Source organism: Amycolatopsis echigonensis (genome assembly GCF_014174495.1).
GTDB classification, from domain to species: domain Bacteria; phylum Actinomycetota; class Actinomycetes; order Mycobacteriales; family Pseudonocardiaceae; genus Amycolatopsis; species Amycolatopsis echigonensis.
Genome location: NZ_JACJHR010000072.1, coordinates 1 through 47,862, shown reverse-complemented (window position 1 = coordinate 47,862; position 47,862 = coordinate 1). Strand labels below are relative to the sequence as shown.

Sequence of the window (47,862 nt, the reverse complement as noted above, 5' to 3'; positions counted from 1 at the left end):
CTCAAGGCGGGCGAACCGATCCGCTTCGGCCCCGAAGGCGAATACGGCGTCCGCCGCGGCGACTGGGGCGGCCTCGACGTCGGCAAGGTCGCCGAAATCGGCGAGGAAAACCTCGTGGTGCACGACCCGTCGATCGCCGACACCTCCTACGCCTTCGCGCTGTCCCGCCTCGGGGACCAGAACCTCAACCACGTCCCCACCGGCATCCTGCGCCAAGTCGAACGCCCCACCTACGACGACGCCGCACGAGCCCAGGTCGAACAGGCCCGCGAAGCACGCAAACCGGACCTGCAAGGGTTGTTGCGCGGCAAGGACACCTGGACCGTCGCATGACCTACGTGATCGCTGAACCCTGTATCGACGTCCAGGACAAAGCCTGCGTCGAGGAGTGCCCTGTCGACTGCATCGCGATCGGCGAAAACATGCTCTACATCGACCCGGAAACGTGTGTCGATTGCGGAGCGTGCGAACCGGTCTGCCCGGTCGAGGCCATCTACTACGAGGACGACCTTCCGCCCGAGTGGAGCCACTACGCGGAGACCAACGCCCGCTTTTTCCGGAGCGAAAGCTAGCCCGCGGGATGAATCGTCTTCAGCGCGTCGGCAAGCTCGGCTCTCCCGGAGACGCCGAGCTTGCCGTACACGTGCTGCAGGCGGTTCTCGACCGTGCGCACCGAGACCACGAGGTGTTCGGCGATCTCCTTGTTGGAGCGTCCGGCGGAAGCCAGCTGGGCCGTCTCCCATTCCGCGGAGGTGAGCGCGACGCGCAGTTGCGCTCCCTGGAGCGCCGGGGTGTCTGCTCCTTCGCACCGAGCGGCGAGCCAGGCGCTGCGACGCTCCGCTGCGGCCGCGCAACGCCGCTCTCCCTTGCGCTGCCAGGCGACTGCCGCGTCGGCAGCCGCCTCGGCGCCGAGCAGGTCCGCGTCCATGTCCTCGAACGTCCGGGAAACCCGTTCCAGCGCTTCCGGATCGCCGTCCGCGAGCGCTCGTGCGTGCGCGGCGCGTGCTGCGGGCAGAGGGCCCTCGATGCCCGCCGCGACATCCCCGAGCCGGCCCGCGATCTCCTTCGCGTGGCCGATCCGCGCCATCCCGTGCAAGGCGGCGGCAGCGCCGACCAGATCGCCGATTCGCTCGCCCTCGTCGGCGGCTTCGCCGAACAGCGCTTGCGCCCGGCGGAAGTTCCCGCTCGCGATCTCAGTCCAGCCACGCGCGAGCTGCAGATCGACCCCCATGAAGTACGAGCAGGTGATCCCCAGTTCATCCCTCGCCGTCAGCGCGGCCGCGGCTTCGGCGGGCTGCCGTCCGATCGCGTGCGCCAGCGCCAAATAGATCAGGCAGAACTCCACGAACTGCGGGCGGCCCAGCTGGCGGTAAATCGCGATCGCCGTCTGCGCGCGCCGGACCGCGCGGGCGACCTGCCCCCGGTCCGCCACCGTCTTGGCAAGCTGCCAGGAGAACATCGCCTGCGCCTCGACGGACCGGTCCGCCAGCCCGGCTTGGTACTGCTCCGCCGCCAGCGCCTCCGCTTCGGCGAACCGCCCCGACTGCGCGAGTGCTTCGCCCCGGTAGAACAGGTGCATCCACGGATACCAGTCCATGGGTTCGGTGAGGGCGAGCTGCGCGGCCCTGCCGCGGTCTGCGGCTTCGAGCGCGGCCTCGATGCGTCCGGTCCGGGTGAGGCTGTAGGAACCCGGCATGCAGGCCCAGACCGGCGCTTGGCCGGTTGCGTTCCGCAGCAGCGGTTCGGCCGCCGCGGCGGCGCTGCCCGGTCCCTCGGTCGCGAGCAGCAATGCCACTCGCCGGGCGGCGATCTGATCGTGCCGCGGGGTGCCCCGCAGGGCCGCTTCCTCGGCTTCGGCGATTTTCAGCCCCTCGTTGATCGTGCCGTCGTAGATCACCCGGTTGTCCAGCCTGGTCAGAGCGACCCTGGCGCGTTGCTCGGCATCGCCGGACATCTCGGCGAGAGCCGCCAGCCGGGGAGCCGCCTCCGCGAACCGGCCTTGGAGACAAGCCAGCTGAGCGACGAGCAACTCGGCGTCGAACCCTCCGCCGGCGTCCAGAGCCGCACGGGCGAGCCGTTCGGCGAGCGGGAAGTCGTAGCGCCACCGGGCCACCGTCGCGGCCTCCAGCATCAATTCCGGACGCGCGCCTCCCCCGACCAGACGCCAAGTCGCCACCCGCAGGACGTCCTCCCGGCGCCGCGCCCCGGTGGCCTCGACCGCTTCGGCCAGCGACCGGGCGATCGAGCGCGCACGCAGGACCGGCATCCTCGCCCGCAGCACCTCGCCGTAGAGCGGGTGTGCCAGCGCCACCGAAACCCTGCGCCCGTCGAGCCTGCTGACGAGAAGCCCGCTGCGCTCGAGGGTTTCCGCTACGGACAGATCGCCGAGCGCGGCCAGCTCAGCGGGGCCGAGCGGTTCCCCGAACGACACCGTTTCCATCAGGGCGCGCTCGTCCGGAGCGAGTCCTGCCAGCCGCGCCTCGATCAGCTCGACGAGCCGGTCGGTGGGACGCTGCTCCCCCACGAACCGCCAGACCCCGCCGTCGTTGCACAGCACGCCCTCGGCGAGGGCGCCCATGACGAGTTCGCGCAGGAAAAGCATGTTGCCCTCGGACCGCCGGGCCAGATCGGCGATCGCCGCGTCGTCCACCGGCCCGCCGAGCACCCAGGACAGCACCTCGGCGACCGCGTCCGGACCGAGGCCCTCGACCTCGACCCGTTCGGCGAGGCCGTCCTTCCACAGCGCGACCACTGGGTCCGGTGCCTGTTCGCAGCTGCGCACCGTGGCCAAGATCTGCACCGCGCGCGTGTCCGCCAGCTGATGGATCAAGGTCGCCGACATGTCGTCGAGCAAGTGAGCGTCGTCGACGAGCAGAACCAGACGCCGCCCTTCGCCGCGCTCCACGAGAGCCGCGGTACAGCGGCGCAGCAAGTCGGCCCGGTCGTCCACCGCACCCGCTTCGGCCTGGCGGATCGACGGCAGCAACGGCGCGAGCGCGCCGAACGGAATTCCGGAACTGGAACGCGTCGCCGAGGCTCGCGCCGTCGGCAGGCCCGCTCGGGCGGCGAGGTGGAGACCTTCGGCGGCGAGCCGGCTCTTGCCCACCCCGAGCGAACCCGCGAGCACGACCCCGCGATCGCCCGGGCCGGTCAGCGTCTCGCGAAGCCGGCGCAGCGCGTCGGTCCGTCCGACCAGCGGCCACTCGCCCGTTACGGCGGAGCCGCGCTCCGGATCGTCCCGACCGGCCGGATCCGCGATCCCGCGACGAAACTTCCGTTCTGTGACAACCATGTCACCAACCCATCCGGCCTTGCCCAGGATCGAATCACGTTACCAAACAGTCGTTTGGCTCACAACCGCGAGAGGCTCCTGCGCCCGTGCCCGATGGCGAGGCGGCTCTTGAGCAGTTCCCGGGGGCAGTCCACGACCAGCGCGGCGGTCGGCCTGCCTTCCGAGTCCGCCCAGCCGATCTTCCACCAGCCCGACTCGCCCTCCTCTGCCGTCGCCGGGTCACCGGCGTCGTGCAGCCCGGCGTACTGCAGCTTGTGCCCGAACTGGTCGCTCCAGAAATACGGGACCGGGTCATAGGGCTCCACCTCGCACAGCCCAGGCTTCAGCAGCGCGGCCACCGCCACCGCGGGCGCACTGGCCGCGTGGTCCCAGTGCCGGACATGAAGCCGGCGCGCCCATCGCCTCGACCACCAGGCGGCGACATCGCCCACCGCCACGATCCCGGGGGCAGCCCGCAGCCATTCGTCCACCAGCACACCGCGATCCAGGTCCAGCCCGCTGTTCTCCAGCCAGCCGGTCTCCGGATCGTCCCCGATTCCGGTGACCACGACGTCAGCGGTCAGGACACTGCCGTCGGACAACCGCACCCCATTGCGGGTCACCGACTCGGCGAGGCAGCCGAGCCGCAAGTCGACGCCGTCCCACCAGGGCAGCATCCGCGCGGCCACGTCGGCACCGAAGAGGCCCGCGAAGGGGGCAGTGCCGGCGCTCAGGCAGACGACTTCACAGCCCGAGGCGAGTGCCGCCGTGGCCACCTCGGCACCGATCCACCCCGCTCCGGCGATCGCCACTCGCACTCCCGGTTCCAGCCGCTTCCGCAATCGGTGGGCGTCCTCGAGCGTCCGCAGAGTCCACTGGCTGCCGGTGCCAGGCAGCTCGCGCGGCCGGCTGCCGGTCGCGATCACCAGCCCGTCATAGGGTATGTCGCCGTCGGAGGTGAGCACGACCCGGTCCGCCGGACGGAGCCCAGTCGCCGTCACGCCGAGCCGGAGTTCCACCCCCAGCGCGGCGAAATCGACTGGCAAGGCGCTGTCCGCCCGCGCCCCGGTGAGCAGGTCCTTGGACAGCGGCGGACGGTCGTACGGCGGATGGGTTTCCGCCCCGAGCAAGGTGATCCGGCCTTCGTATCCCTGCCGCCGCAGCTGCTCGCAACTGCGGGCACCGGCCAGGCCGGCCCCGACCACCAGCACGTGCTCCAGCGATTCCCCGGACATGAACTCGTTCTCCTCGGCTGATCATTTCTCGGCTGGCCGGGGAGGAGTCGCCGCAGCGGCTCCTCCCCGGCACGAGGTCACTTCCCGGCGGGGAAGACGATCGGGACGGAACTGAATCCGGAGACCTGCCCGGGCGTCCATTCCGGCTTCTTCGCCGGATCGAGCTCGAACTCGGGGATCCGCCGCAGGAACTCCCCGAGCGCGACCTTGCCCTCCACGCGCAGCAGGTGTGCTCCGAGGCAGCGATGGATGCCGTTGCCGAGACCGAGGTGCCGGTTCGGAGTCCGGTCGCGAAGGAAAGCGTCCGCGTACGGGAAGGCGGAGCGGTCGCGGTTGGCCACCGGCAGCCACAGCATCGCCGTCTGGCCAGGTTCCATGGTGACCCCGCCGACGGTCACCTTCTCGGTGACCAAGCGGCCGAGCAAGGCCGGGCTGTAGTAGCGCAGGAATTCGTCGACGGCGGTCGGGATCAGGTCCGGGTTCGCGATCAGCCTGCGACGCAGCTCGACGTCCCAGGCCAGGCGCCACAAGGCGGTGGAGAGGAACCGGGCGGTGTTGTCGATCCCGCCGATCAGCAGCACCGTGAAGAAGCCGACCAGGTCGTCGTCGGAAAGCCGGTCTCCGTCGACCTCGGCGTTGACGACGAGCGACATGATGTCGTCGCCCGGGTTGCGGCGCCGCTCGCTGATCAACTGGCGGGCGTGCTCGACCATTTCGCCGAACGTGGCGGCCGCCTTTTCCGGCTCGCTGACGAAATAGTGCGTGATCGCCCACATCCACTTCCGGTACAGCTCGCCGTCCTCGGGCGGGAGACCGAGGATGATGGCGGTGAGCCGGCCCGGGATCTCGTTGGCGAACCACGAAGCGGCGTCGCCCTCGCCGAGCCCGATGCGGCTGTCGATGAGGTCGTTCGCCGTCGCGCGCAGCTGCGGGGTGAACTCGGCGGTCTTGGCCGGCGAGAACGGCGCGGCCACCAGCTTCCGGTAATTCTTGTGCACCGGGTCGTCCTGGCCGGCCAGCATCAGCTCGAATTCGCCGGTCTCGTAACGGGGAAACGTCACGCCCTTGTTCGAGAACGCCGTCGTGTTCTGCATAATCTCGACGGTCTGCTGGTAGCCGCCCACGACCCAGTGCCCGCCGTAGGCCTGGCTCCAGGCGATCGGCGTTCGCTCGGCCTCGTCGCGCAGCGCCTCGAAGTAGGCGAACGGCGAGCCGTCGGGGCCGAGCGGCGTGTTGTAGTGGTCCGCGGTCGCCATCAGGCTTTCGCCGGTGGCGCCAGTGAACGGGCAGGCTTCGGTTGCGGTCACGACAGAACCTCCTGGGGGAACTATTCGGCGGGAACGGAAGAACCGAGCTGGATCGCGAACTCGGGGCACTGCGAGACAGCTTCGCGAGCGCGTGCGAACGTCGCGGTGTCGCTCTCGTTCACGACCGGGATGAGGACCGCGGCCCGGCCCCAGTCGTCGTTCTCGTCGGGTTGGAACAGTTCCGGTGCGGTCAGGTAGCACTTGCCGTGTCCCTGGCACCTGTCCCAGTCGACGCTCAGATCCATGGGAAATCTCCTCATCGAGCGGTGCTCAGCCGGTGAATGTGACGTCCGCTCATGTGACCACGGCCACCATGCCAGGGGCAGGAGTAGTGACTACCGCACTTGCCCGCCCCGCCACCACCACTCGGCGAGGGGCCGGAGATGCCTTGCAGGACAACAAAACCGGGCCGCCCGCTGAGGCGGCCCGGTTTCGCGGGTGCGGTCGCGCGTCAGCGCGCGGAGGAGCGGATCACTTGACGAGGTGACCGGCGTCCACCGGCAGCGTGACTCCGGTGACGTAGCGGCCGGACTCCGCGACGAGGTACAGCACGGCCTCGGTGATGTCCTCGGGTTCGACTACCCCGACCGGCAGGAGATTGCCCATCAGCTCGCCGAGGCGAGGGTGTTTCTCCGCGTACTGCCCCATGACGTCGTTGGTGACCATGGGAGTGTTGACGCCGGTCGGGTGCACGCTGTTGACCCGGATCCCGTGCGGTGCGAGATCGGCCGCAGTGCACCGCATCAGGCCGACCATTCCGTGTTTGGCGACTGTGTACGACGTCAGGCTCAGGTCGTTGTTGGCCGCGTACCTCAAGCCCTGCGTGGAAGAGGTGAACACAATGGCCCCGCCGTTCCCGGCCTCCACCATGGCCGGAGCCGCCGCCTCCACGGTGTTCCACGCTCCGCCGATGTTGATGTCCAGCGTCGTCTGCCAGACTTCCCGCCGCTGGTCCGGGTCGGTGGGCTCGTCGAGCGCGATGGCCAGGATTCCCGCGTTCGCCACCACGATGTCGAGCCGCCCGAACTGGGCGACGCCGTCGGCCACGACCTCGCGCAGCGCTGCCTGGTCGCGTACGTCGGCCACGCGGGTCAGGGCTTTCCGGCCGCGCTTTTCCACTTCTCGCGCGGTTTCGTCGAGGTCTTCGGGCGTGGGCATCGGGTAATTGACGGTCTCGACCGGAGCGCAGATGTCGACCGCGATGATGTCCGCGCCCTCTTCCGCGAGCCTGATCGCGTGGCAGCGGCCCTGCCCGCGGGCGGCACCGGTGACAAACGCGACTTTTCCTTCTACACGCCCCATTGCGGCGATTCCTTTCATTGTGTTCCGGCATCCGCCCCAGCCGTGCGGCCAGGCGTCACGCTTCTTGCAGTTTGGGAGCGACCTCGCTGGTCAGCAGTTCCAGCGAACGGTTCCAGGGCTCGGGGTTTTCGGTGTAGTCGTGGCCGTAGACCATCGTGGTGCCCCAGCCGCCGGTTCGGTCGCAAATCGCGCCGAGCTTGTCCGCGACGGTGTCCGGGGATCCGACAATCCAGACGTGGTCGAGCAGCGTGTCCACGTCCACGTCGTTGACGTCGTGGTCCGGAAGCATCGCTTGCAGCAGCCCGAATCGCTTGTAGACGGGCAACAGGTAGTTCAGCCAGGCCTGGCCCAGCCCGCCCTCGACGGCGAGCTTGCGAGCTTCCGCGTCGGTGTCGGCGACCAGCACGTCGCGCACCACGTGCAGGTCGGACCGGTCCGCGCTGAGTCCGGCTTCGCGGGCCGCGTTCTCGTAGGTCTCCCAGTGGTTCGTGATCGCGGCTTCGCCCGCGTAAACCGACAAGGACAGATAACCGTTGCGTCCGGCGAACTTCAGCGTGGGCGAGTTCGGGCTCAGCCCGGCCATCGCAATGTCGACCTTGCCGCCGAACGGCCGGATGTCCCGCCATTCGTGGCCGTCCGCGCGCTCGGGATATCCGGCCTTCCAGTATTCGCCCTCGAAATGGAACGGCTCCGCTTTCCATACGCGCTGCATGATGTCCAGCGCCTCGACAGTCATCCGGTGGTTCTCCGACAGGTCTTTCAGCCCGCGAATGGCCCCGTCGCTGGGGTACGCGCCGGCGCCGATGCCGAGGATGTAGCGCCCTTGGGTGACGTGCGTGAGCCAGGAGACCTGCACCGCGAGGGTGCCCGGGTGGTGGTAAGGCAGCAGGTGCGCGCCCGGGCAGAGTTTGATGTTCTCCGTTCCCCGCGCGGCCGCGGCGATGACCAGCTCCGGGTTGGGGATCGACTCGTAGGTCATCGTCGCGTGCTCGCCGATCCAATACTCGGTGAACCCGGCGCGATCGCACTCCTCCGCCTGGGTCACCGCCCAATCGAAGACCTCGCGAGGTGAGCGGGCCGGCCGCATGAACGGTGTCTGGAACATCGCGAACTTCATTGTTCGTACTCCCAACCGCAGAGAAGGCTCACCCTGTCGGCTTGCCTGGCGGATCGCGGACGCCATCACCCTGCGCCGGGGGCGGCCGCGGGTCAGCAGTAGTCACTACTCGGCTTGCTCACCGACGGCCCGCAACCCGGCCTCGCCGCCGCCCGCGGCTCGAGATCGGCGCGCGGAGGGCGGGACTTCGGCACGCGGCGTCTTCCGCGCCCGCTGCCCCGGCGTGACGAGACCGACCGGGTGGTACCCGGTTTCGTCCCACACGTCCGGCAACGCGCGCGCGACGTCCTCGGGGGTGGGTTCCGCGCCGAGCGACGCACCCGCGGTCTGCCCGAGGAAGAACCGGCTGACCTGGCTGCCCGCCGCCGCGATGACCTCGCCGGTGAAGTCGCACGAAGAGTGGGCAAGCAGCACCAGGACCGGAGCGACCTGCTCCGTCCGGAAGTCCCGTTCCAGTTCAGCCCGGCGCTCCGGGCTCACATCGGGTGCGCTGGCGTAGAGGGGGGTCCACGCGGTCGGCGAGATGGCGTTGACCGCGATCCCGGCCTGCCCGCCCTCCACGGCCAGCGCCCGGGTCATCCCGAGGATCGCGCCCTTGCACGAGGCGTAGGCGGCACCACGCGGATCGCCGAAGAACGCGCCGCGCGAGACGGTGTTGACGATCCGCCCGTAGCCCTGCGCGGCAAGGTGCGGCCACGCCGCCCGGTTCACGTGCCAGGTCCCGCGCAGGTGAACGTCGACCATCCGCTCGAACTCGTCGTCGGGATAATCCGGGAAGGAGTGGAACTGCACGACACCGGCGTTGTTGACCACGATGTCGAGCCGGCCGTACGTAGCGAGCGCAGCCTCCACGACGGCCTGCGCGCCCTCAGTCGTCCCGACGTCGGAGGTGTCGGCGACCGCCAAACCGCCGGCGCGGGTGATGGCTTCCGCCACTTCGTCGGCGATCGGGCGCTGCGCTTCCGTGCCGGGCCGGATCCGGTTGTTCACCACCACTCTCGCGCCGCGTTCGGCGAGCAGGCGGGCGTAGGCGTTGCCGAGCCCGCGACCGGCCCCGGTAACGACGGCGACCTGGCCGTCGAAGCGCATCGGTTCCATCGGTCGAGGTCCCTTTCCGAGCGGCCTAGTCGCCGGTCCGGCCCGGGCGCGGTCCGGCCGCGATGGCCGCCAGCGCGACGAGGCCGACCACGGCGGCCGACATGACGAAGAAGGCGGGGGCAAGCGTGCTGCCGGTCGCTTCGACCAGCCAGACGCAGATCACCGGCGCCGTTCCTCCCGCGACGACAACGCCGATGTTCCAGCCCAGCGAGGTAGCGGTGAACCGGATCGGACGCGGGTACAGCTCGGGCGAAAGCGAGTATCCGGTGACCTGCAGCAGCGCGCTGTTGCTCATGATCACCAGGAACGCCAGCCCGGCCAGCGCGAGGTTGCCCTGCCCCATCAGCCACATGCCCGCCCACGTCACGACGAGGTATCCGGCGAGCCCGATCGCGCCCAGCCGGGGAAGGCCCCACCGGTCGCCGAGCCGGCCGGCCGGGATCATCAGGAGCGCGGTGAGCACCACGACCGCGGTAGTCACCCAGTACACGCCGGTCTTGGGGTATCCGAGCCGCTGGATCAGATGGATGCTGACGTAGGTCAGGCCGAAGTAGGCCGTGCCGTTGACGGCGGCTGAAAGCCCCGCGCCCTTGAGGATCGGCAGCCACCCGAGCCGCACGACGTCGAGCAACGACGTTCGTTTGGCGGCCTGCTCGACCGGATGGGCTTCGGCGGTGATCCGCCGCCGGATGGCGAACGACACCAGCGTCAACGGAAACGCGAGCAGGAACGGAATCCGCCAGCCCCACTCGGCCATCTGCGCGGCGGTGGTGAGCAACGAAACCAGACCGGCCACGGCCGCCGCCACCCCGAAGCCGAGGGGCGCCCCCGCCGGGTTGAACGCGCCGAACCGGCTCTTGGCCTCGTCCGGCGCCGCTTCGGAGACGAACGTGGCCGCGCCGGCGACTTCCGCCCCGACTGAGAATCCCTGGACCAGCCGCAGCACGATCAGCAGCACCGTCGCGGTGATGCCGATCGTGGAGTTGGCCGGGAGCAACCCGAGCAGTGTGGTGGAAACGCCCATGCAGAGGATCGTCGCGACGAGCACCTTTCCGCGATCCACTCGGTCGCCGAGGAGGCCGAAGGCGATCCCGCCGAGCGGCCTTGCCACGTATGCGGTCGCGAAGACGACCAACGTAAGCAGCAGGGACACGACCGGGTCATGGTTCGGGAAAAACAGCGGGGCGATGAACACCGAGAGGTAGCCATACGAACTGAAGTCGTATCCCTCGACGAAGGTGCCCACGCCGCCTGCGATAGCCGCGCGTCGCGCTCGCTGCATGGGCTGCGAAGCCGCGTTCGCGGCCGCGGGTCTGCCGGGTTCGGAAACTGTGGATTCAGCGGACATGCTTGGTAAGCCCTCTCGTCCTTGAGACGGGTGAATGGTTCGACGGATTCGTCAGAGCAGTGCGATCGCGTTCGCCGGTGAACTGACTCCGCCGGCGACCGGGAGCGGCACTGCGGCAAAGAGGAAGTCAACGCGGCCCTGGCTCGCGCAGGCGGCGGCGAGCGCTTCGAAGTCGAGCAGTTCGGCAAGGGCGAACCCGAGCGCCGGGATGAGCCTGCGGTGCAGCGAGCCGTCCTCGCGCGAGCCCGGTCCGCGTTCGACCGCGGGATTGTCCGCCGCGACCGCCGCAATGCCGTTGTCCCAAAGGAAACGAGCGGTGGACTCGGCACCGGACAGGCCCGTCCAGGCTTTCACTGCCGAAGGCAGGTCGTCGCCTGCGTCCCTGCGTCGCCGGTACTCCGCCGTCCAGCCGAACCGCAAGCAGAGGATGTCACCGCGACGGAGTTCAACGCCCGATTCGTTGGCCACTGCGGCCAACTCGTCGGCCGTGACCGCGTCGCCGCCGAAAGCGTCGTACGACGTTCCAGTCCGTTCCCGATGCGCGGCGATGTCGAGCAGCACTCCCCTGCCCACGATGCCGTGCGCGGCCCAATGGTGGATTCCGAGGCGTTCTCGTGCTTCCTTCTCGTCGGTGCTTCCGCCGAACCAGCCGTGTTCGCGGGCGCGGACGTGCCCGAGTCCGTCCCACTGCGACGAAGCCTGCGGGTTGAAAGCGCTCAGCGTGTCCTCGAAAGTGTTGCGGTCATGGGGAAAAACCTCGTGTTCCACCGCGGCTCGACCGAACAGCGGCGGGTCGAAGGCGTCCACACTCTGATTGAGCGAGATCACCTCCCCAGTGCGCACCAGCCCGGACGCACTGATCACCGCCTCGGCGGACAGGCGGGCCAGAGTGCCCAGCGGCGCGGGGAGCACGTCCCACGCGTGCCGAACGCCGAGGGTGCCGAGCTCGGGCAGCTCGTCGTAAGACGGTTCGCTCATCACGAGTCCTTCCTCCGGCCGAGCCGGATTTCCATCCCCGGCCGCGTCACGTGCAGCGAGGTCACCGAGCTCTCCTCCGCGATGAGCTCAGTCAGCTCCTGCACGATCGTGTTCGCCGAACGCCGGGGATCCGTCCTGATCGGGCCGGCCTTCTTCATCGCGTCGACCTCCTCGTCCGACGTGAGGTACCGGAGAAGCAGTTCTTCGTCGGAGATCCCGAGCGGAAACTTCCGCCGGATCTCCTCGATCGTGGGCTGCGGGCGCACCCAGTCGGCGAGCTTCTTCGCCCGGTCGCTCGCGTGGATCCGGTCCTGGACGTCCGGGTCCAGCGGAGCGGCCAGCGGGCCGTAGTGCTCGAGTGCGTAGTGCACGACCTCGTCCGGGACGAGCCGGTACCGGTCGCCGGTGACGACGTTGAGCACGGCTTGAATGCCGACGAACTGGGAGAACGGCGTCGCCATGATGGGATGCCCCAGTTCCTCGCGCACCCTCGGGATTTCGGCCAGCACCTCGTCGAGACGGTGCGCCATCCCGTGGGTGGCCAGCTGGTTCTTCAGCGTTCCGGTCATCCCGCCCGGAAGCTGGTGCTGGTAGATCCGCGGGTCGTACTCGGCCGGGGCACCGGGCTCGAACCCGGCGTCCCGGGCGGCCCACACGAAGTTTTCCTCGACCGGAGCCAGCCGGTCGACGTCGAGGCCGTGGGAGCAGCCCATCGTCTCCAGGATCGGCAGCATGCCCTCGGTGCTCGGCAGCGAAGGCCCGTTGGCCATCGGCCGGGACGCGGTGTGCAGGATCGTGAACCCGGCCTTGATCCCCTCGATGTAATTGTGCTGCGCGAGCCCGGTCGAGGCGTGGCAATGCAATTCCAGCGGGATCGAACCGGTGGCCTCCCGGATGGCCGGCAGCAGGGTGCGCGCCCGCTCCGGGGTGAGCACACCCGGCGCGTCCTCGACGTAAATCGTCTCCACGCCTTTCCAGCTCGCCATTTCCTTGGCGCGGGCGGCGAAGAACGCGTCGTCGTGCACACCGGTCAGCCCGTACATGATCGCGGGCACGGCCTGGCCGCCGGACTCGTGGATCACCGCCGCCAGCCGCTGCATCGTCGGCATGTCGTAAAGGCAGTCATAGATCCAGAAACTGGTGACGCCGTGCTTGATCAGGGTGCGTACCCACAGGTCGACGATCGCGTCGGGCGCCATCGCGAACCCGATCACGGCGGTGGTGCGCATCCCCGCGCGCAGCACGCTGCCGGGCAGGTTGCGCACGAGGAAATCGGTCGAGGCCCACGGGTCGTCCTTGAACTCCCGCAACAGGACCGTGAACATGCCGGGACCGGTCAGGTCGACGACCCGGAACCCGGTCCGGTCCAGGTGCGGCAACGCGTCCGCCGCCTGATAGGCCCGCATGCGCAGGCCCCAGAGGCTCTGCTGGCCGTCGCGCAGCGTCTGGTCCACGAACTCGATGGTCGGACTGCTCACGAACGTCTCCTTCGACCGCGGCGGAATCGGGCGCGGAGCAGACTTCTCGCGCCAGCGTGCCGAGACACAACGCAGTAACCTACCAAACAGCTGGTTGGTTCACAACGGTTGTCGCGGATACACTGGTGGGACCGGGTAACAGCTCACGCCACGTCTCCGCGACGGGTTTGTTCAACGTACCGGGTTGGTTGTATGATCCGAGCAGGTGCGAAGCGGCTCGACGCACTTCGCGAAGATCGTCGACGACGTCGACACGAGGGGACCACGATGGCGCGGGCCAAGGACAGGACGACCGATCGGCGCAACCGGGAGCCGGAGATCATCGCCGCGGCGATCGAACTCTTCCACCGGAAGGGCTACGACGGAGCGTCCCTGCAGGACGTGGCAGACATGGTCGGGGTGCTGAAAGGCAGCCTGTACCACTATATCTCCTCCAAAGAGGAGCTGCTGGCCCGGATCTGCGTGGAATCGCACCGGCAGTCCTCCGAAATTATGGAGGAATCCCTCGCCGCCGCCGACAACCCGCTCGACCAGCTGCGCGCGTTCCTGCACGCGACCGCGGTGTGGTACCTCACCAACATCGAGCGGGTCAGCATCTATTTCAACGAGGGGAAGCGGCTCACCGGCGAACGGCTCGAAAAGGTGCACGCCCAGGGCCGGGAGTTCCACTCGTTCATCCGGTCGCTGATCGACAAGGCGCGCACCGAGGAGCAGGTCCGCCCCGAAGTCGACCCCCGGGTGGCCGCGCAGCTGATCGTCGGCGCGCTGAACAGCATCCCGACGTGGTACCGGCCGGACGGCCTGTACTCGCCTGAGGAAGTCGCGGGCATCTACACCGACATGACGCTCGCATCGCTGTGCAACCCGACTCCTCCCCCCGCCCGGAAGAAAGCTTCCTGACGCGACGCGAGGGGTTTTCCCGCGGGAGCCACGGGAAAACCCCTCGCGTCCGGCACGTCATCAGCCTTGCGCGGCGCTCGGCAGCTTCACGCGAGGCGCGACCTCCTGAGCGAGCAGGCGCAGCGACTCGTTCCACGGCGCCGGGTCGTCCAGGTAGTCGTAGTCGTAGATCATGTTGGTGCCGAAACCGCCGACGGTCTCCTGGAACTCCTCGAACTTCGCGACCACCGTGTCCGGGCTTCCGCAGATCCAGACGTGCTCGGCGAGGAAGTCGAGGTCGATGTCGGCGGAGTCCACGCCGGTCCCCTCGGCCAGGCCGTCGATGATGCCGAACTGCTTGTACACCGGCAGCAGGTACTCGGCCCAGGCCTTGCCCATGCCGCCTTCCTTGGCCAGACGCTTCGCCTCGGCGTCGGTGTCGGCGACGAAGACGTCCCGCACCACGTGGTGGTCCTCGCGCTCGGCCGGGCGACCGGCTTCGGCGGCGGCGTCGGAGTAGACCTTCCAGTGGTTCTTGACGAACGCGGTGCCGGAATAGACCGACAGCGGCAGGTAACCGTGCGCGCCGGCGAACCGGATCGACGGCGAATTGGCGCTCAGCCCGGTCACGCCCATCCGCACCTTCCCGCCGTACGGCAGCATTTTCCGGAACGGGTGGCTCGGGTCCTCTTCCGGGAAGCCGGCCTTGAAGAACTCGCCCTCCTGATGGAAGGGCTCGCCCTTCCAGATCCGCTCCATGAGCTCGATGGCCTCGCTGAGCATCTTGTGGTTCTTCGACAGGTCGGTGAACCCGCGCAGCGTTCCGTCCGCCGGGTAGGCGCCCGCGCCCACCCCGAGGATGTACCGGCCTTCGAGCACCTGCGTCAGCCAGGCGATCTGGATCGCCAGCGACGCCGGATTGTGGTAAGGCAGCAGGTGCGCACCCGGGGCCAGGATGATCTTCTCGGTGTTCAGCGCACAGGCCGAAAGCACCATCTCCGGGTTCGGGATGCACTCCCAGGACTGGGTCGCGTGCTCGCCGACCCAGTACTCGGTGCAACCCACCTGGTCGGCGACCGTCGCCCGGTCGACCGCCCACTTGAACACCTCGCGCGCCGAGCGCGTCGGCGGCATGAACGGGGTTTGGAATACAGCAGCGTGCACGGATTAGCTCCTTTGCCGATTGTGGACGCGCTTCCCGCCAGCGAAGGGAAGCAAGTGGTGCCGGGCCGGTGGGACATGGGCCAACCAACCGACTGTTTGGATAGCGTATCGGCCGCTTCATTCCCAGTCAACACGGGTCTATCCTCAGCAGTCCCGTCGGTCAACTCTTGTCAACCTACCGTATGTTTGTTAACTTGCTCCCGGCCGTCCATCCCCGGACGGACGCCCTCCCGCTGACTCCGAGGAGTAAGCATGACCACTACGGACAAGGACGACCTGCTCCAGTTCGCCGAGGACTACGTCGACGCCTACAACAGCGGCGACCTCGACCGGATCGGCGCCCTCCTCGCCGAGGACGTCCGGCTGGTCCACCACAACCGCGGCGTCGACGTGCAAGGCAAGCCGGCCGCGCTGGAACTGTTCGAGACCTACGGGAAACTCTTCCCCGACAAGGCGTTCACGAACCGGCGCAGCATCGCCCAGGCCGGCGACCGCGTCTTCGTCGAGCACACCTGGGGCGGCAAGGCCGCTGCCGACGTGCCCGGCTGGGCGGCGGCGGGCGAAACCGTCAGCCTCGACCTCGGCACGTTTCTGACCGTGCGCGACGGGCTGCTCGTGGAGTACCACGACTACGGCTGAGCACCACCAAAAACGGCTCCGGGGAGCGCGCACTGCGGTAGCGCACTCCCGGGAGCCGTTTTTGTTGTCACACAAGGCTTTCCAGGCACGTCGGTGCCGGTTCCGCAAGCGCGGAACCGGCACCGCCACGATTTCCTACGCCGGCAACAGCCCCTGCACGAGTTCTCGCAGTGCGACAACATGGCGCAGGTACACGTGCAGTCCCATCTCCCAGGTGAAGCCCATTCCCCCATGGACCTGGATCGCGCTTTCGACAACCTCGCGCGAGGTGGCGAGTGCGTGCAGAACAAGGCGTCGCGTGCCGATCGATTCGGCCCCCTCCCGGAAGTCGTCGGCAGCAGCCCACAGCACGGCGGTCTCGGCACGTTCGGTCAGCTCGAGCATGTGCGCGGCACGGTGCTTGATGGCCTGGAAGCTGCCGATGGGGACACCGAACTGCTTGCGCTCCTTGGCATACGCCACGGCGTCGCGCAGGCAGCGCTTCGCCGCGCCTACCGCCTCAGCCGCCCACAGCACCGCGAGTTCGCGCGCGGCAACGGGATCGAAGGTGGTGCTGCCCTCGACCGCGACCGGCTGCATGGTCAGCGAGAACGGATCCGCGACACCATCATTGCTGGATTCCAGAAACTCGTTTCGTCCGGCCAGCACGCGAATACCCGGCTCGTTTCCGTACGGGACCAGCGGACCCGCGACAGGAGACAGCACCGACACAGTGACCGGGCCGGGATGCTCACGCGCCACCGGCGACCATCGTTTGGCAGCCAGCGTGACCACGAGCGGCAAGGGAACACAGAATTCGCCCCACGTCATCGAGACTTCGGCGAGGTCGCGCAACGTCGCGCCGGCGCCGCCCGCCTCCTCGGGCACCCCGATTTCGTCCCAGCCGCCCTCCCGCAAGGTCGCCCACTCCAGCAGGCGCTGCTCGGTGTACCGGGCGATCGGTTCGCCGCCGAGAGACCGCGTCAGCAGGTCCCGGATGCCCTCGGCGGCCAACGCGCCGATCTTGCCGACGATCAACTGTGTCATGGTCCCTCACTTCGGCAGGCCGAGCACCCGCTCGGCCATGATGTTGCGCTGGATCTCCGACGAGCCGGAGTAGATCGACGACGCCCGGGTCTCCAGGTACTGGTGCCGCCAGTGGGCCTGGTGCTCCGGGCACGAGCCCACGATCGCGAACTCGGTCATCTCCTGCCAGAGTTCGCTCCAGGTCACCTTCAGCACCGACGTCGCACGAGCGAACGCCACGGGATCGTCGACCAGTTCGACTGCTTTGCTCACCTGCCAGCGGACGAGTTCGAGCCGCACGTCGAACTGCTCGGCCACGGCAGCGCGCTCGGTGCCTGCCGCACAGCATCGCAGCAGCAGGTCCATGTCCCCGCGCATCTCCACGTAACGAGTGATGCCTTCGATCGCGCCGCGCTCGTTCTGGAGCACAGTCATCGCGACCTTCCAGCCCTCGCCCTCGCCGCCGAGCCGGTCTTCCTCGCCCACCCACACGTCTTCGAAGAAGACCTCCGCGAAGTGCGACGTGCCGGAGATCTGCTTGATCGGCCGCACGGTCACGCCGGGCTGTTTCATGTCCAGCAGAAGCATCGACAGATTGCGGTAACGCCGGGCGTCCGGGTCGGTCCTGGCCAGGAACAGGCTGCGATCGGCGACGTCGGCGAAGCTGGTCCAGATCTTCTGGCCGGTGACCCGGTAGCCGTTCCCGTCGCGCCGCGCGGTGGTGGAGACGCTGGCGAGGTCGGAGCCCGCGCCCGGCTCGGAGAAGCCCTGGCACCAGACGTCCTCGCCGGAGAGGATCCCGGGCAGGAACCGCGCCTGCTGGTCGGGCGTCCCGTGCGCGATCAGGGTCGGCGCGGTCAGGATCTTGCCGATCCGCCCGAAGCCCTCGGGAGCGTGCGCACGGGCGGCGAGTTCGTGGAAGGCGACCTCCTCGGCCAGCCCCATCCCCTGCCCGCCGTACTCGCGAGGCAGCGAAAGACCGGCGTAACCGCCTCGGTACAGCTGCTTGTCCCACTCGCGGCGCACCTCGGTGACCTCCGCGGGCGACAGCGAGTTCCGCTGGCTCCGCCAGCGCTCGGGCACGGCGTCGGCGAGCCACTGCTCGGCGTCGTCGGAGAACCGCGACAGCTCCCCTCGCTCGGACGGCGTCATCGCCACCTCACCTTCCCATTAACCAAACGATCGATAGGTAGATTACGAACATGCGCGACGTTTCGTCAATGCAAGCGCGTTCATCCACAACTTATGATGCCAGGCAAGTCTTGAAAAGATAGCCAACCAACCGGTAGGTTGTTAGAGTCACAGCGTGGAGACGAGGAGGACCGGTGTCCCAGGGCGACGAAACAGCGACCACCCCCTCGGCCGAGGTGCGCGTTGAGCGCGACGGGCCGATCGCCTGGCTGACCCTCGACCGGCCGGACCGGCTCAACGCGCTGTCCATGCGCATGCTCGACGAACTCGCCGCGCATCTGGCGGACCTGGAGAAGTCGGACGCGCGGGTGGTCGTCCTGCGCGGAGCGGGCCGGGCGTTCTCGGCGGGCTACGACGTCTCCGGCGAGTCCGAGGAGATCGGCGACGCCCACTCGCGGAGCTCGGTGGCCGACCGCGACCGGCAAGCCGCTTACATCGACCGCTTCACCAGAATCTGGCGCCACCCGCAGCCCGTCATCGCGCAGATCCACGGCTATTGCATGGCCGGAGCCACCCAGCTCGCACTGTTCTGCGACATCACCGTCGTAGCCGACGACACCCAGATCGCCGCGTCGCCGGCGATCCCGCTCGGCGGGGGCTTCATCTCGCCCCTGTGGTCGTTCCAGGTCGGACCGCAGCGCGCGAAGGAGATGTCGTTCGTGCCCGGCCGCCGCATCGACGGACGCACCGCCGCGGAATGGGGATTCGCCCACGCCGCGGTCCCGGCCGCCGAACTGGAGAAACACACGCGCGAACTGGCCCTGGCCATCGCGAAGACTCCCGCGTCGATCCTGCGGATGAAGAAACTCGCGATCAACCGGGTGCAGGAGATGAACGGGTTCCTCACCGTAGCGGGCATGGGCGCGGACACCGACGCCCTGATCCACACCACTCCGGACGTGACCGAATTGCAGGAACTCGTCAAGGAGATCGGCCTCAAACAGGCCATCGCACACTTCCGCGGCTGACGAGCCGGCCCGGCGGAACAAGGAGGTTTCCCGATGCGCACCACCCCAGCCGAAGCGGTCGAGCGGGCCGTCACGGCGCTCGCCGCAGGACAGATGATCGTGGTCGTCGACGACCACGACCGGGAGAACGAGGGAGACCTCGTCCTCGCCGCGGACAGCGTGACCGCCGAGCAGATGACGTTCCTGGTGCGGCACACGACCGGAATCGTGTGCACGCCGATGACCGGCGACCGCGCCGACGCGCTCGGCCTGCCGCCCATGGTCGAGAACAACACCGACGCCCACGGCACCGCCTTCACCGTCTCGGTGGACCATCTCGACGCCGGCACCGGCGTTTCGGCGACGGCCCGGGCGCTGACCTGCCGCGCGCTGGCCGATCCCGCTGTCCAGCCGGAACATCTGCGCCGTCCGGGGCATCTGTTCCCGTTGCGCGCCAGGGAAGGCGGCGTGCTGGTCCGTGCCGGGCACACCGAGGCGGCCGTCGACCTCCTCCGGCTCGCCGGACGGACGAACGTCGGCGTCATCAGCGAACTGGTCGGCGACGACGGGGAGATGCTCCGCGGCGAGGCGCTCGCCGATTTCGCCGCGGAGAACGACTTGCCGCTGCTCGCGATCGCCGATCTCGTCCGCTATCGCCGGGCCACCGAGGAACTTGTCGAGCAGGTCGGCGAGTCGGCGATGCCGACGGTGTTCGGCGACTTCCGCGCCGTGGCCTACCGCTCCCGGCTCGACGGCACTGAGCACCTGGCGCTCGTCCTCGGCGACGTCGCCACCGCGGGCCGCGCCGAGCACGGCGCGCTGGTCCGGGTCCACAGCGAATGCCTCACCGGCGACATCATCGGCTCGCTGCGGTGCGATTGCGGCGCCCAGCTCGAACAGGCGCTGCAGGCGATCGCTGAAGAGGGTTGCGGCGCCGTCGTCTACCTGCGCGGCCACGAAGGCCGGGGAATCGGGCTCGGCCACAAGATCCGCGCCTACGCATTGCAGGAGCAAGGGCTGGACACAGTGGACGCGAATCTGGCCCAAGGGCTGCCCGTCGACTCGCGAAGCTACGGCGTGGGGGCCCAGATCCTCGGCCATCTCGGCATCCGCAGGCTCCGGCTCATCACCAACAATCCCGCCAAGTACGGCGGGCTGGAGGGCTACGGACTGGAGATCGCCGACCGGGTCATGCTCCCGGTCAGCCACAACCCGCACAACATCCGCTATCTGCGGACCAAGCAGGACCGGCTGGGACACCTGCTGTCCGGTGCCGAACGTTCGCCCATCGACCGGCAAAGGAGCTCATGACCATGGCTGGACGGGTCGAAGGCAAGGTCGCCTTCATCACCGGAGCCGCGCGCGGCCAGGGCCGCGCGCACGCCGTCACGCTGGCCCGCGAGGGCGCGGACATCATCGCCGTCGACATCTGCGAGGACATTCCGGGAGTGCCCTACCCGGGCGGCACCCGCGAGGAACTCGCGGAGACGGCGAAAGCCGTGGAGGCCCTGGGCAAACGGATCATCACGGCGGTCGCCGACGTACGCGATCTCGCGACGCTCACGGCGGTGGTCGACGAGGGCGTCAAGGAGCTGGGCAGGCTCGACATCGTCGCTGCCAACGCGGGTATCGCCGCGGCGCCCACCACGGCGTCCGGCATGGACTACTCCGTGTGGCAGGACATGATCGACATCAACCTCAACGGTGCCTACCACACCTGCCGGGCCGCGATCCCGCACATCCAGGCCGGAGGCCGCGGCGGCGCGATCGTGATCACCAGCTCGGTCGCCGGCCTGCATCCCTTCGCCAACATCCCGCATTACGTGACGTCCAAACACGGCGTCGTCGGCCTGACCAAATCCCTTGCGCTCGAACTCGGCCCGGAGAACATCCGCGTCAACAGCATCCACCCGACGCAGGTGGCCACGCCGATGGCCGACAACGAGGCGACCTGGCGGATGTTCCGCCCGGATCTGGAGAATCCGACTCAGGAGGATTTCCTGGAGGCCGCGCGCACCTTGCAGGTGCTGCCCACTCCATGGGTGCAGCCCGAAGACATCGCCAACGCCCTGCTGTTCCTGGTCTCCGACGAGGCGCGCTTCATCACCGGCGTCCCGCTTCCCGTTGACGCGGGCGCCCTGTTGAAGTGACGGTGGAACGGTGACCAGAGCAGAAATCGCCGAGCTGTACGGGCGGTACGCGCACTGCTTCGACGAAGGTCGCGGAGAAGAGTTCGGAGAGCTGTTCACGACGACAGCGACGTTCCTCCGCGCACCCGGCGCCGAACCGGTGACCGGACGTGCCGCCATCGCCGGCCTGGTCGCGGAGGCCCGGACCCCGAACGGGATCCGTCATCTGGTGTCGTCCGTGAGCGTCGACGACGGGTCTGGCGACACGGCGTCCGGCACCGCCTACGTCCAGGCCGTGACGGTGGCCGAGGACTCGGTCCGGCTGGTGACCTTGGGCCGCTACCTCGACGAGTTCCGGCACGAAGAAGGCGCCTGGCGCTTCCACGTGCACCGCTACGAACCGTTCACCGGGGCGGGCCTGCGCGGCGCCGTCCTCGCCGGAGAACTCTGACCGATCCCTGATGTGTTGGAAGGCAACGATGATCCAGCTCGAACCGCTCACCGGCGACGCCCGCACCTTGCGACGGGCTTTCGGCTGTTTCCCGTCCGGCGTGACGGCCGTGTGCGCACTCATCGACGGAGTCCCGACCGGCATGGCCGCCAGCTCGTTCACCTCGGTGTCGATGGATCCGCCGCTCGTGTCGGTCTGCGTACAGCACACTTCGGAGACGTGGCCCAAGCTCCGGCCGCGGACTCGCCTCGGCGTCAGCGTCCTCGCCGAGGGGCACGACACGGAATGCCTCAAGCTGTCCAAAAAGGATGGTGATCGGTTCGCCGGCGTGTCATGGGAGGCAACGGCCGACGGCGCGATCTACCTCCACGGCGCGACAGCTTGGCTCGACTGTTCCGTGGAGCGCGAACTTCCCGCCGGCGACCACGCGATCGCCCTGCTGCGGATCCACGGACTGCGCGCCGATCCGGACACCGCTCCCCTGGTCTTCCACGGAAGCCGCTTCCGCACGCTCGCCGCCGTCGACTGAGCGCACCATGCCCGCGCCTTTGCGAACTGTCGCGCAGTTGATCACCTCCGGCGCGATCCGGCACCCCGGGCGGGTCGCGGTGATCGATCCCGACGGACGACGGCTCAGTTACCGCCAGCTCGCCGACGACGCGACCCAGCTCGGGAACGCCCTCCGTGCGAACGGGCTCCAGGCGGGCGACCGGGTTGCCGTCTGGCTCGAAGACGGTGCGGACCACGTCGTGCTGTACGCGGCGTGTGCGCTGGCGGGACTGGTCGTGGCACCGGTCAACGTCCGCCACACCGCCGCCGAAGCCGAGCACGTGCTGACCGACTCCGGCGCCAAAGCGCTCGTCTTCGGCCCGGCAGTACAGGAGAAGGTCGCCGAAATCCCCGGGATCGACGACCTTCTCCTGCTGCCGACCGCGGAAGTGCGGGCTTACCGCGCTTTCCTCGAAGCCGGTTCCACCAAGCCGCTTCCGGAGCCGGATTCGGCGGATCTGTTCATCCTCGGCTACACCAGCGGCACGACCGGACGGCCGAAGGGCGCTCGGTTAACCCAGGGCTCGGTGCTGAACCTGGCGCGAATCAACGCGCTGTCGTATCGGCTGCCGCTCGGCAGCGTAGCGGCGATGACGGGATCGATGTCCTTCGTCGCTGTGGTGCCCGCACACGTGCTCACGCACTTCTACGTAGGCGGAACTGTGGTGTTCCCCGGTCGATGGGACGTGGGTTCGCTGACGGCTTTGGTGGCAGAGCACCGTGCGACGTTCACCTACGCTCCCTCGCCCTTGCTCGGCGAGTTCACCGAGGCGATCCGTTCGCATCCTTCGGAGTGGGCCAGCTTGACCACGTTGCTGCATTCCGCGTCGAAGGCGTCGCCGGAAGCGTTGCGGCAACTCGGCGACGCAGCTGGAACGCGCCTGATCGAGGGATGGGGCATGACCGAGAATTCGGGCGGCCTCATGACCGTCACGAGCCCCGCCGACGTCGCTGTCCTCGGGGATGCCTTGTTCACCACCGTCGGCCGCCCGGTCGCCGAAACTCAGGTGCTGGTCGCGGACGCGGACGGCGAACCCGCGCCGTGCGACGGTACGACCGTCGGCGAACTGTGGGTGCACTCGCCCTGCCTCGCCGACGGCTACTGGCAGCAGCCCGAGGCCACGCACGCCGCGTTCCGGAAGGACTGGTTCCGCACCGGCGACCTGGGCACCATCGATCCCCACGGCTACGTGCGGATCGCCGACCGCCGCACTGACCTGATCGTCTCGGGCGGGATGAACGTCTACCCCAGCGAGGTCGAGCGGGTCATCCTGACCGCGCCCGGAGTCGCTGCCTGCGCGGTCGTAGGCCTGCCGCATCCCCGGTGGGGCCAGACCGTGGCGGCTGCCGTGGTGCCCGCGGCGGGTGCGGTGCTCACCGCCGAGGACGTCATCTCGCACTGCCTGCGGTTCCTCGCCGGGTACAAGAAGCCGACCGTCGTGCGGTTCGTGGAATCGTTGCCGATGACCCACAGCCAGAAGGTCGCCCGGCACCAAGTCCGGCGACTGCTCGGAGGGTGACGGGCAACGTCCAGACACGGCACAGCCGGTGCCGCGGAAACCTCCGGCACCGGCTGTGCTGACCATACGGTCGAGATCCGTTCTCCGCGCCGCCTATACGAAAGCGAGCGGCCGGATAGGCGATCCGGTGCCCCCCTTGATGCGCAGCGGCGAAGCCACGAAGAAGAACTCCTCGTATACGCCGTCCGCTGCCAGCCCCTCCAGGTACACCGACTCCATAATCGGGATCGCGGACTTCACCAGGAAGTGCACGTGGACGTCGAGCGCGGGCACTGTCCATTCCGGCTTGTGCTCGAAGCTCGCGGTGTCCCCGCCTACGGCCAGAATCCCCCGTGAGGACAGCCATTCGGCGCCGGACAGCGATACTCCGGGCAGTCCCACGCCGGTGCCGAGGTAGCGGTCCGGAGTTTCCCAGTGCTTCATCAAGCCGGTGCGGAAGAGCACGATCGAACCAGGCTGAGGCTCGGGTCGTCCGGAGAACCACTCCTCGAGTTCCCGCGCGCCGAAGCCGTCGCGATTCGTCATCTCGCGTCCGAACAGCACTTCTCCGTCGACGAGGTGCCCCGGGCCGACCAGCGGAGGCAGCTCCTCGACCGAACCGATCGGCACCCCGTCCTCTTCGGACTGCAACGCGGTGATGTCGCGATCGCCGATGATGCAGCCGTCAACCGAAACGTGCCCCAGCGAGTCGACGTGGGTGCCGCAATGGCCGGGCATCGACATCAGCTCCATCGCCGCCGAGATGCCCTTCGGGTAGTTGTGATCGCCGTGCTTCTTGACGAGCCGGTACCCGTAACGTTCGTGCGCGGCGTGCTGGGTCATGCCCACCTCCAGCCGCACCGCGAGGTCGTAAGCCTTCGATGTCCGGTCAGGCCAGGCAGTCTGCCCTTCCCAGGCTCGCCCGCCCCAGGACACTGGGACCGCGTTGGTCGCCGTCATGGCACTCCCTTCTTCGGTCACGCCGCGACAGCGTCGACGAGATCAAGGCCGCTGCGCTCGCGAAGCTCCTCGATCGCGACGCCGTCCGCCAGTTCAACGACCCGGAAACCCTTCTGAGCCGGTTCGAACACGCCGTGGTCGGTGTAGACCCGCTCCACGCATCGCGTGGCGGTCAAGGGGTAGCTGCACGACCGGACGAGCTTGCACTCGCCGGATCGCGTGAACAAGTCCATGGCCACGAAGACGTGCCGGGTACCCGCCGCGAGGTCCATTGCGCCGCCGACGCCGGGGATCACCGTCGAGGACGTCGTCCGCCAGTTCGCGAGGTCCCCGTCTTGCGACACCTGGTAGGCGCCGATCACGCAGTAGCTGAGGTGGCCGCCGCGGATCATCCCGAAAGACTCGGCGTGGTCGAAGTACGCGGCGCCGGGTTCCTCGGTGACGTAGATCTTGCCCGCGTTGATCAGGTCCGGGTCGATCTCGTCCTCGGCCGCCGCGCGCCCCATTCCCAGCATGCCGTTCTCGGTGTGCAGGATGAATTGCTTGCCCGCCGGCACCTGATCGGCCACCAGCGTGGGCATGCCAATCCCCAGGTTCACGTAGGCGCCGTCCGGAATATCGCGCGCGGCCCGCGCCGCGATCTCGTGCCGCGACCAGCTCATCGTCCCTCCTCCGTTCCGAGCACCACTCGGTCGACGTAGATTCCCGGGGTCACCACGACCTCCGGATCGAGCGTTCCGACCGGCACGATCTCCCCTGCCTCCACGACGGTCACCTCGGCGGCCGACGCCATCAACGGCCCGAAGTTGCGCCCGGTCTTCCGGTAGACGAGGTTGCCGTGCGCGTCGGCGCGGTGCGCGCGGACGAGCGCGAAGTCGGCGAAGAGCGGCCGTTCGAACACGTGCGGGCGGCCGTCGAAGACCCGGACTTCCTTGCCCTCGGCCAATTCGGTGCCGTAGCCGGTCGGCGTGTAGAACCCGGCCACACCGACCCCGGCAGCGCGGATCCGTTCCGCCAGCGTGCCCTGCGGCACCAGCTCCAGCTCGATCTCCCCGGCGAGGTACAGCTCGTCGAAAACCGTGGAGCCGATCGCCTTGGGGAACGAGCACACCACCTTGCGCACCCGCTTCGCCGCAAACAGCTCCGAGATCGCTTTGCCGCCCGCGCCCGCGTTGTTGTTGATCACCGTCAGGTCACCGACGCCCGAGTCGAGCAGGGCTTGGATGAGCACATCCGGTTGACCGGGCGGGCCGAAGCCGCTGATCATCACCGTCGCACCGTCGCCGATGTCGGCGACGGCCGCCTCGGCGGAGGGGACGACTTTGTCTACCGTCACGCGCGGCTCCTTCCTTTCCAAACGATTGGTAGGTTACTCGCATTGCGACGGGAGCGAAAGAGGCGGCAGGGAAGTCAGCCGAGCTGCGGTCTAGCTAGCAAGCAGCCACTGTCGAGCACAGCTGAGCTCGCCGCACAGCTCAGATTGCGTGCTCACGACCGCAGCCGGTGTACCTACCGATCGTTTGGTTGATGCCGTGTTCGACGGCAACGGCCATACAGACATAGCTCACCATTTCCATGCCGCACGTTCGCCCAAGCGACCCGCGTCGAACCAAAAAGCCTCTGGTCGACCGGTCGCGCAGCCTCCGCGACGACGACCCGGCCGCCGCGCACGTCGGCTCGGACCGTCTCAAGAAAGACACAGCGGGAGAAGTTTCGGGATGCCAGCCGCGGCCTCGGCACATGCGCAGTGCTCACGACAGACAACCGCCTGGTCGAGCGCGCCTGCTGAATGTGGAACCTGCCGCCTTGCCGATCTCCACGAGGTGTCCCAGCCGATCGCGGTTGGTTCGCTCGCGGCTTCGGTATTTGGCGGGATTGCCCATGCTCGACCGGATCTGCGCACACAAATGCTGACCTCGTTCGAGGCCGTCAGCGAGGGCTGCTTCCGCCCGCCGTCTCGTAGCCAATCAGCTGGCGAGACCCTGGCCCGCGACCCGCAACTCATGCTCGATCCGACCAGCGGCGATCCGGAGCGCCTCGACATACCCAGGCAGGTCCTGCTGCGCGTACCGGGCAGTAGGCAGCGCCAGCGACACCGCGGCGTTGACCTGGCCCACGGCGTGCCCGATCGCGGTCACCCCGATCTCAGTCGCCTGGTTGTTCACCGCGAAGCCCTGCTTCCTGATCTGCCCCAGCGCGCGGTGCATGTTCCGCCGGTCGATCGGGGTCCCCTCGTCGAGTTCGTAGGTGTTCCCGGCGTACTCGGCATTCGCGCCGAACAGGCCGTCCAGCTCGTCTCCGGACAGCCGCGCCAGCAGCACCCGTCCGCCGGAGGCGAGGTGGGCCGGCAGCATCTTGCCTTCCCGGTCGCCGACCCGGAGGATCTGCCCGCATTCGACCGAGACGACGAACCGCACTTGCCTGCCGGCCAGCACCATCAGGTTGGCCGTCTCCCCGACCCGGTCCACCAGTTCCCGCAGGTGCGGAACCGCGACCGACCGGAGCGTGGCGGCCGGTTCCGTGGCCGTCGGCCGCCGCAGCACCCCGCCCGCCTGATAGCGGCGATCCCCGGTCTGCACCGCGAAATCGCGGTACACCAGCATCGCCAGGAGACGGTGTGCGGTCGAACGGGCCACCCCGAGCCGCTCCGCTGCCTCCGAAACCCGCAGCGGGCCCTCATGCTGCAGGAGGACCGCCAACCGGAGGGCGTGGTCCACCGATTCGACGCTGTAGGCCGGTTTGTTCCTCACCGCGGGCCGCCCTAGGCCGGGTCAGTTTTCCGGATATCCGTCGACGATCACCGGATCGGCGTCGGCGATCCAGGTGATCCGCTCGACGCGCTGGGAAAAGGAGTGGCTGGCGAAGCCGATGTCGTCGTCCTTCGCGATCCGCCATTCGTCGGTCTCGCGCAAGGCTTCGAGGACCTGCTCCGATTCGAACTTCATGATGACGTACGCGTCGGGGCGCGGCCGCTCCTGCGCTTGCCAGGTCGAGGTCGGCTGCTCGTTGAGAAACGTCTCGTACCAGACGACGCCCGGAATCTTCTTGCCCAGCTGGGCGTGCACCTCGCGGTAGTGCTCGCGGAACTGCTCGGGGGTGGTGCCTGCCCAGCGGTAGACCTCGAACATGAGCGTGGGGCGGTATGGCGCGGTCATGATCACTTCCCTCTGATTCAGTGCTTGCCGGCGGCGAACAGCCGCACGGGCACCTTCGTGAAGCCGAAGCCCTGCATGTTGTCGGACACTTCGGGCACCCCGGCCGACTCCAGGCTGTCCACGTGCGCCAGCATGGCGGTCAGCACGGCCCGGGTCTCCATCCGCGCGATGTGCTGGCCGAGGCAGGCGTGGATGCCGACGCCGAACGTCATGTGCCCGGCGACGTTCTCCCGGCGGATGTCGAAGACGTCCGGGTTCTCCCAGAACCGCGGATCCCGGCCGCCGCTGAGCCACATCATCATCATCGGGGCTCCCTCGGGCACGAGGTGTCCGTCCACTTCGGACTCCGCCGCGGCGACGCGTCCGGTGTAGCGCACCGGCGGGTAGTACCGCAGGACTTCCTCGATCGCATTGCCGAGCAGATCTGGGTTCGCCTTGAGCAGTGCCCACTGCTCCGGGTTGTCGGCGAAGGCGCGGATCGAGTTGACGATCGAGCCGACGGTCGTGTCGAAACCGGCGGCGAAGATGAGCTTGACGAGCTGCTCGCCGTCCTCCTCGCTCAGCCTGCCCTCGTCCACCATCGTGTAGATCTGTTTGCCCCAGCCGTGTTCGCCGGCCGTCTCGCGTTTGGTGTTGCGCTCGACCCACTCGAGCGCGGGCGCGCCGATGGCGTGCTTGCGGTAGTAGAGGTCGTTCTTCGGCGCCGTCGAGTTGAGTGCGGCATCGGCGAAATGCTTGAGCAGCTCACGCCCTTCCTCGGGAGCACCCAGCGCGTCGAGGAACACCTTCGTGATGAATTTCGTGCCGATCGATTCGACCGCGTCCAGTTCCACCGAGTCCGCGGTCAGCAGCCCGGCGACGAGGCGCTCGGCCTCCTCGTGGAAGGTCTCGTCCAGCGTGCGCAGGTTTTCCTTCGAGAACAGCTCGAGCGCCAGCTTCTTGATCGCAGTGTGCTCGGGCGGATCCTGCATGAGCATCAGCGGCGGCTTGAACGGCGACGGGTCGGCGAAGGCGCGCGACCTGCTGGAGAACTTCTTGCGGTCCCGTCCCACCTGGCGCAGTTCGCTTTGCCGCGTCACCGCGTACACGTCGTACTTGGCCAGGTGGACGATCGAGGCGTACTCGCGCAGTTCGCCGTCGTAGCGGATCGGATCGGCGAGCGCCTCGGCCGTGAACGGATCGTAGTCGCTCACGGGGACCGCGCTCGGCGGGTTGCTGGTCGACGTCATGATCGCTTCTTTCTTGCGGTACGGGCTGATGTCTCGCTCGCCCGGAGGCTTCACAACTCCAGGACGAGGCGGGCTCCCTTCGAGCGGGACACGCAGATCATCATCGAGCCGTTCTCGTCCTTTTCCTCCGGCGTGAGAACGGAATCGCGATGGTCGGCCTCCCCGGCCAGCAGTGGGGTCTCGCAGGTCCCGCACATTCCTTCGGCACACGAGGAAAGAACGTCGATCCCGGCCTCGGCGACCGTGTCCAGGATCGACTTGCCGGGCGGCACGGTCAGCACGAGATCGCTGAGCGCGAGCTCGACCTCGAATGCCTCGTCCGAGCCGGAATCGGCCGGTTCCGCCGGGGTGAACCGCTCGAACCGCAGCGAGTCCCGCGGCCAGTTCGCCGCGGCAGCCTCGACGGCTTCGAGCAACGGTGCGGGACCGCAGCAGTAGATCAGCGTCTTCTCGGCCGGTTCGCCGATGAGCGAGGCCAGGTCGATCAGGCCCTGCTCGTCCTGCGGGACGAGCGTGACGCGATCACCGTAACGATCCCGGAGTTCCTGTGCGAACGCCATCGAAGCGGCAGTGCGGCCGCCGTAGGTGAGCGTCCACGGCTTTCCGGCGCGGTCGGCTTCGGCGAGCATGCCGGTCAGCGGCGTGATGCCGATTCCCCCGGCGATGAACCGGTACTCCTCGGCCGGAGCCAGCTCGAAATGGTTGCGCGGGCCGCGTGCTCGCACCGGCGTGCCCGGGTGCAGGTTCTCGAAGACGTGCTGGGATCCGCCCCGGCCGTCGGCTTCGATGAGCACGCCGATCCGCCACTCGAAGGCGTCGGAAACCGGCCCCACCAACGAATACTGCCGGACCAGGTCGTCGTCGAGCACGAGGTCGATGTGCGCGCCGGGGGTCCACTCCGGGAGCGGAGCGTTGTCCGGGTGTCGCAGGCGCAGCCCCACGACGTTCTCGGCGAGCGCCTCCCGTCCCGCCACCTGCAGTTCCAGCTCGACGTTCGTTTGCTCGCTCATACCTCCAGCCTTTCTCTCGCCTTGCGCCTTGCCGCCCACCGATCGCTCACCGGACCATCGCGAGGCCGCCGTTGACGGAAATGAGCTGCCCGGTGATGAAACGGGCGCCAGGCCCGGCCATGAACACCATCACCGGACCGAGGTCGTCGTCGACGTCGCCCAATTCGCCGCCGAGCGGCACCGTGGAGTACACGGAGCGGCCGTCCGCTCCGCCCGCGTCCGTCATCGGGGTTTTCATCGCGGGGACGATGCAGTTGGCCCGGATGCCGTGCTTTCCCCACTCTCCGGCGGTGGCGCGGGTCCAGGACATCACCGCGCCTTTCGACGCGGCGTAGGCCGCGATGCCGGGCATCGCGATCAGGCCGCCGTCGGAACCGATGTTCAGGATCGTCCCGCCGGATTCGCGGAGGTGCTCGAAAGCCGCCTGGTTGGTGTGGATCGTCCCGACGACATTCACCCCGAACACGTCGTCGAGGTCCTGGTCGGTGAACTGCTCGGGACGTTTGCGCCGTTGGATGCCGGCCACCGTCGTGAGCACGTCGAGCCCGCCGAGCCAGGAAACCGCCTCCGCGAAAACGGATTCGACTTCCTGCCGCGAGGTGATGTCGCAATGGTAATAGCGGCCCTGTCCCGGGCCGTCTGAATTGGCCTTTTCGACGACCTCCCGCGCGAGATCGTCCTTGATGTCCAGCACGGCGACCTGCGCGCCTTCGGCCACGAATGCGCGGAATGTCCCCGCCCCGATTCCGTGGGCCGCGCCGGCGACGATGATCCTGGTTCCCTCAAGCTGCATGGTCTCCCCCAAGGTGCTCGCGACCGCGGGCTTCCGCGGTACCCGTCTCTCCGATGACCTGGTATTCCAGCCGCGCCTGTTTCCAGCCCGCACCGGTCCGCACCCACTGCTCCACGTAGTGGACGTAGCGGCGGCGGTCTTCGGGCTGGTCCCTGAACCGTTTCCAGGAATGCAGCGCGCACCGCGAATTCGCGCGGTCCGGCGAGACGAAATCGATTTCGAAGTTGGCCACCAGGTGCAGGCTCGCCACGGTGCGGTCCACTTCGCGGTGGTACCACTCACGGATCGCGTCGAGGCCCACGATGACGTCTTCGTCAGGGCCGTACCGGAATTCGCAGTCGGGGGTGAACACCGACAGCATTCCCTCGACGTCGAGGTAGTCCGAATAGCGGCAGTACGCGGCCTTCGCCTCCATGATCGCGAGGCGATCCGCGGTCTCCCGCAGCAATGCTTCGGTGGTTTCCACTGCTCTCCCCGGAGGTGCGAATTCAGCTGGACAACCGCAGGTTATTCGCGCGCGCACCGCCGGAGCAGGACCTTTCCTCATTCCGGAAAGCCTGTGCCGAAGCCCCGTGCCGGTGTCACGCTGGCCGCGACGAGTCAGGGACTCTTTCGCGGGAGAGGGGTAGGGCGGCATCGCCCGGCGCTATGAAGGCTTATCGGATCACGGACTGGGGCCGGAGCGGGTTCACCGAGGTGGCCGTACCCGAGCCGGGACCGGACGAGGTCCTGCTCGAGGTGCACTCGGCGGGACTGTGTCGCACCGACCTGAACATCCTGTCCAGCGCAGGAGGTTACTGGCCCCAGCCGCCTTTCACCTTGGGCCACGAGATCGCCGGCGTCGTCGTGGCGCTCGGGCCCGGAGCGCAACGCGTGCAGGTCGGCGATCCGGTGCTCGTGTCGGCGGTCTACGCCTGCGGGGCCTGCGGAAGATGCCTCCGCGGCCGCGATCACGAGTGCCAGCGGATGACGCACGTCGGCTACGGGGTCGGGCTCGATGGCGGGCTGGCCCAGTACATGCTGGCCAAAGCGATCCACCTGGTTCCGCTCGGCGAGCTGACTCCACGCCGCGCCGCGCCGCTGGGCGATGCCGCCGCCACCTCCTTCCATGCGGTGATGAACGCGAAAGAATCGCTGTGGCCCGGCAGCACCGTGGCGGTGCTCGGAATCGGCGGTCTCGGCGGATACGCGGTCCAGTTCCTCAAGCAGCTCACCGGTGCGTCCGTGCTCGCGATCGACAATGTGCGCGAGCGGCTGGAATTCGCGCGGCAGTACGGTGCCGACGAACTGCACCTGTTCGGCGGCGAAACGGCGGCCGCGATGCGGGACTTCGGAAACGGCACCGTCGACGTGGTGCTCGATTTCGTAGGCAGCACAGCAACCTTGACCGCGGCGCTCGATGCCATCGGGGTGGGCGGACGGATCATCGTGGCGGGCATCGGCGGCGCGGAAGTGACACTCGGCTGGGAACGGATGCCGCGGAACTCGCGCTTCGAGAACACCCGCGGATACACCCGGGCCGATCTGGAGGACGTCGTCGCACTGGCGGCGGCCGGCCGGATCGACCTCCCGCAGACCCATTACCCGTTCGACCAGGCGGAAACGGCGTTGGACGACCTGCGCAACGCTCAGGTCGCGGGCCGTGCGGTCATCCTGCCCAACGGCTGACGGCGGCTCGCGTCAGTGTCGCGTGTAGACACTCTGCAGGCCGCGGCCCGCTTCGAAGAGCGCGTCGGCGATCCGCTTCTCTCGTTCCGAATCGCGGCCGCAGCGCGGCAAGTCCGTCAGCCACGCACTCACCGAAATCGCCACGAGCGCGCCGGAGTTCGCGACCGGGCGGGCGAATCCGACGACTCCGCGCTCGGATTCCTGCACGTTCCTCGCGTAGCCCACCCGGCGCACGGTCTGGAGTTCCTCCAGCAGCGCCTGCCGGTCGCCGATCGCGGCGGGGGTCGGCTTCGGCAGCGACCGGTGCGGGAACATCTTCCGGATCTGCTCGGGGGTCGAAAACGAAAGCAGTGCCTTGCCCGCTGAGGTCACGTGCGCGGGCATTCTCGTGCCCACCCTGTTGCCGATCGCCCTTCGCGCTTTCGGCGTCCAGTGGTGGATGTAGCGGGCGTCCGGGCCGTCGAGCACCGACATGTGCGCGGTCATCCCGGTCGTTCGCCCGAGCGCTTCGACGAGCCGCCGCGACCTCGCGACCAGCTCGATCTCAGCGGACATGGCAACCATGCGCGGGCCCGGACGGTACCGCCTGGTGTCTTCGTCCTGCACGACGAACATCCGTCGGCCCAACGTTTCTAGGACCCGGTGAATAGTCGACGGCGCGACACACAGTTGCTCCGCGACCTCTGACACGCCGACCTCCCCGCGGTCGACGAGGATGTCGATGATCTCGAGAGTGCGATCCACGGACAACAGGGTCATCGCGAGCCCCGGATGCGCATGCGACGTGTGGTGACCACCTCAAATGCTCCTTTGCACTTGATATCGCGCCGTTCCAGCTCCGCGCGCTGATCGCAGCATACCCGCGGACACCGCATAATGGAATACTGTCGTCAAGTGTCCCTCTATGTGGAATACTGCAGGTCATGAGCGAGCTGAAGACCCTGCGGAACGGGCTGGCCCTGCTGCGCCTGCTGGAAGGCCGCGACGCCACGGCCATCACCGACCTCGCCAAGGAACTCCAGATCAGCCCCTCGACCGCGCACCGGATCGCGAGCACCCTGCGGACCGAAGGGTTTCTGCGACAGGACCCGCACACGCGGCGATACCTGCTCGGCCCCGGCATCGTGCTGGGACGGCCGGGCGCTGAGCTAGAGCGCTGCCTCGAGGTCGCGCCGGACCATCTGGCCAGCCTGCGCGATTCCACCGGCGAGACGGTGCACATCGCGGTGCGGACGGGGCGGCAGGTGAGGTTTCCGCTGGCCGTCGAGTCGACCCGGCAGGTGCGGGTGGCCAGCAGCGTCGGGAGGACCGTGCCGGTGCACGCGACAGCGGCCGGGAAGATCCTGCTCGCGCAGCTGCCCGACACGGAGATCCGGAAGATGCTCGGCAGCGAACTGGAAGCGCTGACGCCCCACACGCTCCGCACGACCGACGCCCTACTGCGCGAGCTGGCGGACGTCCGGCGGAACGGTTATGCGATCAACGCCTCCGAGACCGACCTCGGTCTGTACACGGTCGCTGTCACCGTGGAGGGCAGGGACGGCAAACCGTTGTGCGCACTCGCCGTCTCGGCACCGCTCGCCCGGGTGCGGAGGGATCCGGCGAAACGCGAACCCGCGGTCGAGGACCGGCTGCTGGACGCGCTCCGCCTGTGTTCCAGCGAGCTCGCCGCGCACCTCCGGCAATAGCCGGTGCTCAGGCAGCAGCCGCCGCTTCCGCCGCCAGCCGCGCGGCGACGATCCGGCCGAACACCGCGCCCTTCCCCAGCGAAGTTCCAGTCATGTACGCCGCACCGTGGAAACCGCCGGTCACCTCGCCGATCGCGGACAACCCGGGGATAACGGCGCCGTCGACGTCCAGCACCCGCCCGTGCGGGTCGATCGTCACCCCGCAGTAGGTGGTAGTCATCAGCGTCTTCGCCGGGTAGGCATAGAACGGCGGCTCGACTACCGGGACCAGTTCCCCCACGCCGTTGACAAGCCCGGTCCGTCCCTGTTCGTCGGGCTCGCCGCCGGCGACCGCCGCGTTGTAGCGCTCGACCGTCGACACCAGTCCGGCCGGGTCGATTCCCGCGGCCTCGGCCAGCCCTTCAAGCGTGCCGGCCCGGTGGACGTGCCCGATCTCTTCGAGCATGCCGATGTCGTTGAGCGGAACGCCGGGATGCGACCGGGCCCGGACCACGGCGTCGAACACCTGGAATCCGAGGCCTTCGGGCTGGGCGAGGCACGCCGCGCCGAGGGACTTGTAGGAGATGGACTCGTCGACGAACCGCCGGCCGGCGGTGTTCACGATGATCGCGCCCAGGTAGTAGGCCGTGAGCAATTCGTGGAACTCGATCCCGGTGTCCGGGTGCGAACCGTAAGTGCCGCACACCGCGGACATGTCCGCCATGCCTGCGCCCAGCTTCCACGCCATCCGAAGCCCGTCGCCGGTGTTCCCGAGTCCGCCGTAGGGAATCGCCGCCAGCTGGTCGGGGGCGAAGACCGCCAGCAGCTCCTCGCCGCGGCTGAACCCGCCCGACGCGATCACCACACCCCGCCGCGCAGCGAACCGGACCAAGCCGTCGGGCGTCTCCGCGACGACCTCGCCGACCCGGCCGCCGGCGTCCCGGACCAGTTCCGTGGCCCGGGACGCGCACAACAAGGTTCCCCCCGCCTCGGTGAACTGCTCGGCCAGCGCCGGGATGAGCGTCCGGATCGGAGTGTGATGACTGCGGGCGAAGGACTGCCCGGAGCTGATCTCGACCACCGGGAATTCCGCCCCGTGCGCCTTGAGCCACCGGTAGGTGTCCTGCTGGTGATCGAGATACTGCTGCAGCAGAGCCGGATCGTTGCGGTGCGCGCCGACTTCCAGCAGGTCCTTGAGGAAGGCCTCGGCCGAGTCGCCGACACCGTGCGCGCGCTGCTCGTCGGTGCCCGAGAAGGCGAAAAAGCCGCCGCTCATCACGCTGCTGCCACCGACGGCCGCGGTCTTTTCCAGCAGCGCCACCGAAAGCCCGTGCTCGACGGCGGACAGCGCGACCGTGAGACCCGCGATGCCCGCGCCCAGCACAACCACGTCGTATCCGGTCCGGTGGTCGGTCATATCGTCCCTCTCTCGGCGAACGTGCGATCTGCCCATGATCCGTCGCCCGGACGGCGGCGGCCCCGCAATTCCGCACCACAGAACAACCCGTTCCTTCGAGCAAGTTCTCCCTTGCGGAACGCAGTGACCGGCTCGCGGAACCGGCCTTAGTGTCGCCGGGGAAGCACCCCGAGACCGAGGAGCGGACCGACGTTGAGCAGCCCTTTCCCGCTGATGTTCCATCCCACGCTGATAGTCGACGATCTCGAAGAGGCGGCGGCCTGGTTCCGGAAGGTCTTCGGCCGCACCGAAGTGCGGTGGGAGGACAAGTGGGACCTGAGCCTGCTGAACCCTGACTATCCGGTCAACTACTCGTACTTCTTCGTGATCGGCGACGTGAGCCTCGACGTGCTCGCTCCTTCGCTGCTGATACTGCCCGGCGAGCGGGAGGCCGTTTACCCAAAGGGCCAGGGACTGGCCGACATCGCCTGGTATGCCGACGACATCGAGGCGCTGGCGCGCAGGCTCGAACAGCACGGTTTCCGCACCCGCGACCAGGAGGGCAACGTCATCCGCGACGGCAAGGTGCCGGAATCCAGCCTGGTGGCCGACTGCCCGATGATCTGGTCGCTGCCCGAGGACACCGGGCTGACCTACGAGTACTACCACCTGGCGGAGCGGCACCGGCCGAAGTACTCGCGGCTGGCCGACCCGCGCCTCGCCCCTGGCTGGAAGCCCGGCGTGGTGGATCCCGCGGACCCGCTCGGCGTCATCCGCTGCTCGCACCACACGGTGCTGACGGAGCAGCCGGAACGGGCAGTCCGGCTGTTCGAGGTGCTCGGCGGCGACGCAGGACCCCGCCGGCACGATGCCCTGCTCGACGCTGACGTCATGCCGGTGCGCTATGCCGGTTCCGTCATCGAGTTCGCCACTCCGCGCGACGCCCCGATTCTGGACGTGCTGACCGGTGCGCCCAGCCACACCGACCAGTACCTCGGGATGACCTTCGAAGTCGTCGACCTCGACGCGGTGGAGACCCACTTGAGCAGCCACGGTGTCGGCCTGCGGCGGGCAGGCGGCGAACTCGTCACCGACCCCCGCACCAGCTTCGGCGCGCGCTGGGGATTCGTTTCCCGGAAGGATTCCTGAGATGGCCAAGTTCGTCATCCGCTACACCTACGACGCCGCCCTCGCCGACCGTCGTGCCGCACGGCTGCCCGAGCACCGCGACTGGCTCGCCGGCCTGGACTCCCGCGGCGAGCTGCTGACCGCCGGAGCGTTCGCGGACGGGACCGGCGCGGTTCTCGCGATCGCCGCGCCGGACGCTCCGGCCGCGAAGTCCACAATGGACGCCGATCCGTTCTGGACCGGCGGGCTCGTCGCCGACCGCGCCATCAACGAGTGGAACGTCCGCTGGGGTCCGCTGGCCTGACGCGTAGGGCCGGGCCGGATGCGGTCCGGCCCCGCAAGTCAGCCGAGCCGGGCCGGACGCCGCGCCTCCTCGGGATACGGCGGCTCCTGCACGAAGCGCCACTCGGCGCCGAACCCGTGCTTCGGCGGAATCACGGTCGCATCAGGCCTGTCCTCGGTGGACACACCGACGGCGGCCAAGTGCGCGCGGACCTGGGCGCAGTCACCGACCACGTAGGTGACTCCCCGGTAGTGGTCGGCTCCGTTCGCGGTCTCCGGGCCGGGCTGTGTCGGCACCGCGATCTCGAGCACCGTGTCGCCCAGTCGCACGAAGGTGCTCGCGGCCCCCAGCTCGGCGTTTTCCCCTTCGCCGACGACCTCTCCTTCAAGCAGTTCCGTGTACAGCCGCAGCATTCGTGCCGGATCACGGGTGACCACGGTGTGGTGCGACGTGTAGCGCAGCCCCAGCGGATCGGCCGGATCGAGAACCGGGCCGGCCCAGTCCGCCCGCAGCCGCGGATCCGCCTCCTGCCCGTACTTCGCCCAGTGCCGCTTGCCGGTTTGCTGGAACTCGTAGCGGATACCGGTGTCGGCAGGCTCGGTGAAACCGGTCAGCACGTCCGCGGCGAACGACGAGCGCGGCGGTTCGGCGTCGGTGATCAGCCTTCCCTGCTGGTCATGGGCACGGATCCCCGCCGCGGCCAGCCGGTGGAACAGCTCGACCGCGTCGTCGGTGTACCAGCCGAGCCCGATCATCCCGTCCGGGACGTTCCGGTAGCGGGTCTGGCCGGCCAGCGCGCCGCGGGCGTGCAGGGACGGGCAGAGGAAAACCCAATGGGTATCCGCCACGAACGCGAAGAACGAGTAGTTCACCGGATAGTCCGGTTCGAGCAGGTCCAGATCGAGCGTCTCCTCCCAGCGCAGCGGGCGGCGGGCGAACACGCGGCGAAACCAGTCGCGGGCGGCGTCGAGATCGCCGACCGCGATGGTGGGGTGGTAGAGCGCGGGAACCCTGGCAGGCAACGGTTTCCTCCTCGTGCCGGGACTGGACCGGATTACCTGTCATTCTCGGCCGCACCGGCCGCCTCCCCCGCGGCGTTCTGCACACGGGAATTCCGTGCCGGTGGCGCCGGAGGAATGAATACCGTCGCAAGACCGGACAGCCCGGACAACGACGTTAGGGACTCCCGATGACCAGTCCACTGAGGACTCATGTGTGCACCGCACCTCTGCCAGCCCCTGCGCGACCGGGGAGGCACCGGTGACCGACATCGTCCCCGCCGCTGCGGAGCAGGATCAGCCGGTCCGCAGACCTGACTCGCCCACACCCGACCATGCGACGAGGTCCGCGGTGGCGGGGTTCTTCGGCGGCATGCTCGAGTACTACGACATGTCGATCTACGCGTCGGCGTCGTCGCTCGTTTTCGCCCGCATCTTCTTCCCGGACGCCGGGGCGAGCGCGCTGCTGCTGTCGCTCGGCACTTTCGGGGTGGCGTACGTCGCCCGCCCGGTCGGCGGCCTGATCGCGGGCTACGTGGGCGACCGATTCGGCCGCCGGGACATGATGATCGGCACGCTGCTCGTGATGGGCATCGCGACGTTCCTCATCGGCTGCCTGCCCGAGTACCGCACGATCGGCATCGCCGCGCCGATCATGCTGATCGCCCTGCGGTTGCTCCAGGGCGTCTCGGTGGGCGGCGAGTTGTCCGGGTCCGTCTCGCTGACCGTCGAACACGCCCCGGAGCGCAAACGGGCCTGCTACGCGTCCTGGCAGACCAGCGGCATCTGGGTCGGCTACATCCTCGCCAGCATGGTGTTCGTCGCGGTCAGCACCATGCCGTCCGGGCAGCTGCTGAGCTGGGGCTGGCGGATCCCGTTCTGGTCGAGCGCGGTCATCGTGGTCATCGGGCTGCTCATCCGCCGCACCGTCGTGGACCCCGAGGTGTTCGTCGAGCACAAGAACGCGGGAACGCATGCGCGGCTGCCGCTGAAGCAGCTGTTCGTCATGCAGGGCCGCGACGTCGTCCGGGTCATCCTCATCGCACTCGTGATCTGCAACGCGAACATCGTGATGATCTTCGGCCTCGCGTACGCGACCAGCTCGGTCAAGGTCCCCGGGAGCGTGATGCTCTGGGTGCTGATCGCGGGTTACGCGGGTTGCCTGATCACGCAACCGCTGGCCGCGATCGCCAGCGACCGGATCGGCCGCCGCCCGGTGCTCATCTCCGCGTGCCTGCTGTGCGCGGGCGTGGTGTGGTTCTACTTCTGGACGATCAGCACCGGCAACGTCGGGCTGATCGTGGTGGGGATGGCCCTGGCGCTGTCGGTCGCCTACGGTCCGGTGAACGTGGTGCACCCGGTGTTTTTCGCCGAAATGTTCCACGTGCGCTATCGAGTCACCGGGATGGCACTCGGCCTGCAACTCGGCGCCGTCATCTCCGGCTTCGCCCCGTCGATCGCCCAGGCGATGGCCGGTCCCGACGGCGCACGGTGGTGGCCTGCCTGTGTCTTCGCCATGGTCGTCTGCCTGATCGCCGCCGTCACCGTCCTTTTCTCGCGCGAGACGTTCCGGACCCCGCTGGACCAACTCGGCGCGTAGGCCTTCGGACGGTTCGGTGCCCGGGTCGGCGCCGAACCGTCAGTGGCCGGACATTCCGCCGTCGACTGCGAGGGTGGTGCCGGTGATGTAGGAGGACGCCGGGCTGGCGAGGAACACCACGGCTGTGTCGAGTTCCTGCTGGGTGCCGAGTCTGCCGAGCGGGCTGTGCTGCTTGATGAACGGCAGCAGCAGGTCTTGCGGGATCTCGGCGGTCATCTCGCTGGCGAAGTAGCCCGGGGCGATCGCGTTGACGCGGATCCCCCGCCGGCCGGACCGCTGCTGCGCTAGGTCGCGGGTCAGCCCCGGGCACATAACGATAAGGCTGACCCGCGTTCTGGCACGGCGAATAGGCCCTACTGAGAACCAGGTGCACAGGACGTTGCCGCCCGTGCTCGCTCGCCGCCTCCGAAGACACGTCGATCCGTACTGTCGCGGACTTCTCGGGGGATGCCCTCGCCCGGCTTCAGTGATCGACAGGCGGACGGACGTTCAGTACGCCAGCCAGGCCACGGAGGCGGGTTAAGATCAGGCGATCGGACGGCGCGGTGTGGGAGGTTTGCCTGCGATGACGGTGGACAAGGCGCAGGACTCGCGCGTGGAGAGCGCGGATCCCGGTGCCACCCGGACAGCGCGGGCTTACCACGATCTCCGCGAGCTGATCCTCTCCGGACAGTACGCTCCCGACGCGCGGCTCACCGAAGCCGACCTCACCAGCAGGCTCGAGGTCTCGCGCGGCACGATCCGGTCGGTGCTGGCCCGGCTCGCGCAGGAGGGTTACGTCACGGCGGAGGCGAACCGCAGTGCGCGGACGCGGTCGTTTTCCGAGGATGAGGCGATCGAGATCCTCGAGACCCGCGAGATTCTGGAAGCGGCCCTGGCGGCGAAGGCAGCCGAGCGCGCTACTGACGAGGACATCGCGGAGATGACCGCGACCTGCGAGCGGATGTGGGCGGGCCGGGAATCTGACGGCCGGGACGAGTACTCCGCGCTCAACCGCTCCTTCCACGAGCAGGTGCGCCAGGCGGCACGACAGTCGACACTCACCCGCTTCGTCGACAGCCTGCTGTATCCGCTGGTGCTGCGGCAGTACCGCGACATGGACCGTTCGCGGCCGCGGGCGACGGTGGTCCACGAGCACGAAGCGATCCTCGCCGGCATCGTCACGCACAACCCGGAGGCGGCGGCCGCGGCGATGCGTCATCACCTGTCCGCGGTCCGCCGTGCTCTCCAACTGACGTTCTCCGGCGAGTAGGTCAGGACCAGAGCGCCACGGTCCACTCGGGATCCAGCACGACTCCGACGTCGTCGCCCGGCCGGATCCGCAAGTGCGCGTCGGCGTGGGCGCGGAATTCGACGTCGCCTACGGTGGCGACCACTTCGAGCCGGTCGCCGAGGTATTCGGTGGAGATGACGCGCGCTGGGAATCGGTTGAGTTCACCGGCGTCCGAGGTTCCTGGCACGATCCGGACGTGCTCGGGGCGGATGCAGACGTGCACGTCGCGGACCTGGGCGGGCGGCGCGGCGAAACGCTCGCAGCGCATGACGCCAATGGCAGTCTTCACTTCCGCCACGCGGCGTGGCGGGCCGTCGACGACTCCGGGGACGAGGTTGGCGCTGCCCACGAAATCGGCGACGAACCGGGACGCGGGCGAGTCGTAGATCTCCGCCGGCGAACCGATTTGCTCGACCCGGCCGCGGTTCATCACGACGATGGTGTCCGACATCGCCAGCGCCTCACCCTGGTCGTGCGTCACGTAAATCGTGGTGACGCCGAACTTCTGCTGAAAGGACCGCAACTCGGCCCGCAGCTGCGACCGGAGTTTCGCGTCCAGATTGGACAGTGGCTCGTCCAGCAGCAGGACTTCCGGTTCGCACAGCAGGGCGCGGGCGAGTGCCAGGCGCTGCTGCTGCCCGCCGCTCAGCTGGGTCGACCACCGGTCCGCGTATTCGGACAGGCCGACTTGTTCCAGCATCGCGAGCACTCGCGTCCGGGCCTCGCTGCGGGAGCAGGTCTTGCGGCCGTAGCGGAGCGGGAAGGCCGCGTTGTCGAAGACTTTCATGTGCGGCCAGATCCCGTAGGACTGCGGCACCATCGCGATCGGACGGTCCTCGGGCGCCACGTCCCGGCGGGCCGCCGAGGAGAAGACGGCCTTGCCGTTCATGGAGATTTCGCCGCGGTCGGCGCTTTCGAGCCCGGCCAGGCAGCGCAGCGTGGTGGTTTTGCCGCAGCCGCTCGGGCCCAGCATGGTGAAGAAGCCGCCGCGGGGCACGGTGAAACCGACGTTGTCGACGGCGAGGCTCACCTCGGCGCTCTGCTTCCGGGCGAACCGCTTCTCGAGACCGGAGATCGCCACGGCGTGCTCGGTGTTCTGCATGGTCACGACACCTCAGATGTGTTGTTGGAAGCCGCGGCGGTTGACCCACCACACGGAACCGGCGGAGACGGCGAGCAGGAGCACGGCCAGCGCGCTGGCCTCGGGGTAGTTCGCGCTTTCGCCGATCATGTCCCACAGCAGCACTACGACGGTGCGGTTGTCCGAATTGGACAGAAGCAGCGCGATCGGGAGCTCGCCCAGCGCGTTCGCGAAGACCCAGAGCCAGGTGCGCGTCACCGACGGCGCGACGAGCGGCAGCACCACCCGGCGCAGCACGGTGCCGTGCCGGGCGCCGGACACCCGGCCCACCTCTTCGAGCCCGCCATCCAGTTGCAGCAGGGAGGTTTGCAGCATCCGCGACGCGCGCGGGATGTAACGCGTGGTGAGCGCGATGACGATGATCCAGATCGTGCCGTAGACCGGGATCGGCAGGAACAGGTAGAGGAACAGCACCGCGACGCCGAGCACGACGCTCGGCACGGCGAACACGAGGAACGACAGGTCGAACAGCGCGCGCCCAGCCCGCCCGCCTCGTTCGGAGGCCAACGCCAGCCACAGGCCGAACCCGGCGGTCAGGGTCGCCGTGACGAGGCTGATGACCAGGGTGTTGACCACCGCGTGGGTCAGGTTCGGGTCAGTGAAAATCGTGCCGTAGTTGGCGAAACCGAGGCTGCCGAGGCTGTGCAAGCTGATCGGTTGCAAGAACGGCGTCAGGCTGGTCCACACGAGAGTCAGGATCGGGACGACGATCGCGACGAGCACGTAGAGCGTCACGATCGCGGCCGCCGGGTAGCGCCACCGGCCCAGCCGCACCGGTGCCGACCGGTATCCCTTGCCGCTGACCACTTTGAAGCGGTGCGATTCCCGCGTCTGCCGCCGGTAGAGCGCGATCATCACCAGGGACAGCAGCACCAGCAGGACGCCGTAGGCACTGGCGAGCCCGTAGTCCGACATGCCCGACGGCGGCTGCAGCGCCGCCTGCACGAGACTGCTGAACACGAAGATCTGGTGCGGGGTCCCGAGAATGGACGGGATCGCGAACTCTTCGAGAGCGATGACGGCCAGCAGCATCGCGGCCGCGCTCATGCCGGGCAGGGTGAGCGGCAGGACGATCTTGCGGGTGCGGGTCAGCCACCCGGCGCCCGAGGTGGCCGCGGCCTCTTCGAATTCGAGGTTGAGGCGGGCGAAGGTCGGCGCGAGCATCAGGTACATGCTGGGCACGCCGAAGATGCCGGCCACCAGGATCATGCCGGGCAGCGAATAGATGGTGACCGAAATTCCGAAGACGCGCTCGACGAGCAGTGCGAGCGGGCCGTTGGCGGGATTGGCCGCGAGCACCCAGGCGACCGCCATCACGGTCGCGGGCACACCCATCGGCGCCAGCGCGCTCGGTGCCAGCACGCGGCGGCCCGGCAGGTCGGTGCGTTCGAAGAGGTAGGCAAGGCTGACGCTGATCACCAGCGCCACCGCGACGGTGCCGACCACGAAGATCGCCGAGTTGAGGGCTACTTCGAGCACTCGCGGCGAGGAGAAGATCTTGACGAAGTTGTCGAGGGTGAACCCGGGGATGTCGAAGGGCAGCTTCAGTTCGGCGCTCTTGAGGCTGCTGTAGATCAGCATGCCCAGCGGGAACACCACGAGGTAGGCGAGGAACAGGCCGATGGCGATGTTGAGGCCGGTGCGGACGCGGCCGCGGCGGCGCGGGCGGGCGGGTTCGGCGGGCGGGCGCGGGGGTGCGGCGGGGGCGGCCCTGGTGGCGGACTGCATCGTCGGAGTCTCCAAGGGGATTTCAGTTCACGTCGGTGCCCAAGGCCTTCTCGACCTGGGGGAAGAAATCGGCGAACCGCTGGTACTGCTGGATGTCGGTCTCGCTGTGCCACTGGACCCCGGCGGCGCAGAGCGCGCGGACGACGCGGTTGGCGAGGGCAGCCTTCGAACAGTCGGTCTCGGTCGGGATGATCGAGTTGTAGCTGCCGGCGAGCGCCTTCTGGCCCGCGGCGGAGGCGAGGAACGCGGTGAGCAGCCGCCCGGCCGCCGGGTGCGGCGAGCCCTCGGGCGCGAACAGGTAGGCCTTGTTGGCGTTGGTCGGCCCGATCGGGGCGACCGCGACCGGGGCGCCCTTCGCTTTGTCCGAGAGCACGAGGTTGATCAGGTCTGTGCCGAGCGGGGTCTGTCCGGAGACGATGTTGGTGTGCGCTTGGGTCGTGTTGTCCGTGTAGTGCGGGCTTTGCTTGGCCAGCTTCGCGGAGAACGCCAGCCCGGGTCCGGCGCCCAGCGTCTTGTCCTGCTCCCACACGGTCATGAACGACCCGCGCGACTCGATCGTGAGCTTGCCGCCGCCCCACTGCGGGGACAGCACGTCGTTCCAGCTGTGCGGCGCGTCGGCGGCGGGCACGGCGGTCGTGTTGTACGCCCAGACCTTCGGCACGGCCCACACGTAGACGAAGTTGCCGTCGAAGATCTGGTTCCCTGGCACGCCGTACCGGCTCCAGTCGACCTTCGCGGCCATGTCCACCGACGGCAGCACGGTCAGCCCGCCCGCGTTGGACACGTCGAAGCTCACGCGGCCGGCGGCCTGTTCGACATTGAGCTGGGTGACGAGGTCCGGGGCCTTCTTGTTGGTGTATTTGACCGTGATGCCGGGATATTTCTTTTCGAACGCCTTGATCGCGGGCCGCATCTGGGCTTCCGGCTTCGGCGCGAACCAGATGACCTGGCCCTCTTTCTTCGCCGCCTGGTAAAGCTCGGCGAGGTTGCGGGCGTCCGGCGCGGGCGGCGGCTTGCTGCACCCCGCGCCGAGCAGCGCGACCACGGCCGCCAACGCGGCCAGCACGGTCTTCCGACGGGTACGCACGGTTCTCACTGTCCCCCCGTCGTGGCTGCCACGCCGTACAACCGCGCGGCAGTGCCGCCTGCGACGAGGGCCCGCTTGGCGTCGTCGAGCGCGGGAAGCTGCGCCCGCACGAGGTCCGCCAGCTCCCCCAGCGCGCCCGCCGAGGCAGGGAAGTTCGAGCCCCACATGACGTGGTCGGCGCCGAATTCCTCGACCAGTGTGCGCACGATCGGGGTGGCGGATCCGGCTTCGCGCTGGGCTCGCAGAACGGCGGGCGGGGTGAGTTTCACGAAGACCCGGCCGCTGTCGCGCAGCCGCGCGAGCGCCGGATACGGCAGCACGCCGTCGCCGAGATCGGGGCGGGCCGCGTGGTCGAGTACGACGGTCAGGCCCGGGTACGCCTCGAGCAGTCCGGCCAGGATCGGGGTGTGTTCGGCGTGCATCTGGACGCAGACCGGGACGCGGCGGTCGGACAGGAACTGCCACACCGGCGTCATCCGGTCGTCGTCGAGGCCGCGGCCGGGCGTCGGCACGGCGGTCGTCCCGTCGGCGGCCCGGATACGGACGCCGGAGAAGCCGCGTTCGTCGATCCAGCGGGCGAGGTCGTCGACGGCTTGGGGCGAAAGGAAATCGACCGAGCAGACGCCGCTCAGCCGGTCGGGGTGCCGGGCGAGCTGGTCGGCGACGTAGCTGTTGTCGAAGCCGTAGACCGTCGAGGCCTGCACGAGGACCAGGTGGTCAACCTCGGCGGCGTCCGCTTCGCGCAGCAGGCCGTCGATGTCGGCCGGGCGTTCCCGGGACCAGTCGGAGCGGTGCCCGCCCAGCGGCGCGGGCGGATACGCGGCGGTATCCGGGGAAATGATGTGCGTGTGCGTGTCGACGCGGAACATGGGCTCTGCTTTCGGTGGGCTCAGGCGAGGTGGCGGGAGAAGTCGTCGAGAAGTTCGGCCACGGTCACCGGGGTGCGGATGACGTTCTGCTGCAGCGCGTAGTCGATCGCGACCTGGAGCCCGGCGACGAGTTCGTCGGTGACGCCGAAGCGCAGTGCGCGCACACGCGGCCCGGGTTCGGCGTCGGCGGCTTTGCGTTCTTCGATGCGGGTGCCGAACGCCTTGTAGAGTTCGGCGACCGTGCCGGGTTCGGCCTCGAGCAGGTCTCGCCGGACGGTGAGCAGGTGGTTGATCGGCACCGTCCCGTGCCGTTCGCCCCAGGCTTCTTCGGCCGCGCGCCAGTCCGGGATGACCGGAACCAGCGGGCCTTCCGCGCCGTCGAGCGCGGGCGGGCCGAGGACGGCGGCGGAGACTTCGCCGCGGCGCAGGACGTCGAGCACTTTTCCTTCCGTGCGCTCGACATTCGCCGGTTCCGCGTACTCGGCGACGTGCGGTCCCTCGGTGGTCACCCAGGTGACGTCCTTGGCGTCGAGGCCGTACTCCTCGTGCAGGATGCCGCGCACCCACAGGCCGGTGGTCTGGCTGTAGGCCCGCACCCCGACCCGTTTTCCGGCCAGGTCCGCCGGGGCGAATCCGGCGGAGCCGGGCCAGCGGGTCAGCGAGTGGTGGTGGAAGTCGCCGCTGAGCACGACCGGAAGCAATGCGATCGGCACGCCCGCTTCGCGTGCCTGGAGGAACGTGGCGAGGGCGAGTTCGCTGACGTCGTAGCGCAGTTCCCGCACCATCGGCGCGAACGCCCGGTAGATCGGGTCGGCGTGCGCGACCTCGACGGGACGGCCGCCGGGGGCGAAACCGGGGGCGGTGACGAACTCCGTGTGCGGGTAGGCCTTCACCGCGACGGACAAGGTCCTGGCCATAGGGGACGACTCCTCTGCTGCGCTGGAGCGGAACGGGCACCGACGCGACCGGGCGGACACCCGAAATGTCGAACAGTGTCAGCGACCGTACGCGCCGATTGCCGGTGTTTCAACCATCGAGGACGCAAATCGTCTAACAATCTTGCGTTCACCGACGCCTCTCCACCCGGTCCGATCCGCCGCGATCACGCGCTCGACCTGCGAGAACATCCTCCGACCACTCTTGTCCTACAAGATTCAGCGGGGAGCAGATCGAGTGACGTCGAGAATCTTGTTCAACAAGGAATTCTTGCCGACCGTCACTGCGGGCTGCTACGGTCCGCCGCAAAGTTGTTAAACAATCTGGCGGTCGACCCGGTGACGGGCGCAGCCGCCGAGCGAGGGCAGAGCTGTGATCGAGATCGACGAGGAGATCCCCGTTCCCGCACCGCCGGAGCGGGTGTGGGAGGTCGTGTCCGACCCCGGAGCGGTGGTGTCGTGCATCAGCGGTGCCGAGCTTGGCGCTTCGCACGAGGACGGATCGTTCGACGGGACGCTGGTCGTCAAGTTCGGCGCGGTGCGCGTGCGTTTCGGCGCCCGGGTCGCGCTGGACCTGGACGAGCCCGAGCGGGAAGGGCGGCTGTCGGCGAAGGGCCGCGACGGGCAGGGGGCCACGCGCTTCTCGGCGCACGCGACCTTCCGGGTCGTCCCGGATCCGGCGGCCGGGGGTTCGCGCGTCCGCGTGACCGGCCAGGTGAGCCTCGCGGGGAAGCTCGCGTCGCTCATCGAAGCCGGTGCCGGTGCGGTGGTTTCCCGGATGACCAAGGACTTCTCCGCCGAACTGGTGCGCAAGTGCGCCGGCGACGCCGCTGCCGAACCGCCCGCGCGCCCCTCGCTGTGGGCGCGGCTGCGCGACTGGTGGCAGCGAATCATCCACAAGCGACAGAACGAACAGAGCGAGGTGCGCAGTGGCCAGGCTGAATAGCGTCATCGGAGCCCTGGAGTCGGGAAAGCCCGCCTTCGCGGCCTTCGCCCCGCCCGAGCCGTCGGCGGCGCTCGACTTCGCCGGTTCGGCCTACGACGGAGTGGTCTTCGAAGCCGAGCACAAACCGTGGGACGCCGCGAACCTCCGCGACAGCCTGCAGTACCTGCTCGACCGGCGACGCATCTTCGAAGCAGGCACCCTCGCCCCGGCGCCGACCCCGTTCGTCCGCGTGCCGGTCAACGGCGCGGAACACGGCCAGTGGCACGCGAAACAGGCGCTCGACCTCGGCGCGTACGGCATCGTCTGGCCGCACATCTCCCGCGTCGAGGAGGCGCGCAACGCGGTCGCGGCCTGCCGCTACCCGCGCTTGCCCGGCACCGAGCGTTTCGAACCCGCTGGTCTGCGCGGT

General features: G+C 68.6%; 47 protein-coding genes and 2 pseudogenes. 18 read left to right on the top strand and 31 right to left on the bottom strand.

The features are described from left to right. Positions 1-333: pseudogene (locus tag H5411_RS35505) on the top strand (2-oxoacid:ferredoxin oxidoreductase subunit beta); the annotation flags it as partial. Continuing rightward, a pseudogene (gene fdxA / locus H5411_RS35500) lies at positions 330-557 on the top strand (ferredoxin); the annotation flags it as partial. The pseudogenes H5411_RS35505 and fdxA, both read left to right, overlap by 4 nt. Before the next feature lie 11 nt (positions 558-568). Here the strand turns inward: fdxA and H5411_RS35495 are convergent. From H5411_RS35495 to H5411_RS35450, 10 genes are all read right to left on the bottom strand, one after another. Beyond that, complete coding sequence (locus H5411_RS35495) at positions 569-3,292, bottom strand: AAA family ATPase (RefSeq protein ID WP_183126348.1); 2,724 nt, start codon at positions 3,290-3,292, stop codon at positions 569-571. Between the two features lie 59 nt (positions 3,293-3,351). Continuing rightward, positions 3,352-4,506, bottom strand: a complete 1,155-nt coding sequence (locus H5411_RS35490; protein ID WP_183126347.1) for an NAD(P)/FAD-dependent oxidoreductase — start codon at positions 4,504-4,506, stop codon at positions 3,352-3,354. A 77-nt stretch (positions 4,507-4,583) separates the two neighbouring features. Further along, positions 4,584-5,813, bottom strand: coding sequence for a cytochrome P450 (locus H5411_RS49100; protein ID WP_183126346.1), 1,230 nt, complete (start codon positions 5,811-5,813; stop codon positions 4,584-4,586). 20 nt (positions 5,814-5,833) lie between these two features. Next, positions 5,834-6,058 (bottom strand): ferredoxin, encoded by a 225-nt coding sequence (locus H5411_RS35480; RefSeq protein WP_183126345.1) that lies wholly within the window; start codon positions 6,056-6,058, stop codon positions 5,834-5,836. A 226-nt stretch (positions 6,059-6,284) separates the two neighbouring features. After that, entirely contained in the window at positions 6,285-7,115 is an 831-nt protein-coding gene (locus H5411_RS35475; RefSeq protein WP_183126344.1) for a mycofactocin-coupled SDR family oxidoreductase, read from the bottom strand. A 55-nt stretch (positions 7,116-7,170) separates the two neighbouring features. Continuing rightward, positions 7,171-8,232, bottom strand: a complete 1,062-nt coding sequence (locus H5411_RS35470; protein ID WP_183126343.1) for an LLM class flavin-dependent oxidoreductase — start codon at positions 8,230-8,232, stop codon at positions 7,171-7,173. Between the two features lie 105 nt (positions 8,233-8,337). After that, a complete protein-coding gene (locus tag H5411_RS35465; RefSeq protein ID WP_183126342.1) occupies positions 8,338-9,330 on the bottom strand; it encodes an SDR family NAD(P)-dependent oxidoreductase in 993 nt (330 codons plus the stop codon). 25 nt (positions 9,331-9,355) lie between these two features. Beyond that, on the bottom strand, positions 9,356-10,576 hold the full coding sequence (locus tag H5411_RS35460) for an MFS transporter (RefSeq protein ID WP_312878682.1): 1,221 nt from the start codon (positions 10,574-10,576) through the stop codon (positions 9,356-9,358). Positions 10,577-10,729: 153 nt separating this feature from the next. Next, positions 10,730-11,656, bottom strand: a complete 927-nt coding sequence (locus tag H5411_RS35455; protein WP_183126340.1) for a cyclase family protein — start codon at positions 11,654-11,656, stop codon at positions 10,730-10,732. Next, a complete protein-coding gene (locus H5411_RS35450) occupies positions 11,656-13,134 on the bottom strand; it encodes a carboxyltransferase (protein WP_183126339.1) in 1,479 nt (492 codons plus the stop codon). The genes H5411_RS35455 and H5411_RS35450 overlap by 1 nt, the downstream gene beginning before the upstream one ends. Positions 13,135-13,401: 267 nt before the next feature. On the opposite strand from H5411_RS35450, the gene H5411_RS35445 reads away from it, so the two are divergent. Then, positions 13,402-14,034 (top strand): TetR/AcrR family transcriptional regulator, encoded by a 633-nt coding sequence (locus tag H5411_RS35445; RefSeq protein WP_183126338.1) that lies wholly within the window; start codon positions 13,402-13,404, stop codon positions 14,032-14,034. Between the two features lie 60 nt (positions 14,035-14,094). Here H5411_RS35445 and H5411_RS35440 read toward each other — a convergent pair whose 3' ends face one another. After that, positions 14,095-15,177: an LLM class flavin-dependent oxidoreductase gene (locus H5411_RS35440; protein WP_183126337.1), complete on the bottom strand. Its 1,083-nt coding sequence runs from the start codon at positions 15,175-15,177 to the stop codon at positions 14,095-14,097. Positions 15,178-15,429: 252 nt separating this feature from the next. Between H5411_RS35440 and H5411_RS35435 the strand changes: the two genes are divergently transcribed. After that, a complete protein-coding gene (locus tag H5411_RS35435; RefSeq protein ID WP_183126336.1) occupies positions 15,430-15,816 on the top strand; it encodes a nuclear transport factor 2 family protein in 387 nt (128 codons plus the stop codon). Between the two features lie 135 nt (positions 15,817-15,951). Here H5411_RS35435 and H5411_RS35430 read toward each other — a convergent pair whose 3' ends face one another. Both H5411_RS35430 and H5411_RS35425 read right to left on the bottom strand, forming a co-directional pair. Beyond that, entirely contained in the window at positions 15,952-16,842 is an 891-nt protein-coding gene (locus tag H5411_RS35430) for an acyl-CoA dehydrogenase family protein (protein ID WP_183126335.1), read from the bottom strand. A gap of 6 nt (positions 16,843-16,848) precedes the next feature. After that, positions 16,849-17,973 carry an acyl-CoA dehydrogenase family protein gene (locus H5411_RS35425; protein ID WP_183126334.1) on the bottom strand — a complete coding sequence of 375 codons (1,125 nt, stop codon included), beginning with the start codon at positions 17,971-17,973 and terminating at the stop codon, positions 16,849-16,851. A gap of 173 nt (positions 17,974-18,146) precedes the next feature. On the opposite strand from H5411_RS35425, the gene H5411_RS35420 reads away from it, so the two are divergent. The 6 genes from H5411_RS35420 to H5411_RS35395 are packed head-to-tail and all read left to right on the top strand — an operon-like array spanning position 18,147 to position 23,608. Further along, complete coding sequence (locus tag H5411_RS35420; RefSeq protein WP_183126333.1) at positions 18,147-18,980, top strand: enoyl-CoA hydratase-related protein; 834 nt, start codon at positions 18,147-18,149, stop codon at positions 18,978-18,980. 33 nt (positions 18,981-19,013) lie between these two features. Next, positions 19,014-20,270: a bifunctional 3,4-dihydroxy-2-butanone-4-phosphate synthase/GTP cyclohydrolase II gene (locus H5411_RS35415; protein ID WP_183126332.1), complete on the top strand. Its 1,257-nt coding sequence runs from the start codon at positions 19,014-19,016 to the stop codon at positions 20,268-20,270. A gap of 2 nt (positions 20,271-20,272) precedes the next feature. Then, positions 20,273-21,109: a mycofactocin-coupled SDR family oxidoreductase gene (locus tag H5411_RS35410; RefSeq protein ID WP_183126331.1), complete on the top strand. Its 837-nt coding sequence runs from the start codon at positions 20,273-20,275 to the stop codon at positions 21,107-21,109. Positions 21,110-21,119: 10 nt separating this feature from the next. Beyond that, positions 21,120-21,539, top strand: a complete 420-nt coding sequence (locus tag H5411_RS35405; protein ID WP_183126330.1) for a nuclear transport factor 2 family protein — start codon at positions 21,120-21,122, stop codon at positions 21,537-21,539. Between the two features lie 28 nt (positions 21,540-21,567). After that, on the top strand, positions 21,568-22,068 hold the full coding sequence (locus tag H5411_RS35400; protein ID WP_183126329.1) for a flavin reductase family protein: 501 nt from the start codon (positions 21,568-21,570) through the stop codon (positions 22,066-22,068). Between the two features lie 7 nt (positions 22,069-22,075). Then, on the top strand, positions 22,076-23,608 hold the full coding sequence (locus tag H5411_RS35395) for a class I adenylate-forming enzyme family protein (RefSeq protein ID WP_183126328.1): 1,533 nt from the start codon (positions 22,076-22,078) through the stop codon (positions 23,606-23,608). A gap of 93 nt (positions 23,609-23,701) precedes the next feature. Here H5411_RS35395 and H5411_RS35390 read toward each other — a convergent pair whose 3' ends face one another. The 9 genes from H5411_RS35390 to H5411_RS35350 form a co-directional block, all read right to left on the bottom strand. Then, the gene (locus H5411_RS35390) at positions 23,702-24,547 is read right to left on the bottom strand and encodes a cyclase family protein (protein WP_183126327.1); all 846 of its coding nucleotides are present in this window, start codon (positions 24,545-24,547) and stop codon (positions 23,702-23,704) included. A gap of 17 nt (positions 24,548-24,564) precedes the next feature. Further along, positions 24,565-25,209 carry a 3-oxoacid CoA-transferase subunit B gene (locus H5411_RS35385; RefSeq protein ID WP_183126326.1) on the bottom strand — a complete coding sequence of 215 codons (645 nt, stop codon included), beginning with the start codon at positions 25,207-25,209 and terminating at the stop codon, positions 24,565-24,567. Continuing rightward, complete coding sequence (locus H5411_RS35380) at positions 25,206-25,883, bottom strand: 3-oxoacid CoA-transferase subunit A (protein ID WP_183126325.1); 678 nt, start codon at positions 25,881-25,883, stop codon at positions 25,206-25,208. Before H5411_RS35380 ends, H5411_RS35385 begins: the two co-directional genes overlap by 4 nt. A gap of 631 nt (positions 25,884-26,514) precedes the next feature. Then, positions 26,515-27,297 carry an IclR family transcriptional regulator gene (locus H5411_RS35375; protein WP_183126324.1) on the bottom strand — a complete coding sequence of 261 codons (783 nt, stop codon included), beginning with the start codon at positions 27,295-27,297 and terminating at the stop codon, positions 26,515-26,517. 21 nt (positions 27,298-27,318) lie between these two features. Beyond that, entirely contained in the window at positions 27,319-27,702 is a 384-nt protein-coding gene (locus H5411_RS35370) for an EthD domain-containing protein (protein WP_183126323.1), read from the bottom strand. 17 nt (positions 27,703-27,719) lie between these two features. Next, positions 27,720-28,931, bottom strand: coding sequence for a cytochrome P450 (locus H5411_RS35365; protein ID WP_183126322.1), 1,212 nt, complete (start codon positions 28,929-28,931; stop codon positions 27,720-27,722). Between the two features lie 50 nt (positions 28,932-28,981). Further along, positions 28,982-29,941: a PDR/VanB family oxidoreductase gene (locus H5411_RS35360; protein ID WP_183126321.1), complete on the bottom strand. Its 960-nt coding sequence runs from the start codon at positions 29,939-29,941 to the stop codon at positions 28,982-28,984. Positions 29,942-29,987: 46 nt separating this feature from the next. Next, positions 29,988-30,734: an SDR family NAD(P)-dependent oxidoreductase gene (locus H5411_RS35355; RefSeq protein ID WP_183126320.1), complete on the bottom strand. Its 747-nt coding sequence runs from the start codon at positions 30,732-30,734 to the stop codon at positions 29,988-29,990. Next, on the bottom strand, positions 30,724-31,200 hold the full coding sequence (locus H5411_RS35350; protein ID WP_183126319.1) for a nuclear transport factor 2 family protein: 477 nt from the start codon (positions 31,198-31,200) through the stop codon (positions 30,724-30,726). Before H5411_RS35350 ends, H5411_RS35355 begins: the two co-directional genes overlap by 11 nt. A gap of 182 nt (positions 31,201-31,382) precedes the next feature. Between H5411_RS35350 and H5411_RS35345 the strand changes: the two genes are divergently transcribed. Then, complete coding sequence (locus tag H5411_RS35345) at positions 31,383-32,402, top strand: alcohol dehydrogenase catalytic domain-containing protein (protein ID WP_183126318.1); 1,020 nt, start codon at positions 31,383-31,385, stop codon at positions 32,400-32,402. Between the two features lie 12 nt (positions 32,403-32,414). On the opposite strand, the gene H5411_RS35340 is transcribed toward H5411_RS35345, so the two are convergent. Further along, positions 32,415-33,146 carry an IclR family transcriptional regulator gene (locus tag H5411_RS35340; RefSeq protein WP_183126317.1) on the bottom strand — a complete coding sequence of 244 codons (732 nt, stop codon included), beginning with the start codon at positions 33,144-33,146 and terminating at the stop codon, positions 32,415-32,417. Between the two features lie 179 nt (positions 33,147-33,325). Here H5411_RS35340 and H5411_RS35335 point away from each other — a divergent pair, with 179 nt between their 5' ends. Further along, a complete protein-coding gene (locus tag H5411_RS35335) occupies positions 33,326-34,090 on the top strand; it encodes an IclR family transcriptional regulator (RefSeq protein ID WP_183126316.1) in 765 nt (254 codons plus the stop codon). A 7-nt stretch (positions 34,091-34,097) separates the two neighbouring features. Here the strand turns inward: H5411_RS35335 and H5411_RS35330 are convergent, their stop codons facing one another. Continuing rightward, on the bottom strand, positions 34,098-35,522 hold the full coding sequence (locus H5411_RS35330; RefSeq protein WP_183126315.1) for an FAD-dependent oxidoreductase: 1,425 nt from the start codon (positions 35,520-35,522) through the stop codon (positions 34,098-34,100). A gap of 156 nt (positions 35,523-35,678) precedes the next feature. Between H5411_RS35330 and H5411_RS35325 the strand changes: the two genes are divergently transcribed. Further along, positions 35,679-36,614, top strand: a complete 936-nt coding sequence (locus H5411_RS35325) for a VOC family protein (protein ID WP_183126314.1) — start codon at positions 35,679-35,681, stop codon at positions 36,612-36,614. Between the two features lies 1 nt (position 36,615). Further along, on the top strand, positions 36,616-36,897 hold the full coding sequence (locus H5411_RS35320) for a YciI family protein (RefSeq protein ID WP_183126313.1): 282 nt from the start codon (positions 36,616-36,618) through the stop codon (positions 36,895-36,897). A gap of 38 nt (positions 36,898-36,935) precedes the next feature. On the opposite strand, the gene H5411_RS35315 is transcribed toward H5411_RS35320, so the two are convergent. Then, the gene (locus H5411_RS35315) at positions 36,936-37,898 is read right to left on the bottom strand and encodes a VOC family protein (RefSeq protein WP_183126312.1); all 963 of its coding nucleotides are present in this window, start codon (positions 37,896-37,898) and stop codon (positions 36,936-36,938) included. A 238-nt stretch (positions 37,899-38,136) separates the two neighbouring features. Between H5411_RS35315 and H5411_RS35310 the strand changes: the two genes are divergently transcribed. Further along, entirely contained in the window at positions 38,137-39,474 is a 1,338-nt protein-coding gene (locus H5411_RS35310) for an MFS transporter (RefSeq protein ID WP_183126311.1), read from the top strand. Positions 39,475-39,513: 39 nt separating this feature from the next. On the opposite strand, the gene H5411_RS35305 is transcribed toward H5411_RS35310, so the two are convergent. Continuing rightward, entirely contained in the window at positions 39,514-39,786 is a 273-nt protein-coding gene (locus H5411_RS35305) for an SDR family oxidoreductase (protein WP_312878681.1), read from the bottom strand. Positions 39,787-40,039: 253 nt separating this feature from the next. On the opposite strand from H5411_RS35305, the gene H5411_RS35300 reads away from it, so the two are divergent. Beyond that, positions 40,040-40,726 (top strand): GntR family transcriptional regulator, encoded by a 687-nt coding sequence (locus tag H5411_RS35300; RefSeq protein WP_183126310.1) that lies wholly within the window; start codon positions 40,040-40,042, stop codon positions 40,724-40,726. A gap of 1 nt (position 40,727) precedes the next feature. Here the strand turns inward: H5411_RS35300 and H5411_RS35295 are convergent, their stop codons facing one another. From H5411_RS35295 to H5411_RS35275, 5 genes are read right to left on the bottom strand one after another with little or no spacing between them, the layout of a single operon-like run. Continuing rightward, the gene (locus H5411_RS35295; protein WP_183126309.1) at positions 40,728-41,849 is read right to left on the bottom strand and encodes an ABC transporter ATP-binding protein; all 1,122 of its coding nucleotides are present in this window, start codon (positions 41,847-41,849) and stop codon (positions 40,728-40,730) included. Between the two features lie 12 nt (positions 41,850-41,861). Then, entirely contained in the window at positions 41,862-43,616 is a 1,755-nt protein-coding gene (locus tag H5411_RS35290) for an ABC transporter permease (protein ID WP_183126308.1), read from the bottom strand. A 22-nt stretch (positions 43,617-43,638) separates the two neighbouring features. Further along, positions 43,639-44,703: an ABC transporter substrate-binding protein gene (locus H5411_RS35285; protein WP_183126307.1), complete on the bottom strand. Its 1,065-nt coding sequence runs from the start codon at positions 44,701-44,703 to the stop codon at positions 43,639-43,641. A 5-nt stretch (positions 44,704-44,708) separates the two neighbouring features. Next, a complete protein-coding gene (locus H5411_RS35280; protein WP_183126306.1) occupies positions 44,709-45,572 on the bottom strand; it encodes an amidohydrolase family protein in 864 nt (287 codons plus the stop codon). Between the two features lie 20 nt (positions 45,573-45,592). Then, a complete protein-coding gene (locus H5411_RS35275) occupies positions 45,593-46,489 on the bottom strand; it encodes a substrate-binding domain-containing protein (RefSeq protein WP_183126305.1) in 897 nt (298 codons plus the stop codon). Positions 46,490-46,880: 391 nt separating this feature from the next. On the opposite strand from H5411_RS35275, the gene H5411_RS35270 reads away from it, so the two are divergent. Further along, a complete protein-coding gene (locus tag H5411_RS35270; RefSeq protein WP_183126304.1) occupies positions 46,881-47,453 on the top strand; it encodes an SRPBCC family protein in 573 nt (190 codons plus the stop codon). Further along, positions 47,437-47,862 (top strand): aldolase/citrate lyase family protein (locus H5411_RS35265; RefSeq protein WP_312878680.1); only part of this gene is annotated, 426 nt, incomplete at its 3' end. The genes H5411_RS35270 and H5411_RS35265, both read left to right, overlap by 17 nt.

Excerpts from the sequence above, each read along its gene's own strand:
- H5411_RS35400 (WP_183126329.1), top strand. The coding sequence starts at position 21,568 with ATGATCCAGCTCGAACCGCTCACCGGCGACGCCCGCACCTTGCGACGG.
- H5411_RS35360 (WP_183126321.1), bottom strand. The coding sequence starts at position 29,941 with ATGAGCGAGCAAACGAACGTCGAGCTGGAACTGCAGGTGGCGGGACGG.
- H5411_RS35445 (WP_183126338.1), top strand. The coding sequence starts at position 13,402 with ATGGCGCGGGCCAAGGACAGGACGACCGATCGGCGCAACCGGGAGCCG.
- H5411_RS35395 (WP_183126328.1), top strand. The coding sequence starts at position 22,076 with ATGCCCGCGCCTTTGCGAACTGTCGCGCAGTTGATCACCTCCGGCGCG.
- H5411_RS35370 (WP_183126323.1), bottom strand. The coding sequence starts at position 27,702 with ATGACCGCGCCATACCGCCCCACGCTCATGTTCGAGGTCTACCGCTGG.
- H5411_RS35465 (WP_183126342.1), bottom strand. The coding sequence starts at position 9,330 with ATGGAACCGATGCGCTTCGACGGCCAGGTCGCCGTCGTTACCGGGGCC.
- H5411_RS35355 (WP_183126320.1), bottom strand. The coding sequence starts at position 30,734 with ATGCAGCTTGAGGGAACCAGGATCATCGTCGCCGGCGCGGCCCACGGA.
- H5411_RS35290 (WP_183126308.1), bottom strand. The coding sequence starts at position 43,616 with ATGCAGTCCGCCACCAGGGCCGCCCCCGCCGCACCCCCGCGCCCGCCC.
- H5411_RS35390 (WP_183126327.1), bottom strand. The coding sequence starts at position 24,547 with ATGACGGCGACCAACGCGGTCCCAGTGTCCTGGGGCGGGCGAGCCTGG.
- H5411_RS35385 (WP_183126326.1), bottom strand. The coding sequence starts at position 25,209 with ATGAGCTGGTCGCGGCACGAGATCGCGGCGCGGGCCGCGCGCGATATT.
- H5411_RS35300 (WP_183126310.1), top strand. The coding sequence starts at position 40,040 with ATGACGGTGGACAAGGCGCAGGACTCGCGCGTGGAGAGCGCGGATCCC.
- H5411_RS35415 (WP_183126332.1), top strand. The coding sequence starts at position 19,014 with ATGCGCACCACCCCAGCCGAAGCGGTCGAGCGGGCCGTCACGGCGCTC.
- H5411_RS35435 (WP_183126336.1), top strand. The coding sequence starts at position 15,430 with ATGACCACTACGGACAAGGACGACCTGCTCCAGTTCGCCGAGGACTAC.
- H5411_RS35410 (WP_183126331.1), top strand. The coding sequence starts at position 20,273 with ATGGCTGGACGGGTCGAAGGCAAGGTCGCCTTCATCACCGGAGCCGCG.
- H5411_RS35345 (WP_183126318.1), top strand. The coding sequence starts at position 31,383 with ATGAAGGCTTATCGGATCACGGACTGGGGCCGGAGCGGGTTCACCGAG.
- H5411_RS35335 (WP_183126316.1), top strand. The coding sequence starts at position 33,326 with ATGAGCGAGCTGAAGACCCTGCGGAACGGGCTGGCCCTGCTGCGCCTG.
- H5411_RS35480 (WP_183126345.1), bottom strand. The coding sequence starts at position 6,058 with ATGGATCTGAGCGTCGACTGGGACAGGTGCCAGGGACACGGCAAGTGC.
- H5411_RS35430 (WP_183126335.1), bottom strand. The coding sequence starts at position 16,842 with ATGACACAGTTGATCGTCGGCAAGATCGGCGCGTTGGCCGCCGAGGGC.
- H5411_RS35295 (WP_183126309.1), bottom strand. The coding sequence starts at position 41,849 with ATGCAGAACACCGAGCACGCCGTGGCGATCTCCGGTCTCGAGAAGCGG.
- H5411_RS35455 (WP_183126340.1), bottom strand. The coding sequence starts at position 11,656 with ATGAGCGAACCGTCTTACGACGAGCTGCCCGAGCTCGGCACCCTCGGC.
- H5411_RS35330 (WP_183126315.1), bottom strand. The coding sequence starts at position 35,522 with ATGGGCAGATCGCACGTTCGCCGAGAGAGGGACGATATGACCGACCAC.
- H5411_RS35470 (WP_183126343.1), bottom strand. The coding sequence starts at position 8,232 with ATGAAGTTCGCGATGTTCCAGACACCGTTCATGCGGCCGGCCCGCTCA.
- H5411_RS35490 (WP_183126347.1), bottom strand. The coding sequence starts at position 4,506 with ATGTCCGGGGAATCGCTGGAGCACGTGCTGGTGGTCGGGGCCGGCCTG.
- H5411_RS35365 (WP_183126322.1), bottom strand. The coding sequence starts at position 28,931 with ATGACGTCGACCAGCAACCCGCCGAGCGCGGTCCCCGTGAGCGACTAC.
- H5411_RS35495 (WP_183126348.1), bottom strand. The coding sequence starts at position 3,292 with ATGGTTGTCACAGAACGGAAGTTTCGTCGCGGGATCGCGGATCCGGCC.
- H5411_RS35425 (WP_183126334.1), bottom strand. The coding sequence starts at position 17,973 with ATGACGCCGTCCGAGCGAGGGGAGCTGTCGCGGTTCTCCGACGACGCC.
- H5411_RS35280 (WP_183126306.1), bottom strand. The coding sequence starts at position 45,572 with ATGTTCCGCGTCGACACGCACACGCACATCATTTCCCCGGATACCGCC.
- H5411_RS35475 (WP_183126344.1), bottom strand. The coding sequence starts at position 7,115 with ATGGGGCGTGTAGAAGGAAAAGTCGCGTTTGTCACCGGTGCCGCCCGC.
- H5411_RS35305 (WP_312878681.1), bottom strand. The coding sequence starts at position 39,786 with ATGTGCCCGGGGCTGACCCGCGACCTAGCGCAGCAGCGGTCCGGCCGG.
- H5411_RS35275 (WP_183126305.1), bottom strand. The coding sequence starts at position 46,489 with ATGGCCAGGACCTTGTCCGTCGCGGTGAAGGCCTACCCGCACACGGAG.
- H5411_RS35320 (WP_183126313.1), top strand. The coding sequence starts at position 36,616 with ATGGCCAAGTTCGTCATCCGCTACACCTACGACGCCGCCCTCGCCGAC.